The organism is uncultured Aquitalea sp., assembly GCF_945957525.1.
Classification (GTDB): domain Bacteria; phylum Pseudomonadota; class Gammaproteobacteria; order Burkholderiales; family Chromobacteriaceae; genus Aquitalea.
In genome coordinates, this window is sequence record NZ_CAMFLA010000004.1 from 54,811 (window position 1) to 110,233 (window position 55,423).

The following is a 55,423-nucleotide window of genomic DNA, read 5'->3' on the forward strand; positions in this document are numbered from 1 at the left end:
CATGCCCGCGTTCTGCGCCGGCATGGCCTTTTCATTACCGACAAAACAAGACAAAACCCTACGTTAAAGACGAGATTGACCGATTGACATGCCAAAACATGCAAATTCAATGCGCTATAACAAAATGGCATTTCACCGCGCCAATCAACAATAAAACGGGCAGACATCACCATGAACATCTCTCAGCGACTGGCCATCACCCTGGGCATCGCCTTGCTGGCCCTCATCGCCATCGGCGGCTCCGGCCTCATGCAACTCAACAGCGCCAACCAGCGCTTCGATTACATGAACGCCAATACTTTCCCAAGCATCCACAATCTGGACGCCATGCAAGGCAGCCTGACCAACGCGCGGCTGGCCACCTATCGTCACGTCATCGCCGCGTCGGCCGATGAAAAAGCCAAACACCAGCAAACCATCGATGAATCCGATAAAAAGATGAACGACATGCTGGCGGATTACGAAAAGAACCTGCTTTCTTCGGATAGCGACAAGCAGATGCTGGATAAGGACCGCGCGCTGATGAAGGAGTATCAGTCCACGCGCGACAGCGTGCTGAAGGTATCCCGCGACGGGCAGAACGCCGAGGCGCAGAAAATGCTGCTGGGCGGCACGGTGTCGGCCGGTGCCCGCGCCATGCAGCAACAACTGAACGAGCACATCGAATTCAACTACAAGAACGCCGCAAAGTTGGCCGAAGACAATCGCTCCGCCTATAAATCGGCCTTCGCTTTGTCCATGAGCGTGATCGCCGGCGGCGTACTGATCTGCGTCGCACTGGGCTGGCAGCTGTTCAGCCACATCCGCGCGAGCCTGTCCGGCATCCGCGACACCATGCTGAAAGTGGGCGAGTCGCTGGACTTCCGTCTGCGCGTCGCCGTACTGCGCAAGGATGAAGTGGGCCAGACTGCCTCCGCCTTCAACAACCTGCTGCAGCAATTGCAGCAAAGCTTCCTCACCATCCGCCGCGGCATCGAGGCAGTGGACGGCTCGATTGAAAACATGGCCACCAACACCACGGAAATCGCCCGCAGCTCCGAACTGCAAAGCGAGGCGGCCTCCGCTATGGCGGCCGCCATCGAGGAAATGACGGTCAGCATCAACCACGTAGCCGACCGCGCGCTGGAAGCCAACAACCAGACCAGCGCCGCCGGCAGCATTGCCCAGGAAGGCGGCAAAGTGATCGACTCCACGGTAGCCGGCATTAATGCGGTATCCGGCTCTGTCAGCGACGCCGCCGGCCACATCGACCAGCTCAAGGCCGACAGCCAGACCATCGCCACCGTGATGGGCATCATCAAGGACATTGCCGAACAGACCAATCTGCTGGCGCTCAACGCCGCCATCGAGGCCGCCCGCGCCGGCGAAATGGGCCGCGGTTTTGCCGTGGTGGCCGACGAAGTGCGCAAACTGGCCGAGCGCACGGCGCGCTCCACTACCGAGATATCTTCGGTCATCGTCAAGATGGAGCAAGGCACGCAGGAAGCGGTAGGCAGCATGGAAGTGGTGGTGGAAAGGGCCAATCGCGAGGCCGACGGCGCCCGTCAGGCCAGCGAGGCCATCGAGCAGATTCGCCGCAACACCCGTGAAGCGATGGCGCTGGTACAGGATATTTCCGGCAGCATCGTCGAGCAGACCAGCACCAGTACCGCCATTGCCCAGCGGGTGGAGCAAATCGCCCAGATGGCGGAAGAGAACTCCTCCGCGGCCAGCAGTTCCGCCGATGCGGCTCGCGAGCTGCATCAGCAAGCACGCAGCATTCTGGGGACCGTGGCGCAATATCAGGTGTAGCAGCGCGTCGGCGTCCGGCTTGTCAATAATCCGAAAGCCCCGCCAAGCGGGGCTTTCAGGCTGCCGAGAAAGCCATCGGCCAAGCTAGGTCATTCAATGTCACGTAGAAAGGCTGACAAAAATCAGTATCACGGCCGAGGCAAGGCGCGCCGACGCGGGCAGTAATGAGTACGGCAAGGAGGCGCAACGCAGCATCAGGCGTGTTGTCAGCAGCTCATATTGATTCTGCTCCACAGCCTTGCCATTGGCTCCCCCGCCCTTGCCTTGCAATGGCGCCTGGCTTTCGGATCTGGCAACAATCACCGCGCTGCAATCTGACGCAGACGGTGCTTGCCGTCAGCCAGCAAGCCCGTCGGCGCGTCGCAGGTCGGCCAGATAATCCGCCACTTCGCCTTGCAGCCAACTGGTAAACACCTCCTGCTTGGCGCGGGCGCTTTCCCGCACCGGCCACACCAGCCAGCACGGATAGGGGTAAGGCGCGACGATATCGGTCAGCCTGACCAGTTGGCCGCTGTCCAGATCGCGCTGCACCAGGCTGCGCCTCTCCAGCGTGATGCCCAAACCCTGGCGCACCATGCCGAGAATCAGATTGGAATCGTTGATCCACATGCTGGCCTCGCCCGGCTCGTCGATGCCCGCCAGCTGGCACCAGGGCTGCCAGCTTTCCACCGAACGGATCAACGGCCCAGCCATGATTTCCTGCGGCGTCTTCGGCAAACGTCCGCCATTGAAGGCGGGCGACGCCACCATCAGCAACTCGTCGTCAAACAGCTTCAGCTGACGCAAGCCCTCCCAGTCGCCTTGCCCGATGCGGATGCCCACATCCACCAGCCCCTGACGCAGGTCCTGAATATCCAGACTGGCGCGAATACTGACGCGATAACGCGGATACAGGGCCTGGAAACGGTGCAAGCGCGGCAGCAGCCATTGCGCGCCGAACGAGGGCAACACCGCCAGCGCCAGATCGCTCTCGCGCGGTCGCGCCTGAATCAGCCGGGTCGCCTCGCTGAGCTCGCCCAAACCGCTGCGCACCTGCAGCGCATAAAAGCGCCCTTCCTCGGTCACGCGCAAACCGCGTCCTTCACGCACAAACAAGGGCAGGCCCAGCATATCCTCCAGCAGGCGGATCTGCTGGCTGATGGCCGAGTGGGTAACGTGCAATTCTTCGGCGGCGCGGGTAATGCCGCCCAGACGGGCGACGGCTTCGAAGCTGCGCAGGGCAGCCAGTGGCGGCAGGGCTTTCATGTAAGAAAAACTAACACATTTCGGCAGAAATCATCAATTTTCCTTTTTATTTCACCTGCTTATAGTAGCAATACTGCTTGAGGAGAAATCAAATGGAACATGTGCTGCATCTTGGCCTGCAACGCCACGAGCTCGTGGTGCTGCAAATGGCACACCCCGGCCGGGCGGTCGCCGTCAGCGGCTCGCACTGGCTCACCATCAACGGGCTGGATATCTGCCTGCATGCCGGCCAGCATGCGCTGCTGCCTGCCGGTAAACTCTTGCTGGAAGGCGATGGACGCTTGGATCTGCAAGGCCTGCCCGCAAAAGAGCGCGCAGGAAATGGCCTGAAACTGGGCCTGATTTCGGTTTGAATATTATTGGGGAGGCAATATGCAACTGATTGGCATGCTCGATTCACCCTACGTCAGAAGGGTGGCGATTTCTTTGCGGTTGTTGGGCGTACCGTGCGAGCACCGTCCCTTGTCGGTGTTTCGCCACATGCGGGAGTTCCGGCAAATCAATCCTGTCATCAAGGTACCGACCCTGGTGTGCGACGACGGCGAAACATTGATGGATTCCAGCCTGATTCTGGACTATCTGGAAAGACTGACCCCGCCGGAACGGCGACTGACGCCGGAAAGCCTGCCGCAACGGCAGCGCTGCTTGCACGGCACCGGGTTGGCGCTGGCCGCCATGGAGAAAGCAGTACAGGCCTTTTACGAATGCCAGTTGCGCCCGGCCGACGCGCGCCATGCGCCGTGGCTGGAGCGCGTCGCGGAGCAGTTGCTGGCCGCCTGCGCCGGCATGGAGGCCTATCTGCAAACAACGCCGCCAGACGCGGCCCGGCCGGATCAGGCCAGTCTCAGCATCGCCGTGGCCTGGCGCTTCATTGTGGAGCGTGTGCCGGAACACGTGGCCGCTTCCTCTTTCCCCGCACTGGCCAACTGGAGCGCGGCGGCGGAAGGGCACCCCGATTTTCTGGCCTGCCCTTTCGAATAACACCGGCTACAAAACCTCCGAGCCTGCGGCGCCTCTCCTTGCCGTACGCCGAGCGCGGCCTGCGCCAGCCCGCCCCGCCTCAGCTTCTTTGCGAGGTTTTGACAGCGGCCTTCCGCGCACGCAAGAAAAAACGCCATCCTTCCCGGATGGCGTTTTGCATGGTTGGCCGAAGACCGGCCAGCTTAACTGGCGGCCACCAGTTTGATTTCGATCTTCCAGGCCGGGTTGGCCAGCTTGGCCTGCACCGTGGCGCGCGCCGGCACATTGCCCTGCGGAATCCAGGCATCCCAGGCAGCGTTCATGGCGTCGTAGTCGGCCAGATCCGCCAAGAAAATGGTGACATCGACAATGCGGTTCTTGTCCGAACCCAGCTCGGCCAGCAGCGCGTCGATCTGACCCAGCACGTTCTCGGTCTGGGCCTTGGCGTCGGCGTCAACGTTTTCCGGCACTTGGCCGGCCAGGAAGATCAGACCGTTGCTCACCACGGCTTCGGCCAGACGGGCGCCTTGCTTGTGACGGTAGAGGCTCATGAGAACTCCTTTCAGGGGTGATATCGGCGGAGACGGCTCCTATGGGCCAGCCGTCCGCCGCGAATGACGATTGGACCGCCGCTGCGATCAAGCCAGCGCGGTACGACGCAGATTAAGCGAAAACTGTTGCAAGGCGGCGATGCCCGACGCCTCGGCGCGGGCGCACCAATCCTGCAGCTCTTGCAGCAATTGCTCGCGCGTCAGTGAAGAGCGCTCCCACAAGCGGGTCAGCTCCTGGCGCATGGCGTACACGGTGGCCAACACCTGGCTTTGCGCCAGCAGATCGTCCAACTGGCGGCGATCCGCTTCCTTGGTGTCCTTGGCGTCCTGTTTCAGCCATTTCTTCATCTTGCGCTGCAAGGCGGCCGCGTTCGGCAAACTGGCGTTTTCCAGCTCGGCGCGACATACCGCCTTCAATTCGCGGGCATAACGCGAAGCGATGGCGTAGCGGTTTGCGATGATGGCCTGCAGGCGTTCCAAGTCGATCTGGTCGCGGCCATCCTCCAGCGCGATGCGCGGCGCGGTTCTGCGCACCTTGGCCAGACCCAGCATCTCCAGGATGCGGATATACATCCAGCCGATGTCGAATTCGTACCACTTGTAGGAGAGCTTGGCGGAGGTGCCGAATGTATGGTGGTTGTTGTGCAGCTCTTCGCCGCCCACCAGGATGCCCCAGGGGAAGATATTGGTGGAGGCGTCTTCGTTCTCGAAATTGCGATAGCCCCAATAATGACCAATGCCGTTGATGACGCCGGCGGCCCAGAACGGAATCCACATCATCTGTACCGCCCAGATGGACAGCCCCACCACGCCGAACAACAGCAAGTCGATGACAAGCATCAGCACAATGCCCACGCCCCGGCGCTTGTCGTACACCTCGCGCTCCAGCCAGTCGTCAGGGGTGCCGTGGCCGAATTTTTCCATGATGACCTGGTCCTTGCAGGCTGCGCGATACAACTCCACCCCCTCCCACAACACTTTGCGGATGCCCAGGATCTGCGGGCTGTGCGGATCGTCCGGCGTTTCGCATCGCGCATGGTGCTTGCGATGAATGGCGGCCCACTCCTTGGTGACCATGCCGGTGGTCAGCCACAGCCAGAAACGGAAGAAGTGACTGGGAGCCGGGTGCAGGTCCAGCGCGCGGTGCGCCTGGTGGCGGTGCAGAAAAATGGTGACCGACGCGATGGTGACATGTGTCAGCGCCAGCGCCGCGATGATGTTGCCCCACCAGGGCAGATCCAGAATGCCGTTGAACCAGTGCATGTGCGCCAAATACCTCGAATCTCGTAATGAACCCTGCATTTTATACAATCAACCCCACCATGTCAGACTGTTTTCCATGGTTCGCCCCGGCCCCGGCTTGGTGTACCATAGGGCCTTCACTTGACCCACACACTCAAGAAAACGCTTGTGTTTGCAAAACAACGTCTGATCATCGCAGGGGCCGCCATTGGCGGCCTGCTGGCGCTCAACGGCGCGGCGGCCTACTGGGCCGGCGTCAAAGCCGAGGACACGCTGGAAGAGCAGCATCGCATGCTGGCCGGCCTGCCGCTGTTCCAGGTGAAGTCCCACACCTACGAACGCGGCTGGTTCTCCTCCACCGAGACCACCGAACTGGTGTTCAACCGCCGGCTGTCCGGGCCGTACGAGTCCATGCTGCCGGACAATTTCAAGCCGCTGCTGAACTCCACTATCCGTTTCACCAACCATGTGAAGCACGGTCCCTTCCCCGGCCTTGGCAGCTTTGACTTCCGCCCTGCCCGCGCGCTGGTGACGACCGAGTTCGACATGAGCGACGCCACCCGCAAAACGCTGAAAACGTTCTTCGGCGAGAAAGAACCCATCACGGTAATCAACCGGCTGGGCTTCGGCGGCGGTGGCGAGCTGAACATCAATGTGCCCTCCTTCGACTACGAAGAAGCCCTGTCCGGCGTGAAGATGAAGTGGAAGGGCTTCGACATGAAGCTCGACTACGCCTCCGGCTACAAGGAATACAAGACCGACGCCAATTCGCCGGGCTTCCTGCTTGAAGCTTCCAGCAAGGGCAGCTTGGCTTTCGACGGGGTACGCTACGTTTCCGACATCCGCCCCGGCGCCACCGGCATCAAGCTGGGCACCAGCGAACTGACCGTCGGCAATGTGCAGCTCAACTGGAAGGACAGCGTTCCTTACAGCATCAAGCTTAACGAGCTGGTGTACCTGATGACGCGTATGCGCGTGGGCGAGTTCATCAACCCCTCCGGCGAATTCAAACCGTCCTCGGTCACGCTGAAGAACTTCCGGTACCAGATCGTCAGCAGCGAGCAGGACGAATTCGTCAACACGCGCGGCAAACTGGACTTTGCCGAGTTCAACTACAACGACAAGCATTACGGTCCGATGCGGCTGGACATTTCGGCCAACCACCTGCACGGCCCCACCCTGCTGAAACTGGACCAGGCCATCAGCCAGATTCCGTTCGAAGGCGTGGACCCGGCCGTGTTGCGCAAGCAGTATGTGGACACCATCAAGAAGAACGGCATTCCGCTGCTGACCAACAATCCCAAGCTGGTGATCAACGATTTCTACCTGAAGATGCCGTCGGGCGAGGCCATCCTTACCGGCAGCCTGGGTCTGAATGGTTTGCAAGAGGCCGATCTCAGCAACTCGGTGGCCTTCCTCAAGCGCTTTGAAGTGGACGCCAAGCTGAGCCTGCCGCGCCAGACGCTGGAAGACCTGGTGATTGCGCAAGCGCGCACGCTGTTCATGGTGGACCAGACTGCCGAAGTGCAACCCAACATGACCGAGGTGGAAGACTTGGCCCGCAGCCTGCTGGACAGCCAGCTGGCGCAGTGGGAGCAAGAAAAGTTCATTACTCAGGACAAGGGTCAGCTTTCCACCCAGCTGCATTTCAAGCAGGGCGCGCTCAGCATCAACAACAAGAAGGTGGGTCTGCCGTGGGAAGAAACGGAAGACCCGGCGCCTGCCGACGCTTCCGCCGCCAAGTAAGCATTGGCTGCATGAGAAAGGGGACCTGGTCGGTCCCCTTTTTTGTGTTCGTCCTGAACGCGGCCCGCCAGGCGGCAGGCCGGTGTTTCAATCGTCCATCTGGCTTTGCAGATAGTTCGGCAAACCCACTTTGTCGATCAGGTCCAGCTGGGTTTCCAGCCAGTCCACGTGCTCTTCCTCGTTTTCGAGAATGCGCACAAACAGCTCGCGGCTCACGTAGTCTTTCACCGTCTCACAGTAGGCGGCCGCTTCGCGCAGCAAGGGAATGCCTTCCATTTCCAGCTTGAGATCGCACTCAAGCATTTCTTGCGCGTTTTCACCGATATAAAGCTTGCCGAGGTCTTGCAGATTGGGCAGCCCTTCCAGGAAGAGAATGCGCTCGATCAGCATGTCAGCATGCTTCATCTCATCGATGGATTCGTGGTATTCGTGGTCGTTGAGTTTTTTCAGGCCCCAGTTTTTGTACATGCGCGCATGCAGGAAATACTGGTTGATCGCAGTCAGCTCGTTTCTGAGCACCTGGTTGAGAAGTTTGATGACCTTCTTGTCGCCTTGCATGCCATGCTCCTGTCTGACGTTAGCAGGCGCTAAGTATGGCATAGGGGCAGGTCTTTACAAGAGCTGAGGAGAAGGTTCAGGCAGCAGCCAGCGCGTCCGGCTCGGCAATCTGGTACAGCGCTTCCTTGCGCACCCGGTTGGCTTCGCAAGCGCATTTGCCGCAGTCGGCGGATACACCCAGCTCGCGGCGCAGGTCGCTCATGCGTTCCGCTCCATGGCGAACGGCGGCGCGGATGTCATGGTCGGTGACGGCGTTGCAGAGGCAGACGTACATGGCAAGCTCGCTGGGCTGGAATAAAAATGAAAACAAGTCTCGTTTGCAACGATAGGGCAAATGAGAATGAATGTCAATTAAAGGACGAGAATATGTCTCAATGGAAACCCAATGCCACCGTTGCAACACTGGTGGAGCACAATGGCCGCTTTCTGATGGTGGAAGAAGACACCGAAACCGGCAGGCGCTTTAATCAGCCGGCGGGCCATCTGGAACACGGCGAAAGCTTGCTGGACGCCGCCCTGCGCGAAACACGGGAGGAAACCGGCTGGGAGGTGGAACTGACGTATCTGGTTGGCGTTTATCTGGTGGACAAGCCCGACAGCGACATCACATGGTTGCGGTTTGCCTTCGCCGCTCGCCCGCTGCGGGAGCTGGACGGCGCCACGCTCGACGAAGGGATTGTCAAGGCGCACTGGCTTACCTACGATGAGATCGCCGCCCGCCAGTCGCAACATCGCAGTCCGGTTGTCCTGCAATGCCTGGACGACTACCTGCGCGGAGAACATCATCCGCTCTCCCTGCTGCACCGTATTCCCCTCTGAACCCGGCGCGGCAAGGAGGCTTCCTTGCGCATTGCTTACCGCCTGTTGGCGGCCGCCCTCTTCTGGCTGGCCGCGGGCGCCGTCCATGCGTGGCCGGTACAGGTCTGTTATCATTACGGTTGCAGCAAACAGGCCACGGTGGACATCACCGACGAAGCGCGCGACTGGCTGGCCGGCCTGTTCAATCATCCGACGGACGCCGCCACGGAGCGCCGCCAGATCCAGCAGGCCGTTCTCGCCCTCTACTTGCTTTCCGCGCAAAAGAGCCCCATTTGGCAGGACAAGGGCGGCGACCGTTACGACAACGACGGCGACGGCCGCATGGACTGCATCGACCACAGCCTCAACGACGATGCCTTCCTGCGCTATCTGGCCAACAACGGCTGGCTGCATTTTCACGTAGTGGGCGACATCGTCCGCCGCACCCGCTGGCTGGTGGCCCAACACTTCGCCAGCCACATCACCGATATCGACACCGGCCAGGAATGGGTGGTGGACAGCTGGTTCAATGCCTTCGGCGCGGCGCCTGTCGTCGTGCCCATGGCGCTATGGAAAGAAGGATTCTCCCCGTGACGGGCAAGAAAAAGATTGTCGTCGGCATGTCCGGCGGCGTGGACTCCTCGGTGACCGCCTGGCTGCTGAAGCAGCAGGGCCATGAAGTCATCGGTGTGTTCATGCAAAACTGGGAAGACGACAACGACGACGAATACTGCTCCATCAAGCAGGATGCGCTGGACGCCATGAGCGTGGCCGACATCGTCGGCATCGACATGGAAATCGTCAATTTCGCCAAGGAGTACAAGGACCGCGTGTTCTCGTACTTCCTCAAGGAGTACTCCGCCGGCCGCACGCCCAACCCGGACGTGCTGTGCAATGCCGAGATCAAGTTCAAGGCTTTTCTCGACTATGCAATGGCGCTGGGCGCGGACTGCATCGCCACCGGCCACTACGCGCGCAAACTGGAGCGGAACGGCACCCACTATCTGATGAAGGCGGTGGATCACACCAAGGATCAAAGCTACTTCCTGTACCGCCTGCAGCAGCATCAGCTGGCCAAAGCCATGTTCCCGCTGGGCGACATCCGCAAGACCGAAGTGCGCAAGTTGGCCGAAGAGGCCGGTCTGCCCACCGCCGCCAAGAAAGATTCCACCGGCATCTGCTTCATCGGCGAGCGGCCGTTCCGCGAGTTTCTGCAACGCTATCTGCCCACCCATCCGGGCGAGATGGTGAACGCCGAAGGCAAGGTCGTTGGCGAGCACATCGGCCTGATGTACTACACGCTGGGTCAGCGCAAGGGCCTCAATATCGGCGGCAGCCGCGACGGCAGCGGCGAACCCTGGTTCGTGGCCGGCAAGGACATTCCCGCCAACCGCCTGATCGTGGTGCAAGGACACGACCATCCCCTGCTGCTGAAGTCCACGCTGGCGATGGATGACCTGTCCTGGACCCTGCCCGCCGCACCCGCCGCCGGCGATTACGCCGCCAAGAACCGCTATCGCATGGCCGACGCCGCCTGCTCGCTGTCGCCAGTAGTGGACGGCAAGGCCAGTCTGACCTTCCGCGACAAGCAATGGGCGGTAACCCCTGGGCAATCCGCCGTGCTGTACGACGGCGACATCTGCCTGGGCGGCGGCATCATTCAGTAAGAGTGGCTGACAAAATTGCTGATGCGGCGTTGCGCCGATTGGTCGTACTCAAGGACTATCGGCATCGGCGCGCCTTGTCTCAGTCGTGAAACTGATTTTTGTTAGCCGCTCCAAGTAAGCGTTGCCGGGCCGTGCGCGGCCGCCGCCTTCGGCCAACCTCCCCGCGCCTGCGCGTCACCCGACTTGGCGTGGCCGCAGGCTTCGCAGTAAAATATCCGCGTCATTGAGAAGGCTGCCTCGGGGGGTATAGCTCAGTTGGGAGAGCGCGACGTTCGCAACGTCGAGGCCAGCGGTTCGATCCCGCTTACCTCCACCACTCCAGCTTCTGACCTCCCAAGTTTCCCGCTTTCCGCTCAGTCGTTTTCCGCCTTGTTTACAGTAGACACGGCCCCCGCCCCGCAGGCCTTCAATACCCACTCCCGAAAACGGTGATGTTCGTCCCGTAGCCGCAGCTTTTCCGGCTGTACCAGGAAATAACCGCGCTCGGTACGCACCGCCACGTCCAGCGCCGGCACCAGTTGCCCCGCCGCCAGCAAATCGTCCACCAGCGGCCTCCAGCCCAGCGCCACGCCCTGCCCGCTCATGGCTGCCTGCAACACAAAGGGGTAGGTGTTGAGCGTGATGTCGCGCCCGGCCGGACGTTGCGGCATGCCCTGCCGGGCGAACCAGTCGTCCCAGCGCAACCAGCGCGACGGCTCGGCCGCTTCCAGATGCAGCAAGGGCAAGGCCGAGAGATCCGCCGGGCTGTCTCCAAGGGCCCGTGCCGCGCCAGAAACGCCGGGCTGCACAAAGGCAATACCTGCTCGCTGAAAAGACGCTCCGCCGCGCAACCGGCCCAGTTGCCGTTGCCGAAGGAGATGGCGAAATCCACCGGCTCACCGCGTATATCAAACTGGTTCTGACTGGTAACCAGCCTGATGTCCACATCCGGCATCAACTGCCCCAGCGCCTCCAGCCTGGGCATCATCCAGTAGGCGGCAAAGCCGAAATCGGTGGCCAGCGTCAGCACCTTGCGCGTGCGCTGGGCACGAATGTCGCTTACCACCGCACGTATGGTCTCCAGCCCGTCGCGCACCGCCTCGAACAAACGCGCGCCCTCCGCCGTCAGCGCCACGCCGCGATGCTGGCGGCGAAACAACGGCACGCCAAGATCCTCCTCCAGCCACCCCACGCGCAGGCTGACCGCAGGCTGCGTGGTGCCCAGTTCGCGCGCGGCGGCGGTGAAGTTGCCCAAACGGGCTGCGGCCTCAAAAAACGCCAGCGCCTGCAAAGGCGGCAATCTGCGCAGATTTGCCATAAGCTCTACTTATTCCTTCATTAGAAAATACCGTCTTCACAGTGGTTTTCATGGCTTCTAGTCTTGCTGGAAGAATAAACGCCGCCTATGGCAAAGGACAATCATGAAAACCGGCAAGCCCAATATCCTGATCCTGATGGCCGACCAGCTAACGCCTGGCGCGCTGCCTTTTTACGGCAATCCGGTAACACGCACGCCGCATCTGTCGGCGCTGGCGGCCAGAAGCGTGGTGTTCGACTCGGCCTATACCAACAGTCCGCTGTGTGCCCCCTCGCGCTATGTATTCATGAGCGGCCAGCTGCCCTCCGCCATTGGCGCTTACGACAACGCCGCAGAAATGCCCACCGAGGTGCTGACCTTCGGCCACTACCTGCGCCACGCCGGCTACCGCACCATTTTGTCCGGCAAGATGCATTTTTGCGGCCCGGATCAGTTGCACGGCTTTGAAGAGCGCCTGACCACCGACATCTACCCGGCCGACTTCGGCTGGACGCCGGACTGGAGCCGGCCGGACATCCGCCCCAGCTGGTACCACAACATGAGTTCGGTAACCGACGCCGGCCCCTGCATCCGCACCAACCAGCTGGACTACGACGATGAAGTGGTGTTTGCCGCCGAGCGCAAGCTGTACGACATCGCCCGCGAAGGCGACGAACGCCCCTTCTGCATGCTGGTTTCCATGACGCATCCACACGACCCCTACGCCATCAGCGAGGAGTACTGGCAACGCTACGACGACGCCGAAATCGACATGCCCAAGCTGACGCTGCCGCCGGAACAACACGACCCGCACTCGCAACGCCTGCGCTTTGTCTGCGAACTGGACCGGACGCCCATCAGCGCGCAGCAGATCCGCGACGCCCGCCACGCCTACTACGGCGCGGTGTCTTATGTGGATGATCAGGTAGGCCGGCTGCTCAAAGCGCTGGACAAGGCGGGGTTGGCCGAAGACACGGTGATTGTGGTGCTGGCCGACCACGGCGACATGCTGGGCGAGCGCGGCCTCTGGTACAAAATGAACTTCTTCGAAGGCGCGGCGCGCATTCCGCTGATGGTGCATGCGCCGGACCGCTTCGCCCCGCGCCGGGTCGCCGCTTCGGTCTCCTCCGCCGACATCCTGCCCACGCTGGTGGACATCGCCCACGGCGGAGAGACGCCAGCCGCACCGGAAGCCATCGCCGGCCGCAGCTTGTGGCCGCACCTCAAGGGCCAGCCCGGCCACGATGAAGTGATCGGCGAATACCTTGGCGAGGGCGCCATCGCGCCGCTGGTAATGATTCGCCGCGACCGCTACAAATTCGTCCACTCCCCGGCCGACCCGGATCAGTTGTACGACCTGGTCGCCGACCCGCTGGAACAAATCAACCTGGCCGGGAACCTGGCCCACGCCGAGCGGCTGGCCGCCTTCCGCGACGAAGTGGCCGAACGCTGGAACCTGCCGCAACTGCATCGGCAAGTGCTGGCCAGCCAACGCCGTCGCCATTTCCATTACGAAGCGGAAAACCAGGGCAAACGCCGCAGCTGGGACTTCCAGCCCTTTGACGACGCCAGCCTGCGCTATATGAGAAACCACCTCGAGCTGGACGCCCTGGAGGCCATGGCCCGATTCCCGCGTGTACCCCTGAAGTAAGCCTCTGGAGAGCAAACCGATGAACAAGACATCCGTGATCGTATTGGGAAGCGTGGCCATGCTGGCCGCGCAGCTGGCCGCCGCCGACACCGACAGCTGCCGCGAGGTGCGCATGTCCGGGCCGGGCTGGAGCGATATCCGCGCCACCAACGCCGTGGCCGGCGTGCTGCTGGAATCGCTGGGCTACAAACAAAAGCTGGACCACCTTTCAGTGCCCATCACTTATCTGGGCCTCGCCAAGAATCAGCTGGACGTGTTTCTCGGCAACTGGATGCCGGCGCAAAAACACCTGGTGGAACCCAAGCTGAAGGACGGCTCCATCGAGCAGCTGCAAGCCAACCTCAAAGGCGCGAAATTCACGCTGGCGGTGCCGGACTACGTGGCCGCCGCCGGCGTGCGCAATTTCGCCGATCTCGCCCGTTTCCAGGACCGCTTCGAGCGCAAGATCTATGGCATCGAACCCGGCGCACCGGCCAACCAGAGCCTGAAAACCATGCTGGACAAGCATGACTTCGGCCTTAACGGCTGGTCGCTGATGGAGTCCAGCGAAACCGGCATGATGACGCAGGTGGCGCGCAAGGTGGCGGCCAAGGAATGGATTGTCTTCCTCGGCTGGGAACCGCATGTGATGAACACCAAGTACAAGCTGAGCTATCTGTCCGGCGGCGACGCCTACTTCGGGCCGGATTACGGCGGCGCCACAGTCAACACAGTGACCCGGCGCGGCTATGCCGAGCAATGCCCCAACCCGGCCCGCCTGTTCAAGCAGTTGCGCTTTGACGTGGACATGGAAAACCGCATGGTCAGCGCTTTTGAAGATCCGCAAGCCAATGACCGCGCTGTGGCCATCGCCACCATCAAGGCGCAGCCGGAAGCGCTGAAAAACTGGCTGGCTGGTGTCAAGACCGCAAACGGCGGCGAGGGATTGCCCGCCGTGCAAAAGGCGCTGGGCCTGAAATAACCCCCGCTCAGAGTGTGCCCACAATCTCCCAAGCCTGGGCGTGACAAGGCAAAACGGCTGAGGGAGCGGCGTTTACACAGCGTAAATACGCATTCCGCCGTTGTCTTTAACGCCGTATCGCCGAGGCGCAGCTGATCGTGCACAGGTCCTCAGGCCAAGCAGCTCCGCCCTTGCCCGCCTCGCGGCGCAAGGGCGGTCTTGTCCTGCCGGTGCTATCATGCCGGCTTTGGACGCATGGTCGCCGCCAACCAAACCCTGGCCCCGCACAACCCTTGGACAAGCCGCAAGCCCACCCCATTGCCCTCTGGCTGCGCGCCGCGCTTTCCGGCCGCGACAGCCTGACCCTGCGCACCCTGCTGGCCGTGCCCATCGGCCTCTTGGCCGCGCTGGCCACCACGGTGTTCCGCCTCGCCATCGAGCAGACGGAACACGTGCTGTTTGGCCGCGACGGCGACATTACCGAACTGGCCGCCGCCCTGCCCTGGTATCTGTGCCTGCTGATTCCGGCCGCCGGCGGTTTGGTGGCGGCACTGTTCCTGCGCTGGGCGCGCCAGCGGGAGCAAACGGACGGGCAACAGGATTACATGGAAGCAGTGTCCGAAGGCTCGGGCCGTATCGCGCCCGGCTCCACCTTGCTGCGCAGCCTGTCCTCGCTGGCGTCGATCGCCTCCGGCGGCTCCATCGGTCGGGAAGGCGCGATGGTGCAATTGGCGGCGCTGACCGGATCGCTCAGCGGCAGCCGCTGGGCCGAACCGGCTCTGTTGCGGCAAATGACGGCCTGCGGCGCGGCGGCCGGCTTGGCGTCGGTGTATCACGCGCCGCTGTCCGGCGCGATTTTCGTGGCGGAGATCGTGTTGGGCGCCATCAGTGTGGACAAGCTGGTGCCGCTGTTTGCCGCCGCAGTCAGTGCGTCTTTGCTGGTGGGCGCGCTGGGCAGCGACGACGCGCCCTTCGCGCTGGTCAGCCAGGCGGCGTCCATCAATGCCGCCGACTGGTTGCTGCTGGCGCCGATGGCCTTGCTCAACGGCCTGGCCGCTCCGCTCTTCCTGCGCCTGCTGCAAGCCGGCAAAGCGGCGTTCCGCGCCACCGGCCTAGCCCCCACCTGGCAGATGACGCTGGGCGGGCTGTTGATGGGCCTGATCGCCGTTTTCGTACCGCAAGTGTGCGGCAATGGCTATGCGCCGATCATTGATATCCTGGGCGGCAGCTCCGCCGCGCTGCCGTTGGCGCTGATTTTGCTGGCCAAGGTGGCGGCCACCGCCTGTATGGTGGGCTCCGGCGCGGTGGGCGGCATCTTCACACCCTCGCTGTTTGTCGGCGCGGCGCTGGGCACACTCTGTGCCGGCATGGCCGCGCAATGGCATTGGCTGGCGCACCCGGACACCGCCCAACTGGCCATGATAGGCATGGCCGCATTCATGGCGGCGGTGAGCCACGCGCCGCTGATGGCCACGTTGATGGTGTTCGAGATGTCCATGAACGCCAGCCTGCTGCTACCCTTGATGGCCGCCTGCGTGATGGCCTACACCGTATCGCGCGCGCTGCAGCCCGCCTCGCTGTATGAAGTGCTGAATCGCCGCCACAGCCGCCAGACGGCCGTCCAGGCGGTGGTGCGCCATACCATGGCGTCACTGCTGGAGCCGGCCGGCGACAACCTCTTGCCCCAGCATACGCTGGCGCAGGCCTGCGCCATTTTCGAACGCAGCCGCACGCGTTATCTCTATGTGGTGGACGAAGCCGGCCTGCTGCTGGGCGCGGTATCCATGCACCGGCTGGCGGCCTACCTGCAGTCCAATCCCGGTGATGCCGGACAAGCCGTCTCGCTGATGCTGGAGCCGGATTTTCCCCGTTTGCCGAAAGACGCCGCGCTGGACGATGCCTGGCAGCTGTTTGCCGGCATGCCGCTGGAACGCTTGCCCATTGTGGCCAGCATCGAGCACCCGCAACTACTGGGCGTGGTGACCAAACGCGCCATCCTGGAACAGGCCCGCGCCTTCCGCACGCTGGCAAGCTGAGCGGTCTCCAGCCACCCTGTCCCGTTCAGGCATAAAAAAACCCCTGGTTTCAAGCCAAGGGTCAAAGGTTCATTACGTTCACACAAAGAAGCAGAAGGAGCACACAGTGCTCACGCAGTCTGTCACAAGCAGTTTACAGGCTGATGACGTCTCATGAGCGCAGCCTTGCCGTCGTCGACCAATCCTCTTGCCGATGATCTGTTCCATCGCCACATCCTGATTTTCCCGAAGCAAGCATCTCCACAGCAGTCTATGTTGAACTGGCCGGCCAGGCGGCGACCGCCCTCTGGCCAATGCAGGTGCAAATATTAGAGACAATTTATTTACAACACTTCACCCATTTCTTTTTGATCAAGATCAAGCCCGGTCTTGCTCTCATCAACATCCTTTTTTGGCCGGCATACAGTTTCAACAGATAGTCCTCAGTAGAACAATCAGAAATGGAGATCGTCATGAAGTCCATTCGTACTCGACTGTTGGCGCTGTTGGCCGGCCTGCTGCCGCTGCTGGCGCTGCAACCGGCGCAAGCGCTGCCCAGCTACGCCCTCAGACCGGCGAAGCCTGCGTCGCCTGTCACGTCAGTTTTCCCGAACTCACTCCTTATGGCCGGCTGTTCAAACTGTCCGGCTATACCCTGGGCACCACCCAGCTGTTTCCCGTCGCCGCCATGGCAGTGGCCTCGGTAAGCCATGTCGCTAACACCCAGGGCAACGACATCAGCTATCCGCGCAACAACCAGCTTGAATTCGAGGGCGGCAACCTCTTTCTCGCCGGCAAGCTGGGCGACCATGTGGGCATGTTCTCCCAGTGGACCTACAACAACCTCAACAGCAACACGCAGGCTGACGGCAGCACATCCTTCAGCGGCAAAACCACCGCCGACAACAACGACTGGCGCCTGACCAATCACATCGCCAAGGAGGACCTCGACCTCATCTATGGCTTGACACTCAACAATAATCCCACCGTGCAAGACGCCTGGAACTCTACCCCGGCGTTCAGCTATCCCTACCAGTCCTCCCGTCTAGCCGGCGTCTGGGGCATCTCGCCGCAAGCCACGCTGATTGAAGGTGGCCTGGCACAGCAGGTGGCCGGGCTGAGCGCCTACGCCTTCCTCAACAAAAACTGGTATGCGGAAGTGGGCGCCTACCGCGCGGCAGATGGCGTCTTTTCCTTCCTCAGCCATGGCGTGGATTTGGGTAACCGCCTGTCCGGCAGCAACCCTTACTGGCGCTTCGCCTATAGCCGCGACTGGGGCGTGAACTCGCTTTCCGCCGGCCTGTTCGGCATGAACGCCAAAGTGCACACCGACGGCACCGACCCGGGCTCGCCGCTGGACAGCTATCACGATCGCGGTGTGGATCTGCAATACCAGTACCTGTCTGATCCGCATGTCTTCACCACCCAGCTGTCCTATATCCACGAAAGCGCCGACTGGGCGCCTCGCACATCGGCAACGATCGCGCTTCGGCCAACAGCAAGCTCAACAGCTTCCGCGCCAAGGCCAGTTACTGGTATCAACACACTTACGGCCTGACTGTCGGCTACTTCAATGAAACCGGCAGTACCGACTGGGTGGCGTGGAGCAATACCGGCCGACCCGACACCACGGGCTATCTGCTGGAATTCAACTACATGATCCAGCCCAACTGGCGTGTTGGCCTGCAATACACCAGCTACACCAAATACCAAGGCGCCAGCACCAATTACGACGGCAACGGCCGCAACGCGCGCGACAACAACACCACCTATCTGTACACCTGGATAGCCTTCTGAGGGGATACGCCATGACACTCGCCCGCCTCGCTCTGATCGTCCTGCTCGCCGCCCTGTCCTCCCCCGGTTTTGCGGCCGGAACGCCGGAAGACACCGCGCGCCAATGGTGCGCCAACTGCCACAACGCGGACGGCAACAGCGTATCGCCGCTGTTTCCCCGTCTGGCCGGCCAGCAAGCCGGCTACCTGACACAGCAGCTGCAAGCCCTGAAAAACCGCAGCCGCAGCGACCAGTCCGCGCACGACTACATGTGGGGCATTGCCGCCACACTGGACGACGCCGCCATCGCCGGCATCGCAGATTACTTCTCCCGTCAGAAACCCTTGCCCAACCCGGCACCGGTAGACAGCCAACTGGCGGCGCGCGGCAACGTTTTGTTTCATGAAGGCAACGAAGCCAAAGGCACGCCGGCGTGCCTGGCCTGCCATGGCCCCAGCGGCGAGGGCAGCGAAAACGGCCCGCGTCTGGCTGGTCAGCATGCCCCCTATCTGGCAAAGCAGCTGCATGTGTTTGAAACCACCCAGCGCCCATCCGCCGTGGCCATGCAGGCCATTGTGAAAACACTGGACGAGAAAGACATCCAGTCCTTGGCTGCCTACATCCAGTCCTTGCACTGACCATCGCGCCATGACGCAACAAGGGCAGGCCCACGCGCCTGCCCTTGTTGCGTACTGCCTAGCGCCGCCAAAGCGCTAATGCCTCAGCCCCTTTTGCGCGGCTCCTGAAGCATCATCAACAACCTCCGGTACTTATTTCTTGCCTTTACCGCCGTTGCCGCCCTTGCCCGAGACGGCAGACTTGGCGGCGTTTGCCGATTTGGCCGCGGCCTTCGCCTGCGTCTGGATGGTGGACTTGAGCGACTCTGCCGTAGCCAGGTCGGTCTGTGCTGTAGCCAGATCGCCGGCCTTGACGGCGGCGGCCATGCCTTCAAGCGCGGTATTGCGTGCTTTTACGCTGACATCGCCGTTTCCAACGCGGCGCGGTCAGCCGCCACTTGGCTGCTGGCTGCTGGGCCGGTTTCCGGCTGCACGCCGGCATCCCCGCTCAAATCGCGCGCATCATGCGCCAGCTCCGCCTTGTCCAAGGCGCGATCAATACGGACCAGCGTCAAATCGCGGTGCGCCGCCGCAACCTTGGCTTCAGCCTGCCGGATAGCGCTGCCCAGCGCCTCTACCTTGGCCAGCTGCGTTTGCGCAGTGGCGAGGTCACCGGCTTGCAGCGCCTGCTCCGCCACGCGGCGATCCACGCGCAAAGCGGACGCAGCGGCCAGATCCATCTGCAACGCCGCCCGATCGGCATGAATATCCGTACTGTCGCGGGCGATGTCCGTGGCGTCGCGAGCAATATCGCGCGCAACTTGCGTGATGTCGCCGGCCAACACGGCACCGCTGCCAAGACCGGGCGCATGCGCCCCCATGTTGCGTTGGACCACCCGGCGGACCCAACGCCGGCAGCGCACGCGCCGCCGACATCGAGCCACCGGCTTTACTCGCGATTGCCGAAGGCCTTGAGCTTGTCCACGTTCACCAGAGTGATGTCGCGGCCTTCCACCATGATGAGGTCCGCTTCGATCAGCTGATGCAGCATGCGGGAGAAGGTTTCCGGCGTGAGATTCAGCCGGGATGCGATCAGATTCTTGTTGACCGGCAATGACACCTGCGGCATGAGGTCGCAGCCCTCTTCCGGCAGATGCTGCAGCAGATAGCCGATAACGCGTTGCAAAGAGCTCTCTATCGAGTAACGCTCCACATCCCGCACCAGGCCATGCAGGCGCAGCGACAGCCCGGCCAGCAGGCGGCGGGCGAACGCCGCGTCATTGTCTATCGCCTGCAGGATGCCTTCGGCTTCTACCTTGAGCAGCATGCCGTCTTCCAGAAACTGCGCCATCACCGGGCAAGGCCGGCCAAGGAACATCACCGCCTCGGCGAAGCTCTGCCCCGGCTGGATGATTTCCATCACTTTTTCATTGCCCTGCGCCGAGGATAGCGCCAGTTTCACCCGGCCAAACACCACCAGGAACATGCCATCGCAAGGGTCGCCCTTCTGGAAAATGACCTGGCCCTTGAGGCCGCGCACTTCATGCGTATGCGGCACCAGCGCGCTGATCTGCTCGGGCGACAGCTGCTGGAACAAGGGCTGATGACGAAGGAAAGATGGAATGTCCAGATTGCTCATGACGGTATGCGCTCGATTGCCGGGGTGGCCTCCACTATAAGAGCCCACCCCGGCCTCAACCATGCGCCGTTGGCAGGAGGCGGCTAGTCCTATGGGACTAGTCCCCAGCCCCGGCGCGATCAGTGACTGGTGCCCTCGGAGCGGGTCACCTTGTTGTACACATTGTATTTGCCGATGGGTTTCATCATCGGCAGGCTGGCCACCTCCCGGAAGGTGGCCGCGTCCACCACCAGCAGCTCGCCGGGGTTTTCCATCACCGACACCAGCGCGTAGCGGCCGTCGCGGGTGAACTCCACGTGCGCCGTGGTCTTGCCCGGCCGCAATACCAGCTCTTTCACCATGCTCATGCTGCGCTTGTCGATGATGGACAGCGTGTCCTTGCGCGCGCTCATCATGGAGTCGGCCCAGGCATAGGGGGTGTTTTCATGGCTGCGCAAGAAAAAACCCGGCCCCGGCAACGCGATATCCTTCACCACGCGCCAGCTTGCCATATCAACAAAGGTCAAACGGCCGCCCTTGAGATTGGGCGTAGCCATGTAGCGATGGCCGTCAGCGCTGAACACAATGCCCGAGCCCAGATGCGGCATGCCGCCCAAGGCCAGATCCGCCACTTTGCCGCCGCTGACCAGGCTGATCACCTCGGCCTTGCCCTCGCGCGACGCGCCCAGCACGTGGCGGTATTCCGGATCAAAGAAAAAGTCGTCCAGCACCATGTCCAGCGGGATGACGCGCGGATTCAGATAGCCCGGCAGCGATGCGCCTTCGGCCAACCTGTAGTCGTGCATCAGCCCGGGATGCAAGGGTTCGGCGTCGGCGCGACAAGATATTTCCCACAACTCCGGCACATCTTTCAGCGCCACCACAAAGCTGTTGCGCGGTGCGGCGTCGTACACCGCGGACACGCGCGAGGGTTTGCCGTCGCGGCTTTTCACCGCCCAGGTTTTCTCTGGCCGCAATCCATCGGCGCGCAGCAACACCAGCGTCTGCGGCAGCGTGTTGCCGGCCAGCACCCAGCGGCCGTCGGCGGAGACGGCGATATTGCGGGTATTGAGGCCCACGCGAATGTCCGCCACGACCTGCAGGCTGTAGAGATCGTACTGGGTGACCCAGCCGTCGCGGCTGGCGAAATAGACGAAGCGGCCGTCGGGCGAGAACTTGGGCCCGCCGTGCAGGGCGTAATGGCTAGCAAAGCGCGCCAGCGGAGTAAAGCGGTCGCCATCGAGAATGCTGACATGGTGGTCGCCCGCCTCCACCACCACAAAGAGGTTTTGCGGATTGGCCGCATACACCGGGCGCGCCGGCAAGGTCTCGGGAGACACCAGTTGCCGGCGGCTGGCCTGCATGTCGGCGTCGGTCCATTGCGGCGTCTTGCCGGGCGATTGCGCCAGCCAGCCGGCCAGCTGGCGAATATCGTCCTCGTTGATGCGGTCGGCAAACGCCTGCATCTGCGTTGCCTCGCGACCGCGACGAATGGTGTCGACCACCTCGGCCGGTTTCAGCCGTTCAAGACTTTCCGGCAGCAATGCCGGCCCCATGCCGCCCAGTCTGTCCGCTCCGTGGCAGCTCTGACAATGCCGGGTATACAGCGCGGCCGGATCGGCCGCCCAGGCCGGCGCGCCGGCGCACAACATCCACAACAGCCATAAGGTGCGCTTCATGCCGTCACCTCCCGCCGCCAGGGCGTCAAGGCCGGCAGCGCGTAGCTGCCCGGCGTCACGCCGATTTCTTCGTCGCTGAGATAACAGGCCGGATCGGCCGCCCAGAAATCGCCGGTCAGTTCCCAGGCGCGCACCCGAGTGTTGCCGTTGCAAATATCGCGATGCGCGCAGGCTCCGCAACGGCCCAACACTGGGCGCGGCGTTTGCCGCAGGCCGGCCATCAGCGGGTGGGAGGCATCGCGCCAGATAGCGGAAAACGGACGCTCGCGCACATTGCCCAGCTTGATTTTCCACCACATGGTATCGGGATGGACGTTGCCAAGATTATCGATATTGGCCACGTTGACACCGCTGGCGTTGCCGCCCCAGCGCCTCAGCGCTTCGCGCAGTGCTTCCGCCCTTTGCGGATAATGCCGGCGCGCCCAGTGCAGCAGGTAAACACCGTCGGCATCGTTGTTGCCGGTGACAAACTCGCGCGGCCGGCTGGCGCGCAGTTGCGCCAGCGCCTGTTCGATCAGCAGATCCATCGCCCAGCGGGTGCGCGCATGGCGCACATCGTCGGCGCGGTGCTTGTTACCGCGCCCGGCGTAATTGAGGTGGGAGAAATAAAACTTGTCGATGTCCTCATCGGCCATCAGCTGCAACAAGGCCGGCAAGTCCTGGGCGTTGTCTTCGGTCATGGTGTAGCGGATGCCCACTTTCATGCCGGCCTCACGCGCCAGCCGCACCCCGCGCAACGCCAGCTCAAAGCCGCCCGCCAGACGGCGGAAGGCGTCATGGGTTTCGCCGATACCGTCCAGACTCACGCCCACATAGTCAAAACCGGTGTCGGCCAGCGCCGCCACGTTGCGCTCGTCTATCAAAGTGCCATTGCTGGACAAGCCCACGTAAAAACCCATGGCCTTGGCACGGCGGCCGATATCGAGGATGTCCGGCCGCAGCAGAGGCTCCCCGCCCGACAGAATCAGCACCGGCACGCCGAAGGCCTTGAGGTCGTCCATCACCTCGTACGCTTCCGCCGTGCTCAGTTCACCCGGAAAGTCCCGGTTGGCCGACGTGGAATAGCAATGCTGGCAGGTGAGATTGCAGCGGCGGATGAGGTTCCAGATCACCACCGGGCCGGTTGGCGCGGCGGCTGACCGGGCAAGCGGCGCGCCGGTGGTTTGGTCCAGCAGGCGCAAGTATTGAGTTAGTCGCAACATGGAAGGCTCCGCCGCAGAATGATGGCATGAGTGTGCGGCGGTGGTTGGCGGGCGCTCCTTGATTCGGGTCAACCGAATCCCGGCCGGCGCTCAAAGCCGCAGGCCGGTCTTTTTCAGGATGCGACTGGAAAACAGGATGTCGTGACTGCGGCAGGCCTCGCCCAGCAAAGCGCGCGCCTCCGCCAGCGCCGCCAGCGCCGCCGAACGGTTCTGACCGTGTACCATGGCGAACAGATTGTACGGCCAATCCGGCAGGCAGCGCGGCCGTCGATAGCAATGGCTGACCGCATCCAGTCCGCCCAGCCGCTCGCCCAGCGCATCCACCGCCGCGTCGTCCACATCGAACACCGCCATGCCGTTGGCGCGATAGCCGATGGCGTAGTGATTGGGCACCGCGCCAATACGACGGATCACGCCCTGCTCCAGCCAAGCCGCCAGCCGCGCCAGCACGTCGTCTTCGGACAAGCCCAGCGCCTTGCCCACCGCTTGATAGGGCCGCGAGCACAAAGGCAGCCCGGCCTGTGTGGCCTGGATCAGCCGCCGGTCTGCCTCGGTCAAGGTCGCGGCTTCGCCGGCCGCCGCCGACGTCGGCGCGGCCCCCACCGGCGAAGCGCCCCCCACACGAAAACGCATGCCCACGTAGTACTCGCGCTCCTTGGGGAAGGCGCGCACCGTCAGGCCAGTCACGGTTTCAATGCCTTGCCGGGCGGCGTCGATGGCGGCGGCGCTGTCCGCAGCCAGCACGAACCACATATTGAGTCGATGCTCACGGCGGTAATTGTGCGCCACCGCCGGCAAGGCGTTGACGACGGCGGCCACATCGTCAAAGCGGGCTTCTGGTACCGCCATGGCGGCCAGTACGAAGCGCCCGCCCAGCCGCTCTATCTGGAACATCGGCCCGAACCGAGTCAGCACGCCGTTCTGCAACAAAGCGCGCAAACGCCCGATCAGCGCCGCTTCGGCCAACCCTAGTCGGCCGCCCGCAGCCTGGAATGGACGCGCGCTCAGCGGAAAGCCGCCCTGCAGTTGTTCGATCAATCTGGCGTCAATGGCGTCCAGTCCGTCAGGCATGACCATAGCGGGCTCCCGATTGCTTGTAGCGGCGTGTGGAGCGCAAAACGGCCAGCGGCACATCATGCAGGCCGTGGCGGCGGCGGATGTCGTCCAGCGCCGCATCCAGCGCTTGCGCGTCGCGCGCGTGGATCATGGTAAACAGTTGATAGGGCCAGTCCGGCGCGCGCGCGGGTCGCTCGTAGCAAAGGGTAACGGCCGGCTCCGCCGACAGCAGCCTGGCAACACGGTCGCGCTCGACGATGTCGTCTATGCGCCAGACGCACATAGCGTTGGCGCGGTAACCCAGTTCGTGATGCCGCACTACCATGCCGAAACGGCGAATCACCCGCTCGCTTTGCCAGCGGGCGATCTGCCCCAGCGCTTGCGCCTCGTCCAGCCCGCAACTGTCCGCCAGTGCGGCATAGGGCCGTTCGGTCAGCGGCAGGCCGCCAGACAGGGCCGCCAGCAAGCGCTGTCGTTGCCAGTCCGCCAGCTCGACCGGCAAGGGCGCCGCCACCGCCACCCGCGCCGGCAGGTGACCGCCGGGCAAAAAATCAAAGCCGAGGTCGATATGGTATTCGCGCACCAGCGGCAGATTGAGCGGCCGGATGCCGGTGGCGAGGTAAATGCGCGACAGCACATCCGCCACGCCGGCCGGCGAATCGGCCGCCACCACAAACCACAGGTTGTAGCGGTGGTCGCGGCGATAGTTGTGATTCACTTGGCGATGGCTGCTGACAAAGCTGGCTACGCTGTCCAGTTGCGCTTCCGGCACCGCCATCGCCGCCAGCGTGCTGCTGCCCACGGTATTGGGCGCGAATACCGCGCCGATGCGCGACAGCAAGCCGGCCTCGCGCGCGCGGCCAAGCGCGGCCAGCAACCCGTCCTCGTCCCAGCCTGGCGGCATGGTCTCGGCCAGCGCGGCGAAGGGGCGGCTCTGCAAGGGAAAGCAGCGCTGGCAATCATTGATCAGCCGCAACAGCGCGGCATCCTGAGCGGCGGGCATCACATGCCCATCCGGCCGGCGCGCCAGCTGAAGAACACGCCGGACGGACTGCGCGCCGGCAATTCGCGCACAGTCTTCAAACTGGCGGTATCGATCACCACCAGCTTGTCGTCGTCGCGGCTGGACAACCATACTGCGTCGCCGCGCGGCGTGAATTCCATGTGCAGGATGGCCTTGCCCGGGTGCAAGGTGGCGATGACTGCGCGAGTGGGCACGTCGATCACCTGCACCTTGTCATTGTCGGGAAAAGCAAAATTGACCCAAACCCGGCGGCCCGAGGGTTCCGCCATCACGAACACCGGCTGGCCCAGCACCGGCACGGTTGCCACCTGCGCCCAGCTGCGGTTGTCAGCCATCAGCACCTGATGGTGGCCCACCGCGGGCAGGAAGGCGTAATCCCCCGCCAGCGACCAGCCGCGCAAATGCGGCATCTTGTAGACCGGCATGGCCTGCTCGCCCCTGCCATAACCCGCCAGCACGCGACGCACGCCCAGATCTGGCCGCCAGGTATCCAGCAGGGACAAGCCGTCCTCTCCGTACAGGCCGGCCAGGAAATAACGACCATCCATGCTGGCCAGCCCGTCATAAGGGCTCTTGCCCGCCCCCGGATGGCGTTCCACCACCGGATGCGCCGGATCGCTGGCGTCCATGACATCGATTTCGTCGGCGTCGAACAGCGCATAGGCAAAGCGCTTGCCCGGCAAGTCGGCCAGCCCCACTACTCGCGAGGGTTTGCCGTTGACGCCCGGCGCGGCCGGCACGTCCGCCAGTAAAGCCAGGCTGTCGGCGTCAAACAGTCGCACGCCGCCCGGCTGATAATTTTGCGCGGCAATCACCTTGCCGTCGGAAGAGATCGCCCCGCCGATGCTGTTGCTGGCCTGCGCCACCCGGCGCACGAGTATCAGCCTCAACAAGTCCACCTTGCTGATGGCGCCGTCGCGTCCGAACACATAGGCGTAGCGGGCATCGCGCGAAAACACCACCGAGGCGTGCGACAGATCGCCCAGCCCCTCCACCCGCCCAAGTGAAGTCTGATGCGTGTTGTCCACCACTTGCACACTGCCGGAGGCGCGCTCTATCACCACCCCCAAATCCCCGGTGCCGCGCAGCGCGGGCGCGGCGCAGGCGGCCAGCAGCAGGGACAGCGAACCGATCAGGGCGGCGCGCCCTGTTTCAACCAGTAAACCAGCCATTTCGCTTCTTCTTCAGTAAGAAAAGGACGCCAGGGCGGCATCGGTGTGCCGGGGCGTCCATTGAGGATGACGGCGGCCAGACTCTCGTCCGGCTTGTCCTTGAGCGCCTCTGGCGTCAGCGGGGAGCCAAGCCCGCCACGGAAGGTCAGACCGTGGCAGGCTCCGCAATCCTGCCGCGCCAGATGGCGGATGACCGCCATCCGCTCAGGCTGCGGCGCAGGCGGCGCACCGGCAAACACCGCCGAGCCGCCACACAACAGCAACGCCGCCGCCCAGCGCCTTAACGCGTCAGGATCCATTGCACCATGACCTTGAGGTCGGCATCCGGCACTTGCGGATTAGGCGACATCGGCACCGGCCCAAAACTGCCGGAGCCGCCCTTCTTCACCTTGTCCATCAACTTGGCCACAACATCCTGCCCCTTGTATTTGGCGGCCACCTGCTTGTAAGACGGCCCCACCACCTTGGCGTCCACGGCGTGACAGGCCAGGCAGTTGTTCTGCTTGAGCAAGTCTTCGGGCGTGGCCGCGCCGGCCTGGGCGGCCATCAGTGCGGCGGCCAGGGAAATCATCGTCAACGCTGCTTTCATATCAAGCTCCTCTGCCCGCCGGAACACCGGCGGGCTCGATCGCGCAAGGATCAATAAATATCGTGCTGGGTGTTGAACACGTTGAACTTGCCGGTGGGCGTGATCAGGCGCGGGTCCTTGATCACCGCCTTCAGCTTGCGGGTCTTGTCGTCCACCACCACGATGGCCGACTGCTTGTCCTTGGCGCTCCACACCGAGAACCACACTTCGCTGCCGTCCTTGTTGTACTCGGGCTGCAACACGCGCTTGGCCCCATCGCCCAGGCCTGCCCATTCGCCGATAGGCAGTACGGCGTAACCCTTGTCCAGATGATTGATGTCGAACACCGCCGCGCTCTGGCTGACCGCTGCCTCAGGATTGAGCGCGGTGTCCACCCACAGGTTGTGCGACTTGGGATGGGTCTTGATGAACAGCGAACCGCCGCCCTGCCCCTTCAGCGTACGCACTACCTTCCAGGCCTGGGCCTTGTGTTTGTCGGGGTCGGTGCCCACCAGGCTGATGCTGTCGTCGCCCAGGTGGCCGGTAGCCCATACCGGGCCGTATTGCGGGTCGACAAAGTTGGCGCCGCGCCCTGGGTGCGGCGTCTTGCCCACGTCCACCAGCGCTGCCAGCTTGTCCAGCTTGGTATCCACTACCGCCACCTTGTTGGAAGCGTTGGCAGCCACCATGAAGTAACGGCCGGTGGTATCGAAACCGCCGTCATGCAAGAACTTGGCGGCATCGATGGTGGTGGTCTTGAGGTTGGACAGGTCCGAGTAGTCCACCATCATGATCTTGCCGGTTTCCTTGGCGTTGATGACAAACTCGGGCTTGAAGTGGCTGGCCACGATGGAGGCCACGCGCGGCTCGGGGTGGTATTCGTTGTCCACCGTCATGCCCCGGGTGCCGACAATCTTCAGCGGCTTGAGGGTATTGCCGTCCATGATCACGTACTGCGGCGGCCAGTAAGCGCCGGCCACCGCCAGCTTGTCGTCGAAACCCTTGTACTTGGAGGTTTCCACCGAGCGGGCTTCCAGACCGATGCGGATTTCCGCCACGCTGTCGGGCTTGGCCATCCACAGGTCGATCAGATTGATTTTGCCGTCGCGGCCGATCACGTAGAGATAGCGGCCGGACTTGGACAACCGGGAGATATGCACGGCGTAGCCGGTTTTGATCACGCTGACGATCTTCTTGCTGTTGCCGTCGATCAGCGCAATCTGCCCGGCGTCGCGCAGGGTGACGGAGAACAGGTTGGAGATGTCCATGTCGTTCTCTTTATGCTGCGGACGATTCTGTGGCGGCACCAGCACCTTCCAGGTGCCCAGCATGTCCTTCATGCCGAACTCCGGTGGCGTGGGCGGCTCTTGCTGCACATAGCGTGCCATCAGGTCCACCTGCTGGTCAGTCAATTCGCCCGACGTGCCCCAGTTGGGCATGCCGGCCGGCGAGCCGTACTTGATGAAGGTTTTCAGGTATTCGGTGCCGCGCGCCAGCGTGATGTCCGGCGTCAGCGGTTTGCCGGTAGCCCCTTTGCGCAGCACCCCGTGACAGCCGGCGCAGCGTTCAAAATAAATCTGCTTGGCGTGGGTGAATTCCGCCTCGGTCATCGGCGGCGCTTTGGGATTGATGTTCTGGTGCATCGCTTCGCCAGCCAGCGGGGACGGGGCCCCCTGGTATTTGGCTTCGGGCGCATTGGTGGAGGTGGGGGCGTTTTCAGCCCATGCGCTCATGACGGCGAGCGGCAACACGGCCAGCAGAGAACCCTTCATCAGCAGGGACAGCCTCGGGGACTTCATGGTATGTGCTCCAGCGTTAGGAATAACCCTTTTGCCGGCATCATCATCCCGGAGGCATAGCCGCCTCCTTGATTCGAATCAACGGTTTCCGGACGGCCCGGCGGACAGGCTCGGGTCCTCGGCCGGCGAGTCCTCCAGCCCCCAGTCGCCGTACTCATACCAATCGTCGCCCAGCACCTCGGCCGGATGCTGGGTGCGGCTGGAACCGTTGCCGCATTGCAGGGAATCCGCCGGACAATATTTGTCGCAACCCCAGCAGATGCGCTCGGGATGACGGGGGTGCAGCGGAAATTTCTTGGCCATGCGGCGCTCCTCACTCAAGGTAAACCGTATGCTGGCACAGGGCCGCCGCGGAGGCCTTCACCAACATCAAGCCTTCAGCATCATCTGGCGGGCGCAACAAAAAAAACGCCCGGCGGGGACCGGGCGGCAAGCGGTGCGAACACCTTGGAGTGAATGTCAGGCGGCTCAGCCTGTCAGGCTGGCGTAAAGTCGGGTCAGTACTTGCGGCAAGCGTTCGGCCTGCTGCACCACCACGTAACCGCGGTGGCCGAAAAGATGGGGCAGATAGTCGCCCGCCTCGCGATCCACAGTGACGCAAAACGGCGTCACCCCTTCGCGGCGCGCTTCCAGCACCGCCTGCCGGGTGTCCTCAACGCCGTAACGGCCCTCGTAGTGGTCGAGGTCGTTGGGTTTGCCATCCGAAATCATCAGCAGCAGGCGTTTGCTGGCCGGCCGCTGTCGCAGGATGCGCGTGCTCTGGCGAATGGCCGCCCCCATGCGGGTGTAGTAGCCGGGGCGGATGGCCAGAATGCGGCCGCGCGCGGCATCGTCGTACCGATCGGAAAAATCCTTGAGTATCTGCCAGCGCACCTCCTGCCGGCGCAGCGAGGAGAAACCGTACAAGCCGAAATCATCGCCGCTGGCCGCCAGCGCTTCGGCAAACAGCAGCAAACTGTCGCGAATGACATCAATCACCCGTCCCGCCTCGCCCACCCAGCTTTCCGTGGACAGCGACAGATCCGCCAGCGTGAGGCAGGCCAGACTTCGCTCACCGGGCGGCCAGGCCTGGTAGAGCGGCGGTTCGCCCACCGCCACGCCGCTGCGGCGTTCGGCGAAGAAGCGGATGACGCGGTCGATGTCGATATCCGGCCCCGAGGTCTCGCCGCTGCGGCGGCTGCGCTCCGGCGCCAGCGCCTGGAATTGCCGGCGCAAGCGGCGCGCCAGCGGCTGTAGGCGCTCGGGCAACGCCGCCGGAGCGGCGTCGCGCGGATACATGGGACGGATGATGCAGTGATCCTCCACCAGCGTCTGGCGTTTCCAGTGCCATTCCGGCAATTTCAGCCCCGGCCCCAGGGGCGTGTCGTCATAGGCGGCGGCCGGCAAATCCAGGTCAAACCGCAAGCGGCTGCCCTTGCTGCTGGCGTCCTGCGCCACGGTCAAGCGGTTCATGTCTTCGGCGGCGGCCTGGCTGTTGTCGTCGTCATCCTCGTCGGTATGACGGTTTACCTTGACGTATTCGTCCCAGGTAAACAGGCTCTCGGCGCGAAACACCATCAGCATGCCGTTCTTGCGCTCGTCTTGCGCCATGCGTTGCGCGCGATAGCGGCGGTGCCTGGCCGCCGCGTCCTTGCCGGCGTGGTCGCGATCGCTGTCGGCATGCTGCTTGACCACGCCTTCAGCCGCATCCTGCGGGGGCTCGGGATGCAGCCACAAGGGCACCGGCTGGGGCGGACGCATCAGGGGCGGCAACGATACCGCCGCAGCCGGATTCTGCAGCGCCGCGCGAATGGCCCGCTCTACGGCTGCCTCGCCCGCTGGCAGCGCCTCCGGCGGCGTCCGTTCGGCCAACAAGGCGCGCGTCAGCCGCTGATAAAGCGCGGCAAGACCGGGCATGGCGGCCACGGCGCGGGCGGCGGCGCGCTGATTGCGCGCCAGCCAGTCGCCCTGCCCGTCGTCGAAAGCCGCTTGCGCCATCAACCAGAAATAGCATTGGCGATTGAGCTGGGCTTCAGGAAAGCAATCCATCACCTCGGGCAGGTATAAAGCCTGCCGGTCTTGCCAGGCCAGCTCGGCGCGGGTGCCGGTGCCGGCCAATCGTTCCAGCCAGCGCCGGCGCGCGCCGTGCTCGACGCCGACGGTAGAGCGCACCACCAGCGCCGGATCGCCACCCATGGCGCGGAAAAACAGCGGCGCCTGCGGCGCCACGTCGTCCAGCCGGGCAGCGCAAGCGGGAAAACCGCGCCGCGCCGCGCGCCGCACCAGCTTGTCCCACCAGCCGCCAACGATGTCTTCCATGGCCTCAGTCCGCGAACTGGGTGCCGATGACCGCCAGCAGCGCCGCCACGGTATCGGCGTCGTCGCTCAAGGGCTCGGCCAACGCGGTGCGGCAGGCCAGCGCCGGGCGCATGCCCGCCTGCATCAGCTTGGCGGCGTACACCAGCAAACGGGTACTGACCGACTCGTCCAGGTCGTAACCGCCCAAGCGGCGCAATTGACCGGCCAGCGTCACCAGTTGGCGCGCCAGCGCCTCGCCGATGCCGGCTTCCATCATCAACACGCCGGTTTCCAGCTGCGGGGCGGGAAAGCCGAAAGACATGGCCACAAAGCGCTGCCGCGTGCTGGGCTTCAGCGTTTTCAACACATGCTGGTAGCCGGGATTGTAGGACACCACCAGCATGAAGCCGGGTGGAGCCTGCAGCACTTCGCCAGTGCGTTCCACCGGCAGGATGCGGCGATCGTCGGTCAAGGGGTGCAGCACCACGGTAGTGTCCTTGCGCGCCTCCACCACCTCGTCCAGATAACAGATGCCGCCGGCGCGCACCGCGCGGGTCAGCGGACCGTCGCACCACAGAGTTTCGCCATCGGCGATCAGGTGCCGCCCCACCAGATCGGCGGCGGCCAGATCGTCATGACAGGAAACAGTGAACAGCGGCAAGCCCAGTCTGGCCGCCATATGGGCGACGAAACGAGTTTTGCCGCAGCCGGTCGGCCCCTTGATCAACACCGGCAGCTGCTGCCGCCAGGCGGCGTCGAACAGCTCGCACTCATCACCTTGCGGCTGATAAAACGGCACGGTGGTTTCAGCAATGACAGGCGCGTTCACCAGGGTCTCCTCAGAAAAAACTCAGCAGCAGGGCCGACGACACCACTGCCAGCCAGCCCTGCACCAGGGCATGCAGCCAGCGCGGCGCGTGGCGCAGCCCCATGTAGTACTCCACCAGCAGCACGCCCTTGAACCAGGCAAGCGCCAGCACAATCAGGGCCAGTCGGCGCGGATGGCCGTCTTCGGCCAACCATGCCGCCAATACGGTCAGCAGCGATAGCAGCAGCCACAGGGCGCGCTGCGTTCCGGGTGCGGGATAAGTCATGACTGCATCATGCCCCCGCGCCGCCAAGGCCTCCTTGATTCGAAATAAGGCTTTGCGCTTGTCGCCAGGGCGCAGGTCCATCCTCCGCGTTTTGGCCAAGGTTCGCCCGGAACATCATGAGGCCACGCCTAGCGGGCCACATATACCAGCGCAAACAGCACCAGCCACACCAGATCCACCATGTGCCAATAGGCGGCCGCCGTCTCCACGCCGTCCATGGCGTCCGGCGTGTAACGGCCGTCGCGGGCCAGCCGCCACACCGCCGCCACGATCACCATGCCCAGCACCACATGCAGAAAGTGAAACACCGTCAACGACAGATAAAACATCCAGAAGTCATTGGTGGATAGCGTGATGCCGCGCGCGAACTTGCCCACCAGCTCATACAGCTTGAGCGCGAGAAAGCCGCCGCCGCACAACATCGTCAGCGCCAGCGCGCGCCGGCCAGCCGGTTGCCGCCCTTCGGCAAACCTCGACACCGCCGCCAGCATGGCCGCGCTGCCCGCCAGCAAAAACAGGGTGTTGAGCGTAGGCAGGGTCAGATCCAGACTGCGCTGACCGGCGGCAAACAGCGCCGGTTCGCGCCAGCGAAAAACCGCATACACCAGGAAAAACACGCCGAACACCGCCAGCTCGGCAAGAATGAAACACCACATCGCCAGATCGCCGGGCACGCGACGCTCTGGCGGCGCGCTTGATTGCACAAGAGCCTTCATTTCGCTTATCCGATTTTTCAGAATGTTGGCAGGGGCATGCAGGCCGACACAGGAAGAAACCCTTGCTCGGCGCGTCGCAACCCTGCAAACCCGCCAGAGGGCTGTGGGCTCAAGGCAAACAGCGCGAACCGAAGGGCAAAGGGAGATTTGCCCGCGCAAACCTCCCTTGCCAGCCGCCATCCGGCAGCGGCCCATCATCCTCCCTGCCGGGGATGCAAATCAGGGCCAGCCCGAACCCGCCGCGCGTTTTACTCCTCGCGCTTGCCGGTGACGAAGAAGCTGATCACATACAGCACCAAGCCGCAGAAGAAGCTGATGCCGCACACCCAGCGCGCCCAGTAAATCGGCATGATGCGGTCCTGGGTTTCCATGAAGGACAGCGGCGTGTCCGACAGGCGCTGCAACAGCACTTGGGTTGCGCCGGCGGCGGTCAGGCACAGCGTGATGGCCACGATGGACAGCGTCATCACCCAGAACGCCAGCTTTTCCACCTTCTGCGCTTGTGGGCTATTGGCTTCGCGGCCGCGCAGCAAGGGCATGGTGTAGGAAATCATGGTCAGCACCACCATGGCGTAAGCGCCGTAGAAGGCCATGTGACCGTGCGACGCCGTCACCTGCGTGCCGTGGGTGTAGTAGTTCACCACCGACAACGTGCCGAGAAAGCCCCAAACGCCCGCGCCAAGGAAGGACATCACACCGGTGCCCAGCGCCCACAGCGTGGCGGCCTGGTTGGGGTGCTCGCGGCGGCGGCGCTTCACCATGTTGAAGGCGAACATCGTCATCATGAAGAAGGGAATCGGCTCCAGCGCCGAGAAGATCGAACCCCACACCTGCCAGTAGGCCGGCGTACCAATCCAGAAGTAGTGGTGGCCGGTACCCACGATGCCGGTGATCAGCGTCATGGCGATGATCAGGTACAGCCACTTCTCGATGATCTCGCGGTCAACGCCGGTCACTTTCACCAGTACGAAGGCCAGCATGGCGCCCATGATCAACTCCCACACGCCTTCCACCCACAGATGCACCACCCACCACCAGAAGTACTTGTCCAGCACCAAGTTGTTGGGGTTGACGAAGGAGAACAGGAAGAAGATGGCCAGCCCCCACAAGCCCAGCAGCATGACGATGCTGATGCTGGTTTTGCGACCGGCCAGCAGCGTCATGGACAGGTTGTAAAGGAAGGACAGCGCCACCAGCACGATGCCCACCTTGGTGATCAGCGGCTGCTCCAGATAACCCCGGCCCATGGTGGGCAGCAGGTCGTTGCCCGTCAGGTGCGCCAGCACGTTGTAGGGCAGGCCCAGATAGCCGAGGATGGTCAGCGCTCCGGCCACCAGAAACACCCAGAAGGTGATGATGGCGAGTTTCGGGCTGTGCAGTTCACGCTCGGTTTCTTCCGGAATCAGGTAATACCCCGCGCCCATGAAGCCAAACAGCAACCACACGATCAAGAGGTTGGTGTGCACCATGCGGGCGGTGGAAAAGGTGACGACGGGAAAGAGAAAATCCCCCACCACATACTGCAGGCCAATGATCAGCCCGAACACGATCTGGCCGATGAACAGCCCGATGGCGGCGATGAAATACGGCTTGGCCACGGCCTGCGAACGATAGCGCACCTGCGAGGCGGCTGCCGTTGCGCTGGCGGGCAGCGAGGCCACGGTAGCGTTGCTCATGTTGCTCTCCGATTGGAAATGGGAAGGACGGAATCAGCCCTGGATATTGGGCGGCCAGTTATTGGTATTGATCTGGGAGCTGTACTTGAGGAAGGCCACCAGATCATCCAGCTCGGCGTCGTTCAGATGGAATTGCGGCATCTGGCGACGACCCGGCACATTGGTCGGCATGGCCTTCATCCAACCCTTGATGAAATCCGGGCCGCGGCGCACGTAGACATTGCCCAGCTCCGGCCCGAAGTAAGCGCCCTCGCCCAGCAAGGTGTGGCAGCCGCCGCAATTGCGCGTCTCCCAGATCTTCTTGCCGCGCACGGCCTGATCGGTCAGCAGGGCCTGTGCCTTGGCGTTGTGGCTGGGCAAGGCCATGGTGGTGTCCAGCGTCAGCCCCAGGAACAGCAGAAAAAAGAAAATCGAGCCGCCGTAGAAAATATTGCGGGCGGTCGATTTGGTGAAGCTCGCGCTCATCACTTCCTCCTCGAATGCTTGCACCGCCAGTGCGATGCTCGAGGCGAACTGTACGTATCCGGACATTCCGATAGCATTGATTCGAATCAACGATTTCCGGCCCTCCGGCTTTCTACACTGGCGCATCGCCTTTCCGGAGCACGCCGACATGACCCATCCCGCCCCGCCGTTTTCCCTGCCGCCCGCCTCCGCCGTCCCGCCTTCGGCCAACCTCGCCCGCAGCAACTTCCCCCCCGGCAGCGTGGCGCTGGTGGGGGCCGGGCCGGGCAGCGCCGACCTGCTGACCCTGCGCGCGGCGCAGCGACTGTCGCAGGCTGACGTCGTGCTCTACGATCACCTGATCAGCCCCGACATCCTGCTGCTGGCTCCGCCAAGCGCCAGCCGCATCTGCGTGGGCAAGCGCGCCAGCCGCCACACCCTGCCGCAAGGCGATATCAACCAATTGCTGATCGGTTTCGCCCGGCAAGGCCAGCGGGTGGTGCGGCTGAAAGGCGGCGATCCCTTCATGTTCGGTCGCGGCGGCGAAGAGATGCGCGCCGTACTGGCCGCCGGCATTCCCTGTGAATCCGTTCCCGGCGTCAGCGCCGCGCTGGGCGCTGCCGCCAGCCTGCTGTTGCCGCTTACCCATCGCGACTATGCGCAAGGCTGCTGCTTCGTCACAGGCCATCGGCGCGAAGGCGAATCCGCGCTGGCCTGGACCGCCGACACCGGGCCGGACGAAACCCTGGTGGTGTACATGGGGCTGGGAGAGGCGGACAACATCGCCCGCCAGCTCATGGCGCATGGCCGCGCGCCGGACACCCCGGTAGCGGTGGTGGAACAGGCCTGCATGAGCGGCGAGCGCGCCGTTTGCGGCCAACTGGCCGGACTGGGCCGGCTGATTGCGGATCACCAACTGCGCGCGCCGGCCTTGCTGGTGATAGGCGAAGTCGTGAGGCTGCATCAGGAGCTGGCCGCCCTGCGCGCCGCGCTGACGGCCTGAGCCGGATTTCTTGATTCCGGTCATTCAGCCGCCCGGCCACGGCCCGCCATACTGCAGGCTCCACCCCACAAGGACACCGCCATGAGCGCCATCGATACCCTCACCCGCCAGCACCGCGACTGCGACGAACGCTTCGCCGCTTGCGAAGCCGCCGTCCGCACACAGGACTGGGAGTCGGCCAGCACCGCCTTCGCCGGTTTCTGCCAGGAAATGGAAGACCACTTCGGCATCGAAGAAGAAGCTCTATTCCCCGCTTTCGAGTCGGCCAGCGGCCAGAGCATGGGCCCCACCCGCGTGATGCGCATGGAGCACCAGGACATGCGCGAACTGATGCAGGATATGGCGGCAGCGCTGCAAGCCCGCCAAGCCGCCGCCTTCCTCGGCCTCAACGACACCCTGCTCATCCTCATGCAGCAGCACAATATGAAAGAAGAAAACATCCTCTACCCCATGTGCGCGCAAATCCTGCCGGACATGGCCGCACTGATCGCAGAAGGCTGCAAGGCATGACGCCCCGCGACCTGCGTCATCTGGCTCCGCCGGAGCCGATGGAAATCATCCTGGACGCCGCCGAACAGATGCAAAGCGGCGACACGCTTGCCTGGGTGCTGCCTCATCACCCCTCCCCGCTGCTGCCCATGCTGGAGCGCGACGGCTTGCAATACCGTTTCGAACTCGCCGGCGACGGCGGCGTGGTGCTGTTCCTCACCCGGCCATGAGCGCCTGGCTGGATTACGAGCAAGCGCCTCCCCTGTGGTTGCCGCTGGCATACATGCTGGCCGCGCCTTGCTGGCTGCTGGCCGGCGCGCTGCTGCTGGCCGCTCTGCCCGGCGACGCGCCCTTCCGTTTCCAGCCCGCCGTACTGGCGCTCACGCATGTGCTCACGCTGGGGGTGCTGGGCAATGTGATGATCGGCTCGCTGTGGCAGCTGCTGGCGGTGGTCGCCGGCGTGCCGGTGCGCGCACCGCGCCGTTTGCTGCTGATCAGCCACCTGCCGCTGCAGGCCGGTTGCGCGGCGCTGGCGGCCGGCTTCTGGCAAGGCCTCTCACCGGCATGGCTGCAAGCGGGCGCCCTCCTGCTGCTGCCCGCGCTGCTTACCCCGGCCGGCTACGGTCTGCGCGGTCTCTGGCGCAGTCCGGCCAGGGACGCCACCAGCCGCAGCTTGCTGCTGGCCCTGGCGAGTCTGAGCCTGGCGGCGCTGTTCGGCGCGGCCAGCGCGCTCACCCTGAGCGGCCGCCTGCCCCTGCCGCTGACGCCGTTGCTGGACAACCATATCTTGTGGGCGCTGGGCGGCTGGCTCTGCCTGCTGGCGCTGGCAGTGGCGCGCACGGTGATACCCCTGTTTCTGATCACCCCCGCCTGGCAGGAAAAACATCTGTCGCAGGAACAACTGCTGTTCGGCCAACTGACGCTGGCGGCCATGACGCTAGGCCTGGGCCTCGCATCCCCATCCGGCTGGGCCCTGAGCTCCCTGAGCCTGAGCCTGATCGCCGTCGGCTGGCGGCTATTGCGCGCACTGGCTCTCAGCAAACGTCCCGCCGACCCTTCGCGGCGCGGCTGGCGGCTGGCCATGTCCAGCCTGATGGCGGCGGCGGCCTGCCTTGGCGGCTTGCAAGCCGGCATGGACTCTGACGCCCTGTCCATGCTGGCCGGCGGCTTGATGTTGGGAGGGTTCGGCTTGGGTACAGTACTAAGCATGCAAGGCAAGATCCTGCCGTTCTTGCTGTGGCTCGCCTTGAAATCAGCTGGCTTGCTGCGCAAGCAGTTGCCGGCAACGCATGACCTGCTCAGCGAAAGCGCCCACGCCCGTCTGTTGTGGCTGCATGCCGCATGGCTGCTGTGCGGCGGCACCTGGATAGGGTGGGGTATGGCTGCGCCGTTTGCGCTGGCCACGCTGGCGCTGGCCGGCTACTGGCTGGCGCTGGTCATGACCGTGCTGCGCCGCTACCGGCAGTGCCTGCCGCGGCTCCAGCCGCCCCCTAGCCCGTAATACTGCGGCAACCCGAGCTATACACCTTGTCGCCGTACTAGGCACTGCGCCAGATTCGATACCCCCACTCTCCGCCGCCTGTCACTTCGTCCAGCGACACACCCCGCGACAGCCCGGCCGTGGGCCAGCTCGCCGCGCCGCCGCCAAACCCCAAGAACATTGTCCTGACGCCTTTTTCCTTCGGCTTGTACCAGCTGCTTGGCACGCCTCCCCCTTTCTCCAGACCACCACCCCCATACCCCGATCGCTTGCACGACCCTCCCCCCTGTTTCAAGCTAAGCGACTGACATTCGATTAAACACGACACAATTGAAATGCCTAACGCATACAGCCTGATCTTTCCACGCCACCTGCAAGTCGACGCACTCTCAGTCCTCGAATTCACCCTGCTCGAAGCTCTCAACCAGCCCTACCAGCTCGACATCGCCCTCACTTGCCCCAACCCCCAGCTCGACCTCGCCCGCCTCATCCACCAGCCCGTCGCCTTCCGGCTGCAGCCTTCGGCCACGCTGCCCGGTGCCGAGGCCGCCGCTCGCCAGTGGAGCGGCGTGGTGCGGGAGGCCCGGCGCGGCCGCGTCAGCGCCGATGAAACCCGCTACCACTTTCACATCGCCCCCCGCCTGACCCTGCTGCAAGACCACTTCGGCAATCGGCTTTATCAGCGCACCACCGTGCCGGCGATGGTGGAAGACATGCTGCGCGAGTTCGCTGGCCTCACCGGCGCGGACTTCGAGTTCCGCCTCACCCGCGATTACCCGGTGCACGAGCACCGCACCGTGTATCAGGAGGACATGCTCGGCGCGCTGCAACGCCTGTGCGCCGACGAGGGCATCGCCTTTGCCTTTGCCCCGCAGCAGCCCGGCGACAGCGCGGAGAAGCTGCTGTTTTTCGACAACCTGGAGGGCTACGAGCGCGACAGCCTGCGCCACGGCCTGTACCGCGAGCAGGCCGGCCTGGAGGCTGCCGGCGAGATGGCGGTGTCGGCGCTGTCGGTCAGCCATCAGGGCATGAGCCGCAGCACCCGCCTGCGCGATCATAATCTGTACGACGCGCCCAACCGGCTGGACGTGGACGCCGGTTTTCAAGGGGAAACGCCCGCCGCCCACGGTGCGCGCTATTTCTATGGCGAGCACTACCGCCAGCGTGAGGATGGTGAGCAGCTGGCCCGCTTGCGGCAGGAGTTCAGCGTCAGCCGTCAGTGTCAGGCCGAGGGCGCCGGCAATCTCATCGCCAGCCGCCCCGGCGCGGTGTTGCGGCTGGACCGCGCGTTTGCCGAAGCGCCCCACGGCTGGCTGATTACCGAGGCCCGCCACCAGGGGTCGCGCCGAGAGGCTTACCGCAACCAGTTTCAGGCTATCCCGGCAGACCGGGTGTGGCGGCCTCAGCCGCTGCCCTGGCCGGTGGCGAGCGGTCAGCAAACCGCCACCGTGGTCAGCCCCGGCGACGGGCATTATCTCTACCCCTATCTGTCCGAACACGGTCACTACGTGGTGCGCTTTGACTGGGACACCCGCCTCAACACCCGCCCCGGCACCGATACCCGCTGGGTGAGACTGGCGCGGCCTTACGCCGGAGGCCAGTACGGCATGCACTTTGGCCTGCACGCCGGCGTGCGAGTGCTGATCGGCTTTCTCAACGGCAATATCGACGAACCCTATATCTGCGGGGCGGTGTCCGATAGCCAGCATCCCGACCTGCTCACCAGCGACAATCACAGCCGCAACATCATCCGTACTTGGGGCAAGAACAAGCTGCGCATGGAGGATTTGCGCGGCAAGGAGCACATCAAGCTGGCCACCGAGTACGGCAAGACCCAGCTTAATCTGGGCCACCTGGTGGACAGCGGCCGCCAGGGACGCGGCGAAGGCTTCGAGGTGCGCACCGACCACTGGGGCGCATTGCGCGCCGGCAAGGGCCTGCTGTTGTCCGCCCACGCCCAGCCGGGTGCCGGCGGCGCGCAGCGGGACATGGACGCGGCCATTCAGCAACTGGAGGCGGCCAACCGCCTCAGCGACAGCCTGGGGCAGGCCGCCGCCCAGGCCCAGGCCGAGCCGGTAAACCTCCAAGCCCAAGTGGATTTGCTCAAGCAACAGCTGGCCGACCTGCAACAAGCGGTGCTGTTGGCCAGCGCCCCGGCCGGCATCGCCCTCAGCGCCGGCGACAGCCTGCACGCCGCCGCCGGGCAGGACATCTCACTCACCGCCCAACAGCGCGTCAACGTCAGCGCCAAGCGTTCCTTCATCGCCAACGTGGGCGAAGCCATCAGCCTGTTTGCCGCCAAAGCCGGCCTCAAGCTGTACGCCAACCAAGGCAAGGTGGACATCCAGGCCCAGGGCGACGAGCTGTTGCTGTCATCGCAAAAGGACACGCAAATCCGCAGCCTGAAAAAGATCAGCCTGGCCGCGCAAGAGGAAATCGTGCTGACGGTGGGCGGCAACGCCCTGCGCATCACGGCAGACGGCGTCAGCACCTACGGCAAGACTACCGTGTATGGGCCGCTCTCGGTCACAGGCCTCAGCGGCAGCCCCCGCGACCTGGCGGCCCTCCCCGGCCCGGTCGGCCTGTTCAACCAGCAATTCCGCTTGCGCAATCCACAAGGCTTTGAGTGGAAGGGCCTGCCGCTCACCATCAACACCCCTGCGGGCAACTGGGTGCAAGCCAGCGACAAACAAGGCGGCAGCCACGCGCTGCACGACAACGAGCAGGCAGAAGTGGAGGCCGAGCTGCTGTGGATGACGTGGGAAGAGCCGCCCAACGACCTTGCAGAATCTGCCGAACCCGCCGACACCACAGAGAACGCCCCCCAATGAGCCAGAACAACATCAGCGCCAAAAGCCAACTGAACGACAAACCCAGCTCCGTTTGCTACCTGGACGGCAGCTACACCACTGCTTGGAGCCTGGCGCAGCAATTCGCCATTTTGCGCCTGTCTCCCACCAAATCGCCTTGGGGCCCACCTTGGGATATAACGCCTCTCAAAGCAGGCAAGGCGGAAACCACGGTTTATCGGCCCATCAAGGGTAGCAGGGCCGACAAGGCAGAGCGTGCCCGCATCATCGCCGCCACCTATGCCCGCTTCTATCTGGAGACTGAAGAACACGGCAACCCCAAGTTCAAAGGCCGTTACTACTGGATGGCCCTAGGTGCCTTCGCCAGCAAAACCGTAGCGTGCAATCTGGAATCGTTCGCGCTGAAATCATCTACCTCTCTGGGGCTGGATACGGTAGCAGACCGCCTGGGCAAGGGTAATTTCTGGCTGTTCCAGGATATTGCCGCCACCCACTGGCTATACAACTACGACCCGGAAACCTGTCTTACCGGCCTGGAAAAGCGCGGCTCGCCCTTGCACAGCTTAATGGAACATAAACTCACCGCCTTGCCTTGGGCTCCAGAATCGCTGCCCCTACTACAAAAGCTGAAATTGTCTGCCTATGCCAAAAATGGCATGCGACTGGTGAGGGAAATAGAAAAAACGCCACCTTCACTTAAAAAATACAGAGAAGTGCAACTAGAGCACTTACTAGCCATTGCCGATCACGAGCAACGCGAAGTGCTGCAAAAGCTGATCTACAACGATGCTGAATTTGTCAGATGGCTGAAAATACAGAGAGAGATTGATGCGGCTGCCGATGACGTTATCGCTATGCCGCCGATGCCGGAACAAGATGGCCCACTCACGGTCGCCTATGCCCTAAAACTGCTTATGCCACCCATGAAATTGGTCTTTGCCGCCGCCTGTGACTCGGAAGATAAAGAGCTGGAATCCAAGCCGGATGGGATAAAGGATTTCAAGCTGGAGGATGAGGGAAAGCGTATGAAGTGGATTGGGGAAGCTGCCAATAGATTCCACGACTTGATGTTTACCAGGGCGGACTATATGGAGGAACAACTTAAAATAATGGCAAACTGGCACAAGCCCACGCTCAACACTCATCAAATTGTTTTAAAACAGCACGACCTTTGGTGCATGCTATGAAACTGCTGATTCGTTTACTAACCCTCTTTATTATATCTGCCTGTCAACCCAGCCAAGGAAATCCACCAGCGATGCCAGACACTACCCGACCTATGGAAATCGTTCTCAAACTGGGAGAGCGAGGCGAGGACTTCGCCAAACGCTATGCCAGCTTATTGGATAAAGATGTACAACCTGCCGGTCTGGCATTTTATGAAATTGATATCAGCTCAAAACAGCAGGCAAACGCTCAACTTTCCCATGAGGGTTATAGCCTTACTATTCCATACCTATCTGGTGCTGTAGGTGTATTGGATTTTGATTACTCATCCTTGGGGATAGAAAAATTCAGAGTATATGTGGGATTAACCGCCGACAAAACCCTCAGCAACGAGGCCGCCCGCCTGTATATCAACAGCCTGCTGCAACAATTCCGCAGCAAAGGCTGGAAACCCTACTTTTATCTGTCAGACCCTCGATTAAGAGGCCAAGAGCAGTTCGAATATGCTCTCACAGGCCCACTCCTCGCTCTGGATGGTGATTACGACCTCACTCCGCAAAACTGGGAACGCATTGACTGGATTTCCAGCCCATTCTGGATGTTTTATGCTGACCATGTGTTTGCCAAACTTCAATTCAGGCGCTCCCCCACCTGGGAGGACCCGAACCAGCCCGGCGTGGCCATGCTCAGCATTGAATTTCAGACCATGGAAAACTCTATGCGGCTGGAGTTTGAAGAAAAAGACCGTCGCAACTGGCGCGCGCTCTGGCCTGCCAAGGCGCTAGACTATCGCCAATACCGCGACGCCGAAGAAATCCGCCAGCAGCAAGCCGGCAAGCATATCGACATCCACTATCAAGATCCGCCCATGCCGCCCGCCCCGGCCGGACAGCAAAATCCGCCGTTACCAATTGAAGTGACCCGGCCGGCCAACCCCGCGCTCAAACCCGTCTTGCAACAGCAGCCCAAGCGCGACTCACTGCCCATCGGCACCCGCTGTAAAACCGGCGAGCGCTGCCCGCAAGGCGGCGTCTGGCGGGTGGAAATGCCCGATGGCCACATCTCCGCTTACAGCCCGTCCATTCTCTCCGGCGTCTTCATCGCCAAAGGCGCCGCCATGCCTGCCTTCTACGTCATCCGCGAGCGCAAAAACTTCTTGCTGCAATATCTGTTCGGCTATCAGGAGGGCCATGAGCCGGTAGTCTGGAAATTGGCGGCCTACCAATGAACCGTCTCGCGCTCACCTTGCTGGGGGCCAGCCTGCTGCTGGCCGCCTGCAACGCCCGACCGGAACACGCCATGCCCGATGTAGCCGCCATTGACGCCAAACTCGCTTTCACCTGCGCCTACGAACAAGACAAACTGCCGCCGCTCAACCCCGAGGCCGACCAGCTGTTCCGCTATGGCCGCTGGCTGGACAAGAACAATGTGCTCAACCGCCAGCGCGCCGTCAGCGAAACCGTCGCCCGCTATTACCGCATCGCCGCCGCCCATGGCCATTACAAGGCCAATATCAATCTGCAGAACAACTTCAGCCACGGCGACATGGACGGCGACATCGAGGAAATGCTCAACCTCAACGACGCCCTCATCAAAGCCGGCGTGCCCATGGGCTACTACATCCTCGGCCACTACATCGAAAACGGCTTCGGCTACGACCAGAACGAAGAGCTGGCGCTGAAGATGTTCCGCCACGCCGCCGACCTCGGCAGCAAAGAGGCGCAATACTATGTGGGCGACCGGCTCACCCGGCTCACCATTTCCTATCCCGAGCCTTACGCTGTCGGCTTGCAAATGAAACGCTGCGCCGCAGAACAGGGTCATGGTAAGGCTGCGCAGGAAACCGGCATCAATCTGGCCGGCAAGCAGCAATACCCCGAAGCCATCAAGTATTACCAATTGGGAGCCAAGGCCGGCGATGCGGGCTCCGCAAGATGGCTGGCGAACGGTTTTAGCGAAGCAGACCCGGAAGACCCAACCTATCTGGGCGGCCACATCGATGCGGAACGCGCTCAACGCTATCGCGCCATCAGTGTCATCCTGCGCAACTACGCCTACGCCAACCCCGCCGTCCCCGAGCTGGACGACATCGTGCCCCTGCCACCGGCCAAGCTGCCGACGTGGGACGGCAAGATACAGTGGCTCAAAGACCACGAAGCCAATCTGCCGCCGCCCAAACCCAGCGAAGAGCTGATGACCCGGTTGGCCGAAGCCAAAGCCCTGGACCCCACCACCGGCAAGCCCGACCCCAAGCGCCAGCAGGCGCAAAAAGCCCAGGCCGCCCAGCTTGATGCCCTCGCGCCCCGCTCTGCGTCCGATTTGCCGCTGGGCACCTTGTGCCGCACCGGCGAGCGCTGCCCGCAAAGCGGCGTCTGGCGGGTGGAAATGCCCAAGGGCCACATCTCCGCTTACAGCCCGTCCATTCTCACCGGCGTCTTCATCGCCAAAGGCGCCGCCATGCCTGCCTTCTACGTCATCCGCGAGCGCAAAAACTTCTTGCTGCAATATCTGTTCGGCTATCAGGAGGGCCATGAGCCGGTAGTCTGGAAATTGGCGGCCTACCGATAGAGAACTATGCGCTGCTGTCTTCGTCTCGCCAACCCGCCGCCATGCATGGCGGCAACGTCAGCACATTGGAGCACCTGGCTGTCATCCCGACAGCCGCCCCCTCACCCCTGCAGAATGGCTTGCGCCTGCGCCAGCAAGTCCAGTGACAGATGACCGCCCACTTGCCTCAGGGCCAGCAGTTCGTCACGGTGCGCGCGCGCCATGCGCTGCACCAGCTCCTCGCCCTTTGGCAGCAAGCTCACCTCAACGCAGCGCCGGTCTTCCCTTCCCGGCGCACGCGCCACCAGGCCCTGCTGCTCGCTGCGGGTGATCAGGCCCACCACGCTGTGATGATGCGATTGCAGCCTTTCGGCCAACTCCGCCACTGTGGCCCAGTCGCGGCCGGGAAAGCCGCGTACTTGCAACAGCAGCAGGTACTGCTGCGGGGTAATGCCGTTGGCGCTGGCCAGCTCTTCGCTGAAGCGGAGAAACTGCCGCAAGCGATAGCGGAAATCGGCCAGCTTTTCAAAATCGGACTTGGACAGTTCCGCATCCTGTGTCATGGCGCATCCTGCCAAAAGCTGAAAACCCGTCTACGCTACCACAGCGCTCAGCAAGCCTCGACCGTTTCCGCATAGCATACCGGGGACGCGCGACACTCCTGCCCGGCCAGCAAAGCCAGGCGTTCGTTGAGCAGGGCCGCCATCTCGCGGCAGGCAGCCTGCTGCACCGGGCAATCCCCGGCCAGCAGGGTCAACACATCGTGTCGGGCGGCATCCAGCAAAAACCGCCAACGCGCTGGTTCCGCTTCCCAGCCGGCGCGCAGGGCCGCGGCGGCCACTTCCGCCCGCCCTTCTCGCAACAACGCCCATGCAGACAAGGCTGGCGATGGCGCCAACCCCGGCAAGCAACGTACCGCCGCGCGCCACGCCGGCGGCCACCAGGCGGGCGGGCGAGCCGCCAGCATCACGGCCTGGCCTGCCGGCGGCGGGGCATCACCCGCGGGATGTATTGTCACCTGTACCATTTTTGTCTCTCCTTGATTGGCTGGCATCGCCAGCTCGCAGTCAGCTGATTGCCAGCAGCAGTGCGGCAACCACCAGCGCCCACAGCAGCGCGCCGGCAGCCATCACTACATAGGCCTTGAACAGGGTATTGGTGGAATCGTCATGCTCGTACCAACCGTCCAGGCCGTGGTAGAGCAAGGCCAGGCTGCCCGCCAGCCCGGCCAAGCCGGCCAGCGCGTTGAAAGCGGGCCAGGGCAGCAGCAAGGATACGGAGGACAGCCACACCGGCCAGGACGCCAGCACCGCTAGGTGATAGCAATCCGCCAACGCCGGGCGCCGCGCGCCACTCACTACAGAGCGGGTGAACAGGGCCATCAGCCCCGTGCCAGCCCAGCAACACAAAAGAAAGGCCAGGGCTGCCACCTCCACGCCAACCGCGCTCAACTGGCTGCGATAGGCGTCGCCATGCCGGCCCAGGGCCAGCCACACCATGGCAGAGGCCAGCAAGGACCACGGCAAGGTGCCGTGCAGGAAGGCGGACAAGGAAGAGGGATGCCGGCGCGCGGCGTCGTCCCAGCCTAGATGCGAAGAAAACATCATTCTGACGGGCAGCAGGGGGTTCAACATGGCGGACTCCTTGGCGGAAACCTGGAAACATTCCAGCTACCTTTTTATATCGTATTACGATATATTTCAAGAGCCAACGGCACGCCCGCCACGTAAAAACCCCGATGCGCGCCTTCGCGGCCTGCGCTTAGACTGAGGCGACGACCAAGCCTGCGCGCTCAGGAGCATGGTCGGCAACGCCCGGCCTTCGGCCAACCTTGCAGCGGAAAGCGCATGCCCCCTGGCGCGCGCCGCCGCCAATGCGGAGAACGATGATGAGTGTGAAATATGCGGGACAGTGCCTGTGTGGTGAAATCCGCTACGAAGCGGACGGCGAGCCCTTGTTCGCCGGCAATTGCCATTGCAAGGATTGCCAGCGCAGCTCGGGCAGTGCTTTTATTCCGGCCATGATGTTCCGGGCAGACGATGTCGTCATCGCCGGCGCAGTCAGATACTTTGCCCATGCAGCCGGCAATGGCCACACCCACGAGCGCGGCTTTTGCCCACGCTGCGGCTCGCAGCTGTTCACCCGGCTCAGCCGCCTGCCCGGCGTGCTGGGCATCAAGGCAGGCACGCTGGACGACGCCTCACGCTATGTGCCGCAGCTGGATTTTCACGCGGCGAGCGCCGCGCCCTGGGATGCGATGGACCCCGCCCTGCCGAAGAAACCCGGCCCGGCGCAGGGCTGAGCGGCCTTACTCGCTTCTTGGCCGCAAAAAGGCGGAAAACAGCTCGGATTGCGAGTTGACGCCGAGCTTGGCGTACAGATGCTTCTTATGAACGCGCACTGTCTCCACTGAAATGCTCAACCTGCCGGCGATGGCCTTGCTGGAGTGCCCGCCCAGCATCAGCCGCGCCACCTCCTTTTCCCGCGCCGTCAGGCCCTTGTCGTCCAGGCCGTCGGCCGCGGACGACGCTTCCACCGGCAATGACAGCAACTGTGCCGCCTCAATGCGCCACCGCTGGCGCAACAAGGCCATCACCCAGGGCTGAACCATCGCCAGCAGGGCCATTTCCTCGGGGGAGTAACGCCTGCCGGCCCCCAGCGACAGACAAAGCGTGCGCTCATCGTCCAGCGGCAGGTTGAACTGCACTTCGTCTTCCACAATGTTGAGCCGGAAATAGCGCTGATAATAATCAGTGAACGGAAAACGGTCCGGCGCCACCTCATCCAGACGGATCAGGCCCGGCTGCCGGCTTTCCAGACTGGCCACATAAAACGGATCCAGCTGGTAAAGGCCTTGCAGGTAATCCTGGAACAGCAAATCCACGCCGCCGTCGGCCATCGCCTGCTCCGCCAGCACCAGCGGCGCGGCATTGCGCCTGAAAACCAGCGCCACCCAACTGTCGAATGCAAGATGGTCGCCCAGAGCGCCCAGCAAGGCAGGCCAGAACGCGGGCCGGTCCAGCTGTTCGATCAGGCGTCCCACCACGCCGTGCCAGGCCATGTCATGCAAGCGCAATTCCACCTCTACCCCAATCTGGTTACCCATTAGATGTAATTTTCATACGCCGTCGGCTACTTGATACTGCCCCGACGTGATCACGTACGACACGCTAGCACGCGCGGCGGCATGCGGACAAAATCCCTTGCCGACAAAGGGGCAAACCGCCCCGTCCCAACAACAAGGAGACAACATGATTGTGGAACTGGCCCAACTGGCCGGCGCAGACGGCGACATCGCCGGCAATACCGCCAGGGCCTTGCAAGCCATCGAACGCTGCCAACCCGATACCCGGCTGCTGGTTTTCCCCGAAACCTACCTCACCGGCTTTCCCACCGAAGACAACGTCGCCAGCCTGGCCTCCCCGCTGGACGGCCCGGTTCTGGCCCCCATCCGCGAAGCGGTGAAACGCAAGGGCATCAGCGTCGCCATCGGGTTTGCCGAAGAACTGGACGGCCGGCATTACAACACCACGGTGCTGCTCACGCCGGCGGGCGTGGCGCTGGCCTACCGCAAAACCCACCTCTGGGCATCCGACCAAGGCGTATTCAGCCCCGGCGCGGAACTGCCCAGCTGCCTGTGGGAAGGCCTGCGGGTAGGCATGCTGATCTGTTACGACATCGAGTTTCCCGAAACCGCCCGCGCACTGGCCCAGCAAGAAGTGGATCTGCTGATCGTCACCAACGGCAACATGGACCCATACGGTCCGGTGCACCGCACCGCCATTACCGCACGCGCCACGGAAAACCAGCTGTTCGCCGTGATGACCAATCGCTGCGGCCACGGCGACGGCCTGAGCTTTGCCGGGGAAAGCGCGGTGATCGACCCCATGGGCAATATCGTCGCCGCCTGCGGCCGCGATGAGCAGCAGCTACAGGTAAGGCTGGATCTGTCGCGACTGGCTGCCAGCCGCCGCGATTACCGCTACCTGGCAGATCGCCGGATCCGGCTGGCCGGCCGCGTTGTTGAAGGAGAAAACGGACTACGCAGCTACCGTATCGCCGACTGACCGCGCCCTACGCGGCCAAGAGACAAAAACAAGCCCGTGACAATAAAACAGCAAGCATGGGCGGCAAAGGAGAAACAATGGAAACGAAACAATTGGAGCGCACGCTGACGCTGGGCTCCGTGGTGCTGTTCGGGCTGGCCTACATGACGCCCATCATCGTGCTGGGCACATTCGGCATTCTTGCCCAGATGACGGCCGGCATGGTGCCCGCCTCTTATCTGGCGGCGCTGGTGGCCATGCTGTTCACCGCTTACAGCTACGGCCGCATGGCCGCCGCCTTTCCGGTGGCCGGCTCGGCCTACACCTATACCCGCAAGTCGCTGCACGCCAAACTGGGCTTCCTGGTGGGCTGGGCGGTGTTGCTGGACTACCTGTTCCTGCCCATGGCCATCTGGCTCATTGGCGCGGCGTATCTGGCCTCGGCCTTCCCGCATGTGCCGATGTGGGTCTGGGTACTGGCTTTCATCGGCGTTACCAGTCTGATCAACATCATCGGCTTGCGCATGGCCAACACGGTGAATTACCTGATGATGTTGTTGCAGTTTCTGGTACTGCTGGCCTTTGTGGCGCTATGCATCCACTACGTGGCCGGCGACGCCAGCAAACCGCTGTGGGATCTGTCGCCCTTCTATCGCGGCGACATGAAACTCCCCATGGTCATGGCCGGCGCCGCCGTGGCCTGCTACTCCTTCCTCGGTTTCGACGCGGTGAGCACGCTGACTGAAGAAACCCGCGATCCGCGCCATACCATTCCGCGCGCCATCATGTGGATCACCATCATCGGCGGCATCATTTTCGTGGCGGCTTCCTATTTCGTGCAGCTGGCTCATCCCTCCACCCGGTTCCAGAACGTGGACGACGCGGCTTTTGAAATCGCCCGCAACATCGGCGGCGATCTCTTCGCCAGCCTGTTCCTGATCGGCCTCATCATCGGCCAGTTCGCCTCCGGCCTGTCGGCGCAGGCCAGCGCTTCCCGCCTGCTGTTCGCCATGGGCCGGGACAAGGTGCTGCCGGGGGGCTTCTTCGGCAAACTGCATCCGCGCTTCCGCACGCCGGTAAACAACATCCTGCTGTGCGGCGCGGTAGCCTTGCTGGCGCTGAAGCTGGATGTCACCACCTCCACCTCCTTCATCAACTTTGGCGCATTCCTCGCCTTCAGCTTCGTCAACCTGTCGGTGATCGCTCATTACTATGTGAGACAGCGCCGCCGCACCCCGCGCGATTTCTTCCTCTTCCTGCTGTTTCCGCTGATCGGCATGCTGGCCGACCTGTGGCTGCTGATCAGCCTGGACAGCCGCGCCATCATGCTTGGGCTGGCCTGGTTGGCCGTCGGTGTGGCCTATCTGGCTCGGCTTACCGGCTTCTTCCGCCGCGAGCCGCCGGAACTGGATTTCGCCGAGGCGGAGGCGTAAACCGCCGGAATGCAAAAAGCCCGCCTATTGGCGGGCTTTTTTACGGGTATCGTCCAGGCGGATCGGATCGATCCGCCCTGGCCGGCCTTACACAGTCAGATAGGAAGACTGCTTCAGACCGCGACAAAACTCGGCGAAAAACACATTGCGCTCGTCGCTGCTGAGGTCGGCCGCGCGCGCTTTTTCTTCGTAGCGGTTGAGGATTTCCTCCGGCGACAGGTGCACATAACGCAGCATGTCTTCGATGGTGTCGTGCTCTTCCACGCCGGAGAACTCCAGCTTGCCACCATCGCGCACATAGACGTTCACCGAATCGGTATCGCCGAACAGATTGTGCATGTCACCTAGGATTTCCTGATACGCGCCAACCATGAAGACGGCGATCAGATATTCATCGCCCTCCTTCACGTCGTGCACGGACAGGCTGGACTCAATGCTCTGCTGATCGACGTACTGCTTTACCTTGCCGTCGGAATCGCAAGTAAGATCCTGCAGCACCGCGCGGCGGGTGGGCTGCTCGCCCAGGCGATGCACCGGCATGATGGGCAGAATCTGATCAATGGCCCAGGTATCCGGCAGGCTCTGGAACACCGAGAAATTGCAGAAATACTTGTCGGCCAGCTTGTCGGTCAACTCGTCGTACACCTGACGCTGGGAACGCTGGCTGGCTTGCAACTGGCGATGCAGACGGCGGCACAGGGTGGCGTGCACCTCTTCGGCCAAGGCCTTTTCCTTCAGCGAAATGCGACCGGCCGAGTAGAGATCGGACACGTCGGACACATAGTGGCTGGCGCGGTAATAGATTTCCGTGACCATTTCTTCATCGGTCAGGTCCATCAGCTCGAACAGCTTGCGCACCGGTTTGGCCAGCGCCTTCACGTCTTCCACTTCCGGCATGCTGTCCGGCAGGCGTTCCACATCGGTCACGTTCATGATCAGCACCGCGTGGTGCGCGGTCATGGCGCGGCCGGATTCAGACAGGATGCGCGGATGTGGAATGCCGTTTTCGTCGCAGAACTCGGCCAGCATGGACACGATCACTTGCGCGTACTCGTCCATGTCGTAGTTGATGGAGCTGGCATTGCGCGAGTGCGTGCCGTCGTAATCCACGCCCAGGCCGCCGCCCACGTCCACATGGTCAATCGGCAGCCCCAGCGCGCGCAGTTCGGCAAAATAGCGGATGGCTTCGCGGAAGCCGGCGCGATAGTCGCTGATGTTGGCAATCTGCGAACCCATATGGAAATGCATCAGGCGCACGCAGTCGGACATGCCGGCTTCGGCCAACTTGTCGGCGGCGGAAATCAGCTGGGCGGCGGACAGGCCGAACTTACCCTTGTCGCCGCCGGTATCGGCCCACTTGCTGGACGCCAGCGAAGACAGGCGGACGCGCATGCCCAAGGTCGGGCGCACGCCCAGCTTGCGGCTTTCCTGGATGGCCAGGTCCACTTCCGATTCTTTTTCGATGACGATGAACACCTGATGGCCGAGCTTTTGCCCGATCAGGGCCAGGCGAATGAATTCGCGGTCCTTGTAGCCGTTGCAGATGATGGTGCCGCCCTTGGGCGCCAGCGCCAGCACGGCCATCAGTTCCGGTTTGGAACCGGCTTCAAGACCGATGGACACGTCGCGGGTGGCGATGATGCTCTTCACCACCGCCTCTTGCTGGTTCACCTTAATCGGGTAAATGGCGGTGTAACGGTTGCCGTAATTCTGGTTGGCAATCGCATTGTCGAAGGCGCGGCACAGGCGAGTGACGCGATCCTGCAGGATGTCGGGAAAACGCACCAACAGCGGAAGATCCAGACCTTTCGCACCCAGTTCACCGCACAATGTGTGCAGATCGATGCGTGTTTCGTGGCGTGCATTTGGCTGCACTTCAATGCAGCCATTCTCGCCGATATCAAAATAACCAGACCCCCAGTGCCGGATGCCGTACAGGCTCCGGCTATCAGCCACAGACCAAGCCATGAGATTTTCCCTCAATGTTTCGATGGATAAATCCCGCTCCTTAGTGCGCGGCGTTCGGGCTACAAAGCTTTTATGTGGGCCTGGGATGTCGGAGCGAAACGATGTCGATTTTTTTGTCGTCGTGCAATGCAAAACGAGCGCGGATTTTAACAACATCACGCAGCTTGACAAGTAAAAATTTCATGACGGGCCTCTGCGTCAAATTTAATCAACACCCGCCTCACCCGCATGTCCTGTCGCCGCCGCGCCCTGCAGACGAAAACGCCAAAAATACTTATCACCAAGCACTGATATTGCCACAGCACCGCTACCGGCCGCGTCAAGGATTTTCAACGCCCCCGGCCCGGCGAAGGCAGCCGCCGCGCGCCCACCCCTCCCGACAACCATCGCAAGGACGTAAAAAAACCGCCTGCGATGAGGCGGTTGTGCTTTTGAATCGCCATGCCGGATTGTCACAGGCAATCCAGCAGCCGGTAGTAGGTCATGCCCAACACCAGCGCCGGCGTGCGGAACAGCTTGCCGCCGGGAAAATCGCGATGCGCGATGCGGCTGAACAAATCCAGCCGGGCAGCCGTACCGGCAATGGCTTCCGCCACCACCTTGCCGGCAATGCCGGTCACATTGACGCCGTGTCCGGAAAAACCTTGCATGTAGTAGACGTTGGCCGAAAGGCGGCCAAAATCCGGCGCGCGATTAACAGTGATATCGCAAAAACCGCCCCAGGCGTAGTCAATGCGCGCATCCGTCAATTGAGGAAACACCCGCAGCATGTCGCTGCGCATGGCTTGCGCCAGATTGGCCGGCTCGCGCCCGGAATAACTCACTTTGCCGCCAAACAGCAAGCGGTGATCAGCCGACAGCCGGTAGTAGTCCAGCACGAAATTGGTATCGCACACCGCCATATTGTTGGCGATCAGGCTCTTGGCCCGCGCCTCCCCCAACGGTTCGGTGGCGATGACATAGGTGCCGGCCGGCATGATCTTGCGCTCCAGCGCCGGCACCAGATGACCAATGTAGGAATTGCACGCCAGCACCACATGATCGCAGCGCACCTCGCCCGCCTCGGTTTTGAGCCGGGGGCGCGCGCCCTGTTCCAGCGCCAGCACCGGCGTCTGTTCGAAAATGCGCACCCCGGCCTCCAGCGCCGCCCGCGCCAGACCCAGCGCGTAATTCAGCGGGTGAATGTGCCCGGAACGGGGGTCGAACAAACCGCCCTGATAACGATCACTGTCCAGCCGGCTTCTCAGCGTTTCACGATCCCACAACACCATGTCCGGGTAGCCGTACACCTCTTCCGCTTCGCGCTGCCAGTCTTCCAGCTCGCGCATGTGCTTGGGCTTGATGGCGGCATTGCAAAAGCCGCGCGTCCAGTCGCAAGCAATGCCGTGCTTGCGCACACGCTCGTCAATGATGTCCACCGCCTCCACCGACATGTCCCACAAGGCTCTGGCCGCCTCCTTGCCCACCTGGGCCTGCAAGGTATCCACCCCGCAGGCATAGCCCGCGATCACCTGCCCCCCGTTACGACCTGAAGCGCCGTACCCAACCGTCGCCCCTTCCAGCAGCACCACGGAGAAACCCTTCTCCGCCAGATTGAGCGCGGCGGAGATCCCCGCCAAGCCGCCGCCCACCACGCAGACATCGCAAGCGAGGGACTCGTTCAAGGAAGGTTGCGCGACCCAGGGGTTGGCCGAAGCGTGATAGTAGGAAGGCGCGTGAGGCTGATGGGCAAAGCGAAGCATGTTGACCTCGACAAGACGGAAAGGCGCGAAAACAGAATGTGACAGCAACAAAACAGCAGGCGAAAAAAGAGCGGACGCTCCGCAAGGCGCATCCGCTCCCTCCGCCGTCAGACGGCCAGATTACATGGTGAGGATCACCGGCGCGTCGGTGCGCCAGCTCACATACACCTGATCGCCCCAAGTCGGCGCGGTCTCGCCGGCATCGTACCAGCGGGAGGACGGCACCACGGTCTTGACCACTTTGCCGCTGGCCAGCTTGATGTGATAGATGGAGTAGCTGCCCATGTAGGCAATGTTTTCCACCACGCCGGCGGCCATATTGGGGCCTGCCGGAACCGGCTTGCGATCCAGACGCACGTCTTCCGGACGGATGCTGGCCCACACGTGCATGCCCTTGGGGCCGGTGATGCCGTGATCCACACTGACCACGCCGCCCAGCTCCGCCGAGGTGATTTCAACGCGATCCGCCTCGTCCACCGTGACGGAGCCTTCAAACATATTGCTCTCGCCGATGAACTCGGCAGTGAAACGACAGTTCGGGTACTCGTAGATGTCCGTCGGCGAACCCACTTGCAGCAGACGACCTTCGCTCATGATGCCGATGCGGTCGGCCATGGTCATCGCTTCTTCCTGATCGTGGGTCACCATGATGCAGGTCACGCCCACTTTCTCAATGGTGTTGGCCAGTTCCAGCTGGGTTTCCTGACGCAGCTTTTTGTCCAGGGCGCCCAGCGGCTCGTCCAGCAGCAACAGCTTCGGGCGCTTGGCCAGACTGCGAGCCAGCGCAACGCGCTGCTGCTGACCACCGGAAAGCTGGTGCGGCTTGCGGCTGGCGTACTTGCGCATCTGCACCAGATCCAGCATCACATCGACGCGGGCAGCGATTTCATCCTTCGGCAGTTTGTCCTGCTTCAGGCCGAAAGCGATGTTCTGCGCCACGGTCATGTGCGGGAACAACGCGTAGCTCTGGAACATCATGTTGACCGGACGCTCGTACGGCTCCAGACCGACGATGTCCTGGCCGTCCAGGATGATTTTGCCGGAAGTCGGCGAATCCATGCCCGCCAGCATGCGCAGCAACGTGGACTTGCCGCAGCCCGAGCTGCCCAGCAGGGCGAAGATTTCGTGCTGGCGAATTTCCAGATCCACATGGTCTACGGCGACATGTTCGCCAAACTTTTTCACCACGCCGCTGATCTTCAGATACGGCTTGTCGGTGGTTGTGCCGCCCTGAACCTGCTTGGCAGCCTGTGCGCCAGCAACTGATTGAACCGGCTTGGTGGCCGCTACAGCATCCGTCATGATAGTGCTCCCTCCTGCGAACCCAGCCCTGGCTGGTGTTTCTAGCGTGTTTGGTGACCTGAATTATAGGGTCTGCCGCCGGTTAAGGCAGCCTGCGCCGCCATTGTTCCGGCATCTATTTCCGATTTCAAAACAATACCAGTCCCGCGCCGCAAAGGGCAGTAGGGCATTGCTTGGAAATCAGGGAAAAATGATGTGAACGGCGAATGAATGCACTGGAACGAAGCCTGAACAGACAGGCTGGGCAGCTCTCCCCGAACGGAGTCGAACTGTACTGGCTGACGTGTTGCATTGATGGCTTCTCCCACACTCTCCCGGACTACCTTGTCAGTCCCGCA

At 62.8% G+C, this 55,423-nt stretch carries 56 protein-coding genes and 1 tRNA gene; 25 read left to right on the plus strand and 32 right to left on the minus strand.

Annotation, left to right across the window (positions count from 1 at the left end):
* The first annotated feature begins 171 nt into the window (after positions 1-171).
* On the plus strand, positions 172-1,791 hold the full coding sequence (locus Q0P52_RS05120) for a methyl-accepting chemotaxis protein (protein WP_293813674.1): 1,620 nt from the start codon (positions 172-174) through the stop codon (positions 1,789-1,791).
* Positions 1,792-2,127: 336 nt separating this feature from the next.
* Here the strand turns inward: Q0P52_RS05120 and Q0P52_RS05125 are convergent, their stop codons facing one another.
* On the minus strand, positions 2,128-3,036 hold the full coding sequence (locus tag Q0P52_RS05125; protein ID WP_293764372.1) for a LysR substrate-binding domain-containing protein: 909 nt from the start codon (positions 3,034-3,036) through the stop codon (positions 2,128-2,130).
* A 92-nt stretch (positions 3,037-3,128) separates the two neighbouring features.
* Between Q0P52_RS05125 and Q0P52_RS05130 the strand changes: the two genes are divergently transcribed.
* Together Q0P52_RS05130 and Q0P52_RS05135 are read left to right on the plus strand one after the other, a co-directional pair.
* A complete protein-coding gene (locus Q0P52_RS05130) occupies positions 3,129-3,389 on the plus strand; it encodes a hypothetical protein (protein WP_293764375.1) in 261 nt (86 codons plus the stop codon).
* Between the two features lie 19 nt (positions 3,390-3,408).
* Positions 3,409-4,017, plus strand: a complete 609-nt coding sequence (locus Q0P52_RS05135) for a glutathione S-transferase (RefSeq protein WP_293764378.1) — start codon at positions 3,409-3,411, stop codon at positions 4,015-4,017.
* A 182-nt stretch (positions 4,018-4,199) separates the two neighbouring features.
* Here Q0P52_RS05135 and Q0P52_RS05140 read toward each other — a convergent pair whose 3' ends face one another.
* The gene (locus tag Q0P52_RS05140) at positions 4,200-4,547 is read right to left on the minus strand and encodes a RidA family protein (RefSeq protein WP_293764381.1); all 348 of its coding nucleotides are present in this window, start codon (positions 4,545-4,547) and stop codon (positions 4,200-4,202) included.
* An 87-nt stretch (positions 4,548-4,634) separates the two neighbouring features.
* Positions 4,635-5,810 carry a fatty acid desaturase gene (locus Q0P52_RS05145; RefSeq protein WP_293764384.1) on the minus strand — a complete coding sequence of 392 codons (1,176 nt, stop codon included), beginning with the start codon at positions 5,808-5,810 and terminating at the stop codon, positions 4,635-4,637.
* Between the two features lie 147 nt (positions 5,811-5,957).
* Between Q0P52_RS05145 and Q0P52_RS05150 the strand changes: the two genes are divergently transcribed.
* Positions 5,958-7,535, plus strand: coding sequence for a YdgA family protein (locus Q0P52_RS05150; RefSeq protein ID WP_293764387.1), 1,578 nt, complete (start codon positions 5,958-5,960; stop codon positions 7,533-7,535).
* An 87-nt stretch (positions 7,536-7,622) separates the two neighbouring features.
* On the opposite strand, the gene bfr is transcribed toward Q0P52_RS05150, so the two are convergent.
* A complete protein-coding gene (gene bfr, locus Q0P52_RS05155; protein ID WP_293764389.1) occupies positions 7,623-8,093 on the minus strand; it encodes a bacterioferritin in 471 nt (156 codons plus the stop codon).
* A 76-nt stretch (positions 8,094-8,169) separates the two neighbouring features.
* Entirely contained in the window at positions 8,170-8,367 is a 198-nt protein-coding gene (locus tag Q0P52_RS05160; RefSeq protein ID WP_293764392.1) for a bacterioferritin-associated ferredoxin, read from the minus strand.
* Between the two features lie 92 nt (positions 8,368-8,459).
* On the opposite strand from Q0P52_RS05160, the gene Q0P52_RS05165 reads away from it, so the two are divergent.
* The 4 genes from Q0P52_RS05165 to Q0P52_RS05180 all read left to right on the plus strand — a co-directional run bounded on the left by Q0P52_RS05165 (position 8,460) and on the right by Q0P52_RS05180 (position 10,874).
* Positions 8,460-8,912, plus strand: a complete 453-nt coding sequence (locus Q0P52_RS05165; protein ID WP_293764395.1) for an NUDIX hydrolase — start codon at positions 8,460-8,462, stop codon at positions 8,910-8,912.
* A gap of 24 nt (positions 8,913-8,936) precedes the next feature.
* Positions 8,937-9,485: a hypothetical protein gene (locus Q0P52_RS05170; RefSeq protein WP_293764398.1), complete on the plus strand. Its 549-nt coding sequence runs from the start codon at positions 8,937-8,939 to the stop codon at positions 9,483-9,485.
* Positions 9,482-10,558 carry a tRNA 2-thiouridine(34) synthase MnmA gene (gene mnmA, locus Q0P52_RS05175; protein WP_293764400.1) on the plus strand — a complete coding sequence of 359 codons (1,077 nt, stop codon included), beginning with the start codon at positions 9,482-9,484 and terminating at the stop codon, positions 10,556-10,558. The genes Q0P52_RS05170 and mnmA overlap by 4 nt, the downstream gene beginning before the upstream one ends.
* Before the next feature lie 240 nt (positions 10,559-10,798).
* A tRNA-Ala gene (locus Q0P52_RS05180) sits at positions 10,799-10,874 on the plus strand.
* A gap of 37 nt (positions 10,875-10,911) precedes the next feature.
* Here Q0P52_RS05180 and Q0P52_RS05185 read toward each other — a convergent pair.
* Together Q0P52_RS05185 and Q0P52_RS05190 are read right to left on the minus strand one after the other, a co-directional pair.
* The gene (locus Q0P52_RS05185) at positions 10,912-11,241 is read right to left on the minus strand and encodes a LysR substrate-binding domain-containing protein (protein WP_366061848.1); all 330 of its coding nucleotides are present in this window, start codon (positions 11,239-11,241) and stop codon (positions 10,912-10,914) included.
* Positions 11,139-11,855: a LysR family transcriptional regulator gene (locus tag Q0P52_RS05190; protein ID WP_366061850.1), complete on the minus strand. Its 717-nt coding sequence runs from the start codon at positions 11,853-11,855 to the stop codon at positions 11,139-11,141. The genes Q0P52_RS05185 and Q0P52_RS05190 overlap by 103 nt, the downstream gene beginning before the upstream one ends.
* A gap of 103 nt (positions 11,856-11,958) precedes the next feature.
* Here Q0P52_RS05190 and betC point away from each other — a divergent pair, with 103 nt between their 5' ends.
* From betC to Q0P52_RS05220, 6 genes are all read left to right on the plus strand, one after another.
* Positions 11,959-13,485, plus strand: a complete 1,527-nt coding sequence (gene betC, locus Q0P52_RS05195; protein WP_293764405.1) for a choline-sulfatase — start codon at positions 11,959-11,961, stop codon at positions 13,483-13,485.
* 19 nt (positions 13,486-13,504) lie between these two features.
* On the plus strand, positions 13,505-14,446 hold the full coding sequence (gene choX, locus Q0P52_RS05200; RefSeq protein WP_293764407.1) for a choline ABC transporter substrate-binding protein: 942 nt from the start codon (positions 13,505-13,507) through the stop codon (positions 14,444-14,446).
* Between the two features lie 272 nt (positions 14,447-14,718).
* Positions 14,719-16,461, plus strand: coding sequence for a ClcB-like voltage-gated chloride channel protein (locus Q0P52_RS05205; protein WP_293764410.1), 1,743 nt, complete (start codon positions 14,719-14,721; stop codon positions 16,459-16,461).
* A 667-nt stretch (positions 16,462-17,128) separates the two neighbouring features.
* On the plus strand, positions 17,129-17,998 hold the full coding sequence (locus tag Q0P52_RS05210; protein WP_293764413.1) for a hypothetical protein: 870 nt from the start codon (positions 17,129-17,131) through the stop codon (positions 17,996-17,998).
* A 38-nt stretch (positions 17,999-18,036) separates the two neighbouring features.
* Positions 18,037-18,237, plus strand: a complete 201-nt coding sequence (locus Q0P52_RS05215; RefSeq protein WP_293764415.1) for a hypothetical protein — start codon at positions 18,037-18,039, stop codon at positions 18,235-18,237.
* 11 nt (positions 18,238-18,248) lie between these two features.
* The gene (locus Q0P52_RS05220) at positions 18,249-18,854 is read left to right on the plus strand and encodes a c-type cytochrome (protein WP_293764417.1); all 606 of its coding nucleotides are present in this window, start codon (positions 18,249-18,251) and stop codon (positions 18,852-18,854) included.
* A gap of 132 nt (positions 18,855-18,986) precedes the next feature.
* Here Q0P52_RS05220 and Q0P52_RS05225 read toward each other — a convergent pair whose 3' ends face one another.
* From Q0P52_RS05225 to Q0P52_RS05310, 18 genes are all read right to left on the minus strand, one after another.
* The gene (locus tag Q0P52_RS05225; protein WP_293764420.1) at positions 18,987-19,160 is read right to left on the minus strand and encodes a hypothetical protein; all 174 of its coding nucleotides are present in this window, start codon (positions 19,158-19,160) and stop codon (positions 18,987-18,989) included.
* A gap of 26 nt (positions 19,161-19,186) precedes the next feature.
* Positions 19,187-19,669, minus strand: coding sequence for a hypothetical protein (locus Q0P52_RS05230; protein WP_293813675.1), 483 nt, complete (start codon positions 19,667-19,669; stop codon positions 19,187-19,189).
* A gap of 53 nt (positions 19,670-19,722) precedes the next feature.
* Positions 19,723-20,412, minus strand: coding sequence for a Crp/Fnr family transcriptional regulator (locus Q0P52_RS05235; RefSeq protein WP_293764425.1), 690 nt, complete (start codon positions 20,410-20,412; stop codon positions 19,723-19,725).
* Positions 20,413-20,531: 119 nt separating this feature from the next.
* A complete protein-coding gene (locus Q0P52_RS05240) occupies positions 20,532-22,070 on the minus strand; it encodes a cytochrome D1 domain-containing protein (protein ID WP_293764427.1) in 1,539 nt (512 codons plus the stop codon).
* Positions 22,067-23,272 (minus strand): heme d1 biosynthesis radical SAM protein NirJ, encoded by a 1,206-nt coding sequence (nirJ, locus tag Q0P52_RS05245; protein WP_293764430.1) that lies wholly within the window; start codon positions 23,270-23,272, stop codon positions 22,067-22,069. The genes Q0P52_RS05240 and nirJ overlap by 4 nt, the downstream gene beginning before the upstream one ends.
* Positions 23,273-23,362: 90 nt before the next feature.
* Complete coding sequence (locus Q0P52_RS05250; protein WP_293764432.1) at positions 23,363-24,343, minus strand: AsnC family transcriptional regulator; 981 nt, start codon at positions 24,341-24,343, stop codon at positions 23,363-23,365.
* Positions 24,336-25,331, minus strand: a complete 996-nt coding sequence (locus Q0P52_RS05255; RefSeq protein ID WP_293764434.1) for an Lrp/AsnC family transcriptional regulator — start codon at positions 25,329-25,331, stop codon at positions 24,336-24,338. The genes Q0P52_RS05250 and Q0P52_RS05255 overlap by 8 nt, the downstream gene beginning before the upstream one ends.
* Positions 25,331-26,524: a cytochrome D1 domain-containing protein gene (locus tag Q0P52_RS05260; protein WP_293764437.1), complete on the minus strand. Its 1,194-nt coding sequence runs from the start codon at positions 26,522-26,524 to the stop codon at positions 25,331-25,333. Before Q0P52_RS05260 ends, Q0P52_RS05255 begins: the two co-directional genes overlap by 1 nt.
* The gene (locus Q0P52_RS05265; RefSeq protein WP_293764439.1) at positions 26,485-26,823 is read right to left on the minus strand and encodes a cytochrome c; all 339 of its coding nucleotides are present in this window, start codon (positions 26,821-26,823) and stop codon (positions 26,485-26,487) included. The genes Q0P52_RS05260 and Q0P52_RS05265 overlap by 40 nt, the downstream gene beginning before the upstream one ends.
* Positions 26,805-27,113 (minus strand): c-type cytochrome, encoded by a 309-nt coding sequence (locus tag Q0P52_RS05270; protein ID WP_293764442.1) that lies wholly within the window; start codon positions 27,111-27,113, stop codon positions 26,805-26,807. The genes Q0P52_RS05265 and Q0P52_RS05270 overlap by 19 nt, the downstream gene beginning before the upstream one ends.
* A 50-nt stretch (positions 27,114-27,163) precedes the next feature.
* Complete coding sequence (locus tag Q0P52_RS05275; RefSeq protein WP_293764445.1) at positions 27,164-28,891, minus strand: nitrite reductase; 1,728 nt, start codon at positions 28,889-28,891, stop codon at positions 27,164-27,166.
* A 78-nt stretch (positions 28,892-28,969) separates the two neighbouring features.
* On the minus strand, positions 28,970-29,194 hold the full coding sequence (locus Q0P52_RS05280) for a DUF3079 domain-containing protein (protein WP_293764448.1): 225 nt from the start codon (positions 29,192-29,194) through the stop codon (positions 28,970-28,972).
* A 165-nt stretch (positions 29,195-29,359) separates the two neighbouring features.
* On the minus strand, positions 29,360-31,189 hold the full coding sequence (locus Q0P52_RS05285; RefSeq protein WP_293764450.1) for a VWA domain-containing protein: 1,830 nt from the start codon (positions 31,187-31,189) through the stop codon (positions 29,360-29,362).
* A 4-nt stretch (positions 31,190-31,193) separates the two neighbouring features.
* Positions 31,194-31,997, minus strand: coding sequence for a CbbQ/NirQ/NorQ/GpvN family protein (locus Q0P52_RS05290; protein ID WP_293764453.1), 804 nt, complete (start codon positions 31,995-31,997; stop codon positions 31,194-31,196).
* A 10-nt stretch (positions 31,998-32,007) separates the two neighbouring features.
* Positions 32,008-32,262 (minus strand): cytochrome C oxidase subunit IV family protein, encoded by a 255-nt coding sequence (locus Q0P52_RS05295; protein WP_293764456.1) that lies wholly within the window; start codon positions 32,260-32,262, stop codon positions 32,008-32,010.
* Between the two features lie 128 nt (positions 32,263-32,390).
* Positions 32,391-32,978, minus strand: coding sequence for a cytochrome c oxidase subunit 3 family protein (locus Q0P52_RS05300; protein WP_293764459.1), 588 nt, complete (start codon positions 32,976-32,978; stop codon positions 32,391-32,393).
* A gap of 248 nt (positions 32,979-33,226) precedes the next feature.
* Positions 33,227-34,654: a cbb3-type cytochrome c oxidase subunit I gene (locus Q0P52_RS05305; RefSeq protein ID WP_293764462.1), complete on the minus strand. Its 1,428-nt coding sequence runs from the start codon at positions 34,652-34,654 to the stop codon at positions 33,227-33,229.
* A 33-nt stretch (positions 34,655-34,687) separates the two neighbouring features.
* Positions 34,688-35,185, minus strand: a complete 498-nt coding sequence (locus Q0P52_RS05310; protein WP_293764465.1) for a cytochrome c — start codon at positions 35,183-35,185, stop codon at positions 34,688-34,690.
* A gap of 82 nt (positions 35,186-35,267) precedes the next feature.
* On the opposite strand from Q0P52_RS05310, the gene cobA reads away from it, so the two are divergent.
* The 8 genes from cobA (at position 35,268) to Q0P52_RS05350 (ending at position 44,615) form a co-directional block, all read left to right on the plus strand.
* Positions 35,268-36,101, plus strand: coding sequence for a uroporphyrinogen-III C-methyltransferase (cobA, locus tag Q0P52_RS05315; protein WP_293764467.1), 834 nt, complete (start codon positions 35,268-35,270; stop codon positions 36,099-36,101).
* An 81-nt stretch (positions 36,102-36,182) separates the two neighbouring features.
* Positions 36,183-36,611: a hemerythrin domain-containing protein gene (locus Q0P52_RS05320; protein ID WP_293764470.1), complete on the plus strand. Its 429-nt coding sequence runs from the start codon at positions 36,183-36,185 to the stop codon at positions 36,609-36,611.
* Positions 36,608-36,820 carry a DUF2249 domain-containing protein gene (locus Q0P52_RS05325; protein ID WP_293764472.1) on the plus strand — a complete coding sequence of 71 codons (213 nt, stop codon included), beginning with the start codon at positions 36,608-36,610 and terminating at the stop codon, positions 36,818-36,820. Before Q0P52_RS05320 ends, Q0P52_RS05325 begins: the two co-directional genes overlap by 4 nt.
* Positions 36,817-38,091, plus strand: a complete 1,275-nt coding sequence (locus Q0P52_RS05330) for a hypothetical protein (protein ID WP_293764474.1) — start codon at positions 36,817-36,819, stop codon at positions 38,089-38,091. The genes Q0P52_RS05325 and Q0P52_RS05330 overlap by 4 nt, the downstream gene beginning before the upstream one ends.
* A 314-nt stretch (positions 38,092-38,405) precedes the next feature.
* Complete coding sequence (gene tssI / locus Q0P52_RS05335) at positions 38,406-40,901, plus strand: type VI secretion system Vgr family protein (protein ID WP_293764477.1); 2,496 nt, start codon at positions 38,406-38,408, stop codon at positions 40,899-40,901.
* Positions 40,898-42,067, plus strand: a complete 1,170-nt coding sequence (locus Q0P52_RS05340; RefSeq protein ID WP_293764480.1) for a hypothetical protein — start codon at positions 40,898-40,900, stop codon at positions 42,065-42,067. The genes tssI and Q0P52_RS05340 overlap by 4 nt, the downstream gene beginning before the upstream one ends.
* Positions 42,064-43,275, plus strand: a complete 1,212-nt coding sequence (locus Q0P52_RS05345; RefSeq protein WP_293764483.1) for a hypothetical protein — start codon at positions 42,064-42,066, stop codon at positions 43,273-43,275. Before Q0P52_RS05340 ends, Q0P52_RS05345 begins: the two co-directional genes overlap by 4 nt.
* The gene (locus Q0P52_RS05350) at positions 43,272-44,615 is read left to right on the plus strand and encodes a sel1 repeat family protein (RefSeq protein WP_293764486.1); all 1,344 of its coding nucleotides are present in this window, start codon (positions 43,272-43,274) and stop codon (positions 44,613-44,615) included. The genes Q0P52_RS05345 and Q0P52_RS05350 overlap by 4 nt, the downstream gene beginning before the upstream one ends.
* A gap of 101 nt (positions 44,616-44,716) precedes the next feature.
* Here Q0P52_RS05350 and Q0P52_RS05355 read toward each other — a convergent pair whose 3' ends face one another.
* From Q0P52_RS05355 to Q0P52_RS05365, 3 genes are read right to left on the minus strand one after another with little or no spacing between them, the layout of a single operon-like run.
* The gene (locus tag Q0P52_RS05355) at positions 44,717-45,157 is read right to left on the minus strand and encodes a MarR family transcriptional regulator (protein ID WP_293764488.1); all 441 of its coding nucleotides are present in this window, start codon (positions 45,155-45,157) and stop codon (positions 44,717-44,719) included.
* 47 nt (positions 45,158-45,204) lie between these two features.
* Complete coding sequence (locus Q0P52_RS05360; protein WP_293764490.1) at positions 45,205-45,621, minus strand: hypothetical protein; 417 nt, start codon at positions 45,619-45,621, stop codon at positions 45,205-45,207.
* 40 nt (positions 45,622-45,661) lie between these two features.
* Positions 45,662-46,228 carry a YIP1 family protein gene (locus Q0P52_RS05365; RefSeq protein WP_293764493.1) on the minus strand — a complete coding sequence of 189 codons (567 nt, stop codon included), beginning with the start codon at positions 46,226-46,228 and terminating at the stop codon, positions 45,662-45,664.
* Positions 46,229-46,479: 251 nt separating this feature from the next.
* On the opposite strand from Q0P52_RS05365, the gene Q0P52_RS05370 reads away from it, so the two are divergent.
* Entirely contained in the window at positions 46,480-46,896 is a 417-nt protein-coding gene (locus tag Q0P52_RS05370; RefSeq protein ID WP_293813676.1) for a GFA family protein, read from the plus strand.
* Positions 46,897-46,902: 6 nt separating this feature from the next.
* Here Q0P52_RS05370 and Q0P52_RS05375 read toward each other — a convergent pair whose 3' ends face one another.
* Positions 46,903-47,700 carry a helix-turn-helix transcriptional regulator gene (locus Q0P52_RS05375; RefSeq protein ID WP_293764497.1) on the minus strand — a complete coding sequence of 266 codons (798 nt, stop codon included), beginning with the start codon at positions 47,698-47,700 and terminating at the stop codon, positions 46,903-46,905.
* 145 nt (positions 47,701-47,845) lie between these two features.
* On the opposite strand from Q0P52_RS05375, the gene Q0P52_RS05380 reads away from it, so the two are divergent.
* Entirely contained in the window at positions 47,846-48,661 is an 816-nt protein-coding gene (locus Q0P52_RS05380) for a carbon-nitrogen hydrolase family protein (RefSeq protein WP_293764500.1), read from the plus strand.
* Between the two features lie 77 nt (positions 48,662-48,738).
* Positions 48,739-50,073 (plus strand): APC family permease, encoded by a 1,335-nt coding sequence (locus Q0P52_RS05385; RefSeq protein ID WP_293764503.1) that lies wholly within the window; start codon positions 48,739-48,741, stop codon positions 50,071-50,073.
* A gap of 87 nt (positions 50,074-50,160) precedes the next feature.
* Here Q0P52_RS05385 and speA read toward each other — a convergent pair whose 3' ends face one another.
* From speA to potA, 3 genes are all read right to left on the minus strand, one after another.
* A complete protein-coding gene (speA, locus tag Q0P52_RS05390) occupies positions 50,161-52,041 on the minus strand; it encodes an arginine decarboxylase (RefSeq protein WP_293764505.1) in 1,881 nt (626 codons plus the stop codon).
* A gap of 452 nt (positions 52,042-52,493) precedes the next feature.
* Entirely contained in the window at positions 52,494-53,783 is a 1,290-nt protein-coding gene (locus tag Q0P52_RS05395) for an FAD-binding oxidoreductase (protein ID WP_293764508.1), read from the minus strand.
* A 120-nt stretch (positions 53,784-53,903) separates the two neighbouring features.
* Positions 53,904-55,085, minus strand: coding sequence for a polyamine ABC transporter ATP-binding protein (gene potA / locus Q0P52_RS05400; protein ID WP_293764510.1), 1,182 nt, complete (start codon positions 55,083-55,085; stop codon positions 53,904-53,906).
* Positions 55,086-55,423: the final 338 nt, after the last annotated feature.

Excerpts from the sequence above, each read along its gene's own strand:
- Q0P52_RS05160 (WP_293764392.1), bottom strand. The coding sequence starts at position 8,367 with ATGTACGTCTGCCTCTGCAACGCCGTCACCGACCATGACATCCGCGCC.
- Q0P52_RS05190 (WP_366061850.1), bottom strand. The coding sequence starts at position 11,855 with ATGGCAAATCTGCGCAGATTGCCGCCTTTGCAGGCGCTGGCGTTTTTT.
- Q0P52_RS05340 (WP_293764480.1), top strand. The coding sequence starts at position 40,898 with ATGAGCCAGAACAACATCAGCGCCAAAAGCCAACTGAACGACAAACCC.
- Q0P52_RS05370 (WP_293813676.1), top strand. The coding sequence starts at position 46,480 with ATGATGAGTGTGAAATATGCGGGACAGTGCCTGTGTGGTGAAATCCGC.
- tssI (WP_293764477.1), top strand. The coding sequence starts at position 38,406 with ATGCCTAACGCATACAGCCTGATCTTTCCACGCCACCTGCAAGTCGAC.
- Q0P52_RS05225 (WP_293764420.1), bottom strand. The coding sequence starts at position 19,160 with ATGGCCGCCGCCGTCAAGGCCGGCGATCTGGCTACAGCACAGACCGAC.
- Q0P52_RS05130 (WP_293764375.1), top strand. The coding sequence starts at position 3,129 with ATGGAACATGTGCTGCATCTTGGCCTGCAACGCCACGAGCTCGTGGTG.
- Q0P52_RS05345 (WP_293764483.1), top strand. The coding sequence starts at position 42,064 with ATGAAACTGCTGATTCGTTTACTAACCCTCTTTATTATATCTGCCTGT.
- cobA (WP_293764467.1), top strand. The coding sequence starts at position 35,268 with ATGACCCATCCCGCCCCGCCGTTTTCCCTGCCGCCCGCCTCCGCCGTC.
- Q0P52_RS05260 (WP_293764437.1), bottom strand. The coding sequence starts at position 26,524 with ATGGCTGGTTTACTGGTTGAAACAGGGCGCGCCGCCCTGATCGGTTCG.
- Q0P52_RS05365 (WP_293764493.1), bottom strand. The coding sequence starts at position 46,228 with ATGTTGAACCCCCTGCTGCCCGTCAGAATGATGTTTTCTTCGCATCTA.
- Q0P52_RS05135 (WP_293764378.1), top strand. The coding sequence starts at position 3,409 with ATGCAACTGATTGGCATGCTCGATTCACCCTACGTCAGAAGGGTGGCG.
- Q0P52_RS05330 (WP_293764474.1), top strand. The coding sequence starts at position 36,817 with ATGAGCGCCTGGCTGGATTACGAGCAAGCGCCTCCCCTGTGGTTGCCG.
- bfr (WP_293764389.1), bottom strand. The coding sequence starts at position 8,093 with ATGCAAGGCGACAAGAAGGTCATCAAACTTCTCAACCAGGTGCTCAGA.
- betC (WP_293764405.1), top strand. The coding sequence starts at position 11,959 with ATGAAAACCGGCAAGCCCAATATCCTGATCCTGATGGCCGACCAGCTA.
- Q0P52_RS05255 (WP_293764434.1), bottom strand. The coding sequence starts at position 25,331 with ATGCCCGCCGCTCAGGATGCCGCGCTGTTGCGGCTGATCAATGATTGC.
- Q0P52_RS05295 (WP_293764456.1), bottom strand. The coding sequence starts at position 32,262 with ATGACTTATCCCGCACCCGGAACGCAGCGCGCCCTGTGGCTGCTGCTA.
- speA (WP_293764505.1), bottom strand. The coding sequence starts at position 52,041 with ATGGCTTGGTCTGTGGCTGATAGCCGGAGCCTGTACGGCATCCGGCAC.
- choX (WP_293764407.1), top strand. The coding sequence starts at position 13,505 with ATGAACAAGACATCCGTGATCGTATTGGGAAGCGTGGCCATGCTGGCC.
- nirJ (WP_293764430.1), bottom strand. The coding sequence starts at position 23,272 with ATGTTGCGACTAACTCAATACTTGCGCCTGCTGGACCAAACCACCGGC.
- Q0P52_RS05360 (WP_293764490.1), bottom strand. The coding sequence starts at position 45,621 with ATGGTACAGGTGACAATACATCCCGCGGGTGATGCCCCGCCGCCGGCA.
- Q0P52_RS05120 (WP_293813674.1), top strand. The coding sequence starts at position 172 with ATGAACATCTCTCAGCGACTGGCCATCACCCTGGGCATCGCCTTGCTG.
- Q0P52_RS05305 (WP_293764462.1), bottom strand. The coding sequence starts at position 34,654 with ATGAGCAACGCTACCGTGGCCTCGCTGCCCGCCAGCGCAACGGCAGCC.
- Q0P52_RS05380 (WP_293764500.1), top strand. The coding sequence starts at position 47,846 with ATGATTGTGGAACTGGCCCAACTGGCCGGCGCAGACGGCGACATCGCC.
- Q0P52_RS05235 (WP_293764425.1), bottom strand. The coding sequence starts at position 20,412 with ATGAGCAATCTGGACATTCCATCTTTCCTTCGTCATCAGCCCTTGTTC.
- Q0P52_RS05165 (WP_293764395.1), top strand. The coding sequence starts at position 8,460 with ATGTCTCAATGGAAACCCAATGCCACCGTTGCAACACTGGTGGAGCAC.
- Q0P52_RS05145 (WP_293764384.1), bottom strand. The coding sequence starts at position 5,810 with ATGCACTGGTTCAACGGCATTCTGGATCTGCCCTGGTGGGGCAACATC.
- Q0P52_RS05250 (WP_293764432.1), bottom strand. The coding sequence starts at position 24,343 with ATGCCTGACGGACTGGACGCCATTGACGCCAGATTGATCGAACAACTG.
- Q0P52_RS05310 (WP_293764465.1), bottom strand. The coding sequence starts at position 35,185 with ATGTCCGGATACGTACAGTTCGCCTCGAGCATCGCACTGGCGGTGCAA.
- Q0P52_RS05350 (WP_293764486.1), top strand. The coding sequence starts at position 43,272 with ATGAACCGTCTCGCGCTCACCTTGCTGGGGGCCAGCCTGCTGCTGGCC.
- Q0P52_RS05325 (WP_293764472.1), top strand. The coding sequence starts at position 36,608 with ATGACGCCCCGCGACCTGCGTCATCTGGCTCCGCCGGAGCCGATGGAA.
- Q0P52_RS05125 (WP_293764372.1), bottom strand. The coding sequence starts at position 3,036 with ATGAAAGCCCTGCCGCCACTGGCTGCCCTGCGCAGCTTCGAAGCCGTC.
- Q0P52_RS05385 (WP_293764503.1), top strand. The coding sequence starts at position 48,739 with ATGGAAACGAAACAATTGGAGCGCACGCTGACGCTGGGCTCCGTGGTG.
- Q0P52_RS05300 (WP_293764459.1), bottom strand. The coding sequence starts at position 32,978 with ATGAAGGCTCTTGTGCAATCAAGCGCGCCGCCAGAGCGTCGCGTGCCC.
- Q0P52_RS05270 (WP_293764442.1), bottom strand. The coding sequence starts at position 27,113 with ATGAAAGCAGCGTTGACGATGATTTCCCTGGCCGCCGCACTGATGGCC.
- Q0P52_RS05265 (WP_293764439.1), bottom strand. The coding sequence starts at position 26,823 with ATGGATCCTGACGCGTTAAGGCGCTGGGCGGCGGCGTTGCTGTTGTGT.
- Q0P52_RS05355 (WP_293764488.1), bottom strand. The coding sequence starts at position 45,157 with ATGACACAGGATGCGGAACTGTCCAAGTCCGATTTTGAAAAGCTGGCC.
- Q0P52_RS05280 (WP_293764448.1), bottom strand. The coding sequence starts at position 29,194 with ATGGCCAAGAAATTTCCGCTGCACCCCCGTCATCCCGAGCGCATCTGC.
- potA (WP_293764510.1), bottom strand. The coding sequence starts at position 55,085 with ATGACGGATGCTGTAGCGGCCACCAAGCCGGTTCAATCAGTTGCTGGC.
- Q0P52_RS05220 (WP_293764417.1), top strand. The coding sequence starts at position 18,249 with ATGACACTCGCCCGCCTCGCTCTGATCGTCCTGCTCGCCGCCCTGTCC.
- Q0P52_RS05275 (WP_293764445.1), bottom strand. The coding sequence starts at position 28,891 with ATGAAGTCCCCGAGGCTGTCCCTGCTGATGAAGGGTTCTCTGCTGGCC.
- Q0P52_RS05140 (WP_293764381.1), bottom strand. The coding sequence starts at position 4,547 with ATGAGCCTCTACCGTCACAAGCAAGGCGCCCGTCTGGCCGAAGCCGTG.
- Q0P52_RS05395 (WP_293764508.1), bottom strand. The coding sequence starts at position 53,783 with ATGCTTCGCTTTGCCCATCAGCCTCACGCGCCTTCCTACTATCACGCT.
- Q0P52_RS05240 (WP_293764427.1), bottom strand. The coding sequence starts at position 22,070 with ATGAAGCGCACCTTATGGCTGTTGTGGATGTTGTGCGCCGGCGCGCCG.
- Q0P52_RS05320 (WP_293764470.1), top strand. The coding sequence starts at position 36,183 with ATGAGCGCCATCGATACCCTCACCCGCCAGCACCGCGACTGCGACGAA.
- Q0P52_RS05375 (WP_293764497.1), bottom strand. The coding sequence starts at position 47,700 with ATGGGTAACCAGATTGGGGTAGAGGTGGAATTGCGCTTGCATGACATG.
- Q0P52_RS05210 (WP_293764413.1), top strand. The coding sequence starts at position 17,129 with ATGGCAGTGGCCTCGGTAAGCCATGTCGCTAACACCCAGGGCAACGAC.
- Q0P52_RS05285 (WP_293764450.1), bottom strand. The coding sequence starts at position 31,189 with ATGGAAGACATCGTTGGCGGCTGGTGGGACAAGCTGGTGCGGCGCGCG.